Annotated in this window: 50 protein-coding genes (1 of these 50 running past the window's edge); 18 read left to right on the top strand and 32 right to left on the bottom strand. The window is 50.0% G+C overall.

Annotation, left to right across the window (positions count from 1 at the left end; all coding sequences use genetic code 11):
- Positions 1-273: 273 nt before the first annotated feature.
- From rpsT to coaBC, 3 genes are all read right to left on the bottom strand, one after another.
- Complete coding sequence (gene rpsT, locus ABD852_RS17650) at positions 274-531, bottom strand: 30S ribosomal protein S20 (protein WP_345031320.1); 258 nt, start codon at positions 529-531, stop codon at positions 274-276.
- A gap of 151 nt (positions 532-682) precedes the next feature.
- Entirely contained in the window at positions 683-1,621 is a 939-nt protein-coding gene (gene porD, locus ABD852_RS17655) for a type IX secretion system protein PorD (protein ID WP_345031321.1), read from the bottom strand.
- Entirely contained in the window at positions 1,594-2,817 is a 1,224-nt protein-coding gene (gene coaBC / locus ABD852_RS17660; protein WP_345031322.1) for a bifunctional phosphopantothenoylcysteine decarboxylase/phosphopantothenate--cysteine ligase CoaBC, read from the bottom strand. Before coaBC ends, porD begins: the two co-directional genes overlap by 28 nt.
- On the opposite strand from coaBC, the gene ABD852_RS17665 reads away from it, so the two are divergent.
- Entirely contained in the window at positions 2,816-3,007 is a 192-nt protein-coding gene (locus ABD852_RS17665; RefSeq protein WP_345031323.1) for a hypothetical protein, read from the top strand. The genes coaBC and ABD852_RS17665 overlap by 2 nt on opposite strands.
- A gap of 32 nt (positions 3,008-3,039) precedes the next feature.
- Here ABD852_RS17665 and ABD852_RS17670 read toward each other — a convergent pair whose 3' ends face one another.
- The 4 genes from ABD852_RS17670 to ABD852_RS17685 form a co-directional block, all read right to left on the bottom strand.
- Positions 3,040-3,354, bottom strand: a complete 315-nt coding sequence (locus tag ABD852_RS17670; protein ID WP_345031324.1) for a DNA-directed RNA polymerase subunit omega — start codon at positions 3,352-3,354, stop codon at positions 3,040-3,042.
- 35 nt (positions 3,355-3,389) lie between these two features.
- Positions 3,390-4,313 carry an outer membrane protein assembly factor BamD gene (locus ABD852_RS17675; protein ID WP_345031325.1) on the bottom strand — a complete coding sequence of 308 codons (924 nt, stop codon included), beginning with the start codon at positions 4,311-4,313 and terminating at the stop codon, positions 3,390-3,392.
- A gap of 63 nt (positions 4,314-4,376) precedes the next feature.
- A complete protein-coding gene (locus ABD852_RS17680) occupies positions 4,377-5,012 on the bottom strand; it encodes a T9SS type A sorting domain-containing protein (RefSeq protein WP_345031326.1) in 636 nt (211 codons plus the stop codon).
- A gap of 177 nt (positions 5,013-5,189) precedes the next feature.
- On the bottom strand, positions 5,190-6,746 hold the full coding sequence (locus tag ABD852_RS17685; RefSeq protein WP_345031327.1) for an OstA-like protein: 1,557 nt from the start codon (positions 6,744-6,746) through the stop codon (positions 5,190-5,192).
- Between the two features lie 105 nt (positions 6,747-6,851).
- Between ABD852_RS17685 and tilS the strand changes: the two genes are divergently transcribed.
- Complete coding sequence (tilS, locus tag ABD852_RS17690) at positions 6,852-8,153, top strand: tRNA lysidine(34) synthetase TilS (protein WP_345031328.1); 1,302 nt, start codon at positions 6,852-6,854, stop codon at positions 8,151-8,153.
- Here tilS and ABD852_RS17695 read toward each other — a convergent pair.
- The 4 genes from ABD852_RS17695 to ABD852_RS17710 are packed head-to-tail and all read right to left on the bottom strand — an operon-like array spanning position 8,142 to position 12,213.
- Complete coding sequence (locus ABD852_RS17695; protein WP_345031329.1) at positions 8,142-9,089, bottom strand: threonine ammonia-lyase; 948 nt, start codon at positions 9,087-9,089, stop codon at positions 8,142-8,144. The two genes, tilS and ABD852_RS17695, sit on opposite strands and share 12 nt — an antisense overlap.
- 3 nt (positions 9,090-9,092) lie before the next feature.
- Positions 9,093-9,548: a hypothetical protein gene (locus ABD852_RS17700; RefSeq protein WP_345031330.1), complete on the bottom strand. Its 456-nt coding sequence runs from the start codon at positions 9,546-9,548 to the stop codon at positions 9,093-9,095.
- Positions 9,536-10,708 (bottom strand): 1-deoxy-D-xylulose-5-phosphate reductoisomerase, encoded by a 1,173-nt coding sequence (locus ABD852_RS17705; protein ID WP_345031331.1) that lies wholly within the window; start codon positions 10,706-10,708, stop codon positions 9,536-9,538. Before ABD852_RS17705 ends, ABD852_RS17700 begins: the two co-directional genes overlap by 13 nt.
- A gap of 2 nt (positions 10,709-10,710) precedes the next feature.
- Positions 10,711-12,213 (bottom strand): GH3 auxin-responsive promoter family protein, encoded by a 1,503-nt coding sequence (locus tag ABD852_RS17710; protein ID WP_345031332.1) that lies wholly within the window; start codon positions 12,211-12,213, stop codon positions 10,711-10,713.
- 161 nt (positions 12,214-12,374) lie between these two features.
- On the opposite strand from ABD852_RS17710, the gene ABD852_RS17715 reads away from it, so the two are divergent.
- From ABD852_RS17715 to ABD852_RS17740, 6 genes are all read left to right on the top strand, one after another.
- A complete protein-coding gene (locus ABD852_RS17715; RefSeq protein ID WP_345031333.1) occupies positions 12,375-13,400 on the top strand; it encodes a rod shape-determining protein in 1,026 nt (341 codons plus the stop codon).
- A gap of 25 nt (positions 13,401-13,425) precedes the next feature.
- Entirely contained in the window at positions 13,426-14,265 is an 840-nt protein-coding gene (gene mreC / locus ABD852_RS17720) for a rod shape-determining protein MreC (protein ID WP_345031334.1), read from the top strand.
- Positions 14,262-14,765 (top strand): hypothetical protein, encoded by a 504-nt coding sequence (locus tag ABD852_RS17725; protein ID WP_345031335.1) that lies wholly within the window; start codon positions 14,262-14,264, stop codon positions 14,763-14,765. The genes mreC and ABD852_RS17725 overlap by 4 nt, the downstream gene beginning before the upstream one ends.
- A 173-nt stretch (positions 14,766-14,938) precedes the next feature.
- Entirely contained in the window at positions 14,939-15,535 is a 597-nt protein-coding gene (locus tag ABD852_RS17730; RefSeq protein ID WP_345031338.1) for a sigma-70 family RNA polymerase sigma factor, read from the top strand.
- Positions 15,536-15,936: 401 nt separating this feature from the next.
- Positions 15,937-16,515, top strand: a complete 579-nt coding sequence (gene gmk / locus ABD852_RS17735) for a guanylate kinase (protein WP_345031340.1) — start codon at positions 15,937-15,939, stop codon at positions 16,513-16,515.
- Positions 16,512-16,793, top strand: coding sequence for an Rdx family protein (locus ABD852_RS17740; protein WP_345031341.1), 282 nt, complete (start codon positions 16,512-16,514; stop codon positions 16,791-16,793). Before gmk ends, ABD852_RS17740 begins: the two co-directional genes overlap by 4 nt.
- 71 nt (positions 16,794-16,864) lie before the next feature.
- On the opposite strand, the gene purB is transcribed toward ABD852_RS17740, so the two are convergent.
- The 4 genes from purB to ABD852_RS17760 all read right to left on the bottom strand — a co-directional run bounded on the left by purB (position 16,865) and on the right by ABD852_RS17760 (position 21,243).
- The gene (gene purB / locus ABD852_RS17745) at positions 16,865-18,217 is read right to left on the bottom strand and encodes an adenylosuccinate lyase (protein ID WP_345031343.1); all 1,353 of its coding nucleotides are present in this window, start codon (positions 18,215-18,217) and stop codon (positions 16,865-16,867) included.
- A gap of 7 nt (positions 18,218-18,224) precedes the next feature.
- Positions 18,225-19,220, bottom strand: coding sequence for a PfkB family carbohydrate kinase (locus ABD852_RS17750; RefSeq protein WP_345031345.1), 996 nt, complete (start codon positions 19,218-19,220; stop codon positions 18,225-18,227).
- Between the two features lie 111 nt (positions 19,221-19,331).
- On the bottom strand, positions 19,332-20,519 hold the full coding sequence (uxuA, locus tag ABD852_RS17755; RefSeq protein ID WP_345031347.1) for a mannonate dehydratase: 1,188 nt from the start codon (positions 20,517-20,519) through the stop codon (positions 19,332-19,334).
- A gap of 112 nt (positions 20,520-20,631) precedes the next feature.
- A complete protein-coding gene (locus ABD852_RS17760; RefSeq protein WP_345031349.1) occupies positions 20,632-21,243 on the bottom strand; it encodes an RNA polymerase sigma-70 factor in 612 nt (203 codons plus the stop codon).
- A 283-nt stretch (positions 21,244-21,526) separates the two neighbouring features.
- Between ABD852_RS17760 and ABD852_RS17765 the strand changes: the two genes are divergently transcribed.
- Complete coding sequence (locus ABD852_RS17765; RefSeq protein WP_345031350.1) at positions 21,527-22,588, top strand: LacI family DNA-binding transcriptional regulator; 1,062 nt, start codon at positions 21,527-21,529, stop codon at positions 22,586-22,588.
- Positions 22,589-22,666: 78 nt separating this feature from the next.
- Here ABD852_RS17765 and ABD852_RS17770 read toward each other — a convergent pair whose 3' ends face one another.
- On the bottom strand, positions 22,667-23,191 hold the full coding sequence (locus ABD852_RS17770) for a YceI family protein (RefSeq protein ID WP_345031352.1): 525 nt from the start codon (positions 23,189-23,191) through the stop codon (positions 22,667-22,669).
- Between the two features lie 196 nt (positions 23,192-23,387).
- Between ABD852_RS17770 and ABD852_RS17775 the strand changes: the two genes are divergently transcribed.
- The gene (locus tag ABD852_RS17775) at positions 23,388-24,605 is read left to right on the top strand and encodes an NADH-quinone oxidoreductase subunit D (RefSeq protein WP_345031353.1); all 1,218 of its coding nucleotides are present in this window, start codon (positions 23,388-23,390) and stop codon (positions 24,603-24,605) included.
- 24 nt (positions 24,606-24,629) lie between these two features.
- Here ABD852_RS17775 and ABD852_RS17780 read toward each other — a convergent pair whose 3' ends face one another.
- The 4 genes from ABD852_RS17780 to ABD852_RS17795 all read right to left on the bottom strand — a co-directional run bounded on the left by ABD852_RS17780 (position 24,630) and on the right by ABD852_RS17795 (position 30,745).
- Entirely contained in the window at positions 24,630-26,747 is a 2,118-nt protein-coding gene (locus ABD852_RS17780; RefSeq protein ID WP_345031354.1) for a S9 family peptidase, read from the bottom strand.
- Positions 26,748-26,824: 77 nt separating this feature from the next.
- A complete protein-coding gene (locus ABD852_RS17785; protein ID WP_345031355.1) occupies positions 26,825-27,703 on the bottom strand; it encodes a metallophosphoesterase family protein in 879 nt (292 codons plus the stop codon).
- Between the two features lie 136 nt (positions 27,704-27,839).
- Positions 27,840-30,524, bottom strand: coding sequence for an alanine--tRNA ligase (gene alaS, locus ABD852_RS17790; RefSeq protein WP_345031356.1), 2,685 nt, complete (start codon positions 30,522-30,524; stop codon positions 27,840-27,842).
- 38 nt (positions 30,525-30,562) lie between these two features.
- Complete coding sequence (locus ABD852_RS17795; RefSeq protein ID WP_345031358.1) at positions 30,563-30,745, bottom strand: hypothetical protein; 183 nt, start codon at positions 30,743-30,745, stop codon at positions 30,563-30,565.
- 14 nt (positions 30,746-30,759) lie between these two features.
- On the opposite strand from ABD852_RS17795, the gene pgi reads away from it, so the two are divergent.
- Complete coding sequence (gene pgi, locus ABD852_RS17800) at positions 30,760-32,409, top strand: glucose-6-phosphate isomerase (protein ID WP_345031359.1); 1,650 nt, start codon at positions 30,760-30,762, stop codon at positions 32,407-32,409.
- Between the two features lie 666 nt (positions 32,410-33,075).
- The gene (locus ABD852_RS17805) at positions 33,076-33,966 is read left to right on the top strand and encodes a hypothetical protein (protein WP_345031361.1); all 891 of its coding nucleotides are present in this window, start codon (positions 33,076-33,078) and stop codon (positions 33,964-33,966) included.
- A gap of 239 nt (positions 33,967-34,205) precedes the next feature.
- Here ABD852_RS17805 and ABD852_RS17810 read toward each other — a convergent pair whose 3' ends face one another.
- Both ABD852_RS17810 and ABD852_RS17815 read right to left on the bottom strand, forming a co-directional pair.
- Positions 34,206-34,757, bottom strand: coding sequence for a hypothetical protein (locus tag ABD852_RS17810; protein WP_345031362.1), 552 nt, complete (start codon positions 34,755-34,757; stop codon positions 34,206-34,208).
- Between the two features lie 188 nt (positions 34,758-34,945).
- Positions 34,946-35,212, bottom strand: a complete 267-nt coding sequence (locus tag ABD852_RS17815) for a hypothetical protein (RefSeq protein WP_345031363.1) — start codon at positions 35,210-35,212, stop codon at positions 34,946-34,948.
- Positions 35,213-36,575: 1,363 nt separating this feature from the next.
- Between ABD852_RS17815 and ltrA the strand changes: the two genes are divergently transcribed.
- Positions 36,576-37,529 (top strand): group II intron reverse transcriptase/maturase, encoded by a 954-nt coding sequence (ltrA, locus tag ABD852_RS17820; protein WP_345031364.1) that lies wholly within the window; start codon positions 36,576-36,578, stop codon positions 37,527-37,529.
- Positions 37,504-37,779, top strand: coding sequence for a group II intron maturase-specific domain-containing protein (locus ABD852_RS23105; protein ID WP_425568822.1), 276 nt, complete (start codon positions 37,504-37,506; stop codon positions 37,777-37,779). Before ltrA ends, ABD852_RS23105 begins: the two co-directional genes overlap by 26 nt.
- A 127-nt stretch (positions 37,780-37,906) precedes the next feature.
- Here ABD852_RS23105 and ABD852_RS17825 read toward each other — a convergent pair whose 3' ends face one another.
- The 7 genes from ABD852_RS17825 to ABD852_RS17855 form a co-directional block, all read right to left on the bottom strand.
- Entirely contained in the window at positions 37,907-39,679 is a 1,773-nt protein-coding gene (locus ABD852_RS17825; protein WP_345031365.1) for a hypothetical protein, read from the bottom strand.
- A gap of 101 nt (positions 39,680-39,780) precedes the next feature.
- A complete protein-coding gene (locus tag ABD852_RS17830; RefSeq protein ID WP_345031366.1) occupies positions 39,781-41,112 on the bottom strand; it encodes a BNR repeat-containing protein in 1,332 nt (443 codons plus the stop codon).
- Between the two features lie 11 nt (positions 41,113-41,123).
- On the bottom strand, positions 41,124-42,605 hold the full coding sequence (locus ABD852_RS17835; RefSeq protein WP_345031367.1) for a RagB/SusD family nutrient uptake outer membrane protein: 1,482 nt from the start codon (positions 42,603-42,605) through the stop codon (positions 41,124-41,126).
- 11 nt (positions 42,606-42,616) lie between these two features.
- Complete coding sequence (locus tag ABD852_RS17840) at positions 42,617-45,937, bottom strand: SusC/RagA family TonB-linked outer membrane protein (protein ID WP_345031369.1); 3,321 nt, start codon at positions 45,935-45,937, stop codon at positions 42,617-42,619.
- A 12-nt stretch (positions 45,938-45,949) separates the two neighbouring features.
- Entirely contained in the window at positions 45,950-46,132 is a 183-nt protein-coding gene (locus tag ABD852_RS17845) for a hypothetical protein (protein WP_345031370.1), read from the bottom strand.
- A gap of 91 nt (positions 46,133-46,223) precedes the next feature.
- A complete protein-coding gene (locus ABD852_RS17850) occupies positions 46,224-47,237 on the bottom strand; it encodes a FecR family protein (RefSeq protein ID WP_345031371.1) in 1,014 nt (337 codons plus the stop codon).
- A gap of 49 nt (positions 47,238-47,286) precedes the next feature.
- A complete protein-coding gene (locus ABD852_RS17855) occupies positions 47,287-47,919 on the bottom strand; it encodes an RNA polymerase sigma-70 factor (protein ID WP_345031372.1) in 633 nt (210 codons plus the stop codon).
- 322 nt (positions 47,920-48,241) lie between these two features.
- Here ABD852_RS17855 and ABD852_RS17860 point away from each other — a divergent pair, with 322 nt between their 5' ends.
- The gene (locus ABD852_RS17860; RefSeq protein WP_345031373.1) at positions 48,242-49,609 is read left to right on the top strand and encodes an amidohydrolase family protein; all 1,368 of its coding nucleotides are present in this window, start codon (positions 48,242-48,244) and stop codon (positions 49,607-49,609) included.
- Positions 49,610-49,666: 57 nt separating this feature from the next.
- Positions 49,667-51,226: a hypothetical protein gene (locus tag ABD852_RS17865; protein WP_345031374.1), complete on the top strand. Its 1,560-nt coding sequence runs from the start codon at positions 49,667-49,669 to the stop codon at positions 51,224-51,226.
- 18 nt (positions 51,227-51,244) lie between these two features.
- Here ABD852_RS17865 and ABD852_RS17870 read toward each other — a convergent pair whose 3' ends face one another.
- Positions 51,245-52,015 (bottom strand): AMP nucleosidase, encoded by a 771-nt coding sequence (locus ABD852_RS17870; protein ID WP_345031375.1) that lies wholly within the window; start codon positions 52,013-52,015, stop codon positions 51,245-51,247.
- Positions 52,016-52,178: 163 nt separating this feature from the next.
- Here ABD852_RS17870 and ABD852_RS17875 point away from each other — a divergent pair, with 163 nt between their 5' ends.
- Positions 52,179-52,625, top strand: a complete 447-nt coding sequence (locus tag ABD852_RS17875) for a type I restriction enzyme HsdR N-terminal domain-containing protein (RefSeq protein WP_345031376.1) — start codon at positions 52,179-52,181, stop codon at positions 52,623-52,625.
- 30 nt (positions 52,626-52,655) lie between these two features.
- Here the strand turns inward: ABD852_RS17875 and ABD852_RS17880 are convergent, their stop codons facing one another.
- On the bottom strand, positions 52,656-55,622 hold the full coding sequence (locus ABD852_RS17880) for a glycosyltransferase family 117 protein (RefSeq protein WP_345031377.1): 2,967 nt from the start codon (positions 55,620-55,622) through the stop codon (positions 52,656-52,658).
- Positions 55,623-56,133: 511 nt separating this feature from the next.
- Between ABD852_RS17880 and gdhA the strand changes: the two genes are divergently transcribed.
- Positions 56,134-57,471 (top strand): NADP-specific glutamate dehydrogenase, encoded by a 1,338-nt coding sequence (gene gdhA, locus ABD852_RS17885; RefSeq protein WP_345031378.1) that lies wholly within the window; start codon positions 56,134-56,136, stop codon positions 57,469-57,471.
- 1 nt (position 57,472) lies between these two features.
- Here the strand turns inward: gdhA and ABD852_RS17890 are convergent, their stop codons facing one another.
- Positions 57,473-57,671 carry the end of a TetR/AcrR family transcriptional regulator gene (locus ABD852_RS17890; RefSeq protein ID WP_345031381.1) on the bottom strand. 395 nt of this gene lie beyond the right edge of the window, so the window shows 199 of its 594 coding nt (coding positions 396-594); its start codon lies off the right edge, out of view — the gene reads right to left on this strand; its stop codon occupies positions 57,473-57,475.

The following is a 57,671-nucleotide window of genomic DNA, read 5'->3' on the forward strand; positions in this document are numbered from 1 at the left end:
CCACGGAGGCCACGAAGAGCACGAAGTTTTTTCTGTGAGGGCTTGTATAGCAGTCTTTGTGTACTTTGCGCTCTTTGTGGTTTGCTTTTTACCACGGAGACCGCGGGTTTCGGCGTTTTGCCCCTTCACAAAAGAAAATGGCCTGTTTTTGAGTTTGGATTAAAGTAGAAAGGCCGGAAGACGAGACCCCTGCGCCATGGTCGGAAGGAGAGGGGTAAAACGAAAAAAACCTCCGTCAGGAGGTTTTTTTAAAATGTCTTTCGTAAAACGAACTTACGCAGCAAGGCGGTTTACAAAACGAGCCAGTTTGGATTTTTGGTTGGCTGCCTTGTTTTTGTGAATAACATTTTTCTTCGCCAGGCGATCCAGCAAAGAAGAAACTGTTTTATATAGTTCACCCGCTACTTCTTTGTCGGTAGTCAAACGAAGTTTCTTGATGTAAGAACGGGTAGTTTTGTGCTGAAATCTGTTACGAAGGCGTTTTTTTTCGTTTGCCCGGATTCTTTTTTCTGCAGACTTGTGATTTGCCATTATATTCTCAGGTATTGTCTTTTTCTGAATTGGTCTGCAAAAGTAATCTTAAATTAACTTGTAACCAAGTATTTTGTTAAAAAATTACAGGGTGACCGGGCTTTTTCCGGGCTCGGCACCCGACGCAGAAGGTAGGTCCCTCCGGTGCACGTCACAGGGGTGTTACCAGCCTCCGGTAGCTTTCCGTCTTGGCCGGGTCCATAGAAGACAGCCAGGTGAAGGCCTTTTGTCTTTCCTCCTGGCTTCCTTCCCGCAGAACGTTGTAAAGCTCTTCCGTTTTTGCATCAAAAAAAGAGTTGAGCAGCAACGATCCTGGCCGGAGAAGCGCTACCTGGCGCATACCATTGAGCGCGGTCATGACTTCCCGCCTGCCTTTTGCCGGTGAATCCACAAGCACATCCAGACCCTGGCGGTGATATTGATAGAGACCCTCGCGATAGGGGATAAATTGCTGACTGTTCAGGTTTTCTATCAGCCAATAACGCGTACGCGCATCCGAGCCGCCGCTTCCCGGTGACCATGGGCGCTGGTAAGGCGACGCATTGCGGGCCAGGTTTGCCAGGTTAAACGCTTTCTGAATATAGGGCGAGCCCCCCAGTTTGCTGAACGAATCATAGTCAATGGCGAGTGCTATGTAGGCCAGGAAGGCAACCGAATACGACAGCTCGTCGGTATAACTGTTTTCATTGAAAAAATACGGTGTGTTAGGCAGGAACTGAAAATTGAAGTCCCGGTCTACGAAAGTGAACAAATTGGTCTCGTAGTTGGCGTTGAAAACCGGGCGGCTGACCGTAAAAACAGCCTGTGCCTGGTAGGAACCGACGCTGGGAGACTGTACAACGTTAATATTCAGGTTGCACTTGATACGTTCTTCCTGGGAGAACTGGTCGGTCGTCCAGCTTCTTTTATTGAGCAGGTCCGTTATATAGGTTTTCAGTTGTTGGATGACTTGCTGGTCAATGTTCCGGCCGGCCAATTGGTCGAAGCTTACATTGACCGTACAATTGAGCTCCTGCGCAGAGAGCCGGCCGTAACCCATCATAAAAACGAGCGCCAGAAACTTCAGGAGAATTGCTGTTCTTTTTGCCATTTGTTCAGAATTATTTCCAACAGGTCGTTTGCCACCTCGTTTTTAGGTTTCAGATCAAAGGTAGTTACGTTTTGCTCCCTGTCTATAACGCGTATTTTATTGGTTTCATGTCCAAACCCTGCCCCAGCATCCTTGAGTGAGTTCAGCACGACGAAATCGAAGTTTTTTTTCGCAAGCTTCGCTTTTGCGTTTTCAAGCTCATGCTGGGTTTCCAGTGCGAAGCCCATAAGCAGCTGATGGGATAGGCGGGACCGCCCGATCGTCGCGGCAATATCAATGGTTTTTACCAGGTCAAGCGACAGGGTATCGCCATCCTTTTTTATTTTTTCGGGTGCCTTGTGCGCGGGAGCATAGTCGGCGACAGCGGCTGCAAAAATGATCAGGTCAAATTTCTCGAACCGGGAAACCGTAGCCTCGTACATCTCGCGGGCAGATCGGACCGGCACAAATTCGGAGACTTCCGGTGCGGCCAGTTTGACCGGGCCTGCTATGACAGTAACCTCGCAGCCCGCATTGGAAAAAGCTTTGGCCAGCGCATACCCCATTTTGCCGGAGGAATGGTTGCTGATAAAGCGGACGGGATCAAGGTCTTCCTGTGTAGGCCCGGCGGTGATGAGTACTTTTTTACCTGCTGCTTCCGGGCGGGCGGAGAAATGGACGGTCAATACCTGCAATATTTCTTCAGGTTCGGCCATCCTGCCGGCGCCTGTCAATCCACTGGCCAGCTCACCGTAGCCGGGGTTGATAACCCGGTTGCCAAAAGAGCGGATGCGATCGAGGTTAGCCTGGGTGGCCGGGTGCTGAAGCATATCAAGGTCCATAGCAGGGGCGAAGTAAACGCCAGACCGCATAGAAAGATAAACCGCCTGGAGGAGGTCATCACAGATACCGTTCGCACACTTTGCCAATGTATGAGCGGTTGCAGGAGCAATCAGTAAAATGTCTGCCCATAGACCCAGCTCAACGTGATTGTTCCAGACACCGGTCTCCCGGTCTTCGAAAAAACTGCCAAGAACAGGGTTTTTGGAAAGTGTGGAAAGTGTGAGCGGGGTTACGAAATCGCGGGCAGAAGCTGTCATGATCACCCGTACTTCCGCACCTTCCTTTACGAGCAGGCGTACCAGGTGGCATACTTTGTAAGCGGCAATGCTACCGGTGACACCGATTAGTATTTTTTTTGATTGTAACGGTTTCATGGAGCTGTGGGCGATGAACGACAAGGGTTTAAGGACTGGCGGCTACTTTATAAAAAAGATCTTCAACTCGGCGCTCCCCCTCATGCCTGAACAGGCAAAAAGGCCGACCGGGATGCTGCGCCCCATTTTGGTTAAGGAACAGTTCTCGGGCAGCCTTTTCGGTCAATTACTGCACTTGGATGCCGGTTGAAAGCCCGGTGGGCCCCTCAGCCGGTTTATTGCTTACTTTTCAGCGTTTGTATTGCGATAGGCGCTGTAAGTACCGTCTTCCAAAAACTCGTCAATTGCCATGCTGCTCGCTTTCGGCATGCGCTCGTAGAATTTGGAGATTTCAATTTGCTCGCGGTTCTCGAAAACCTCTTCCAGATTATCAACACCTGATGCGAACTCAGCAAGTTTGTTGTTCAATTCCTCTTTCACCTTGCTCGAAATCTGACGGGAACGCTTTGAAATGATAGAAACCGACTCATAAAGGTTTCCTGTTTTTTCAGCGATACGATCTGTATCACGCGTGATTATCGATGGATTTGTTGCCATTTTTCTACCTGTTGTATTCTGTTGTTCTTCGATTCTTACTTATTGTTCCGCGGCTGACTGGCCGAGGTTGATATCCTGGCAGGGGAATTCGGGTCGTTGTCCTGCAGCTCCTTCTGCTTTTTGATTTCTTCTTCGATCTTGATGATCTTCTCTATTTCTTTCTGGCTTTCATTATACAGCTTCTCGGCGCTGCGTCCGTAGCTGCTTTGCGGGTATTTGTCTACAAACGCCCGATAAAAGGTAAGCACATCCAGGTAGCGCTCTTTCTGTTTGTTCGGAAGGCTGCTCTTGGCCAGGTTGTACTGGGCGTCTACTTTCAGGTATGCCAGCTCCTCGTTGTATCCCGAATCGGGAAAGTCCTTTTGAAAGTTGGTGATGGCAATGACCGAAGATTTCAGTGAATAGAATTGAAAATCGCTGATCTTATAGTAGAGCTTGGCTTTTTCATAGGCCTTCAATTCCAGCTTTTGCCGGAGCTCCAGGATGTACTTGGTACATTCATCCTGAAAGGGGCTGTCCGGGTATCGGTTCACAAAGTCCTGAAGCGCTGAAATGGCAGTCATGGTATTGGACTGGTCCAAACTGGCCGGTGGAGAATCCTTGTAAAGCGAAAACGCATGCATGTAATAGGCTTCGAGCGCATAAGAGCTGCGTGCGTAGGTATCGTAAAACTTCTTGAAAAGAAACTGGCTGGAAGAATAGAGCCCCTGGTGATATTGGCAATAAGCATTGTAGAATTCGGCCAGCTCGGCCTCGGTGCCGCCTTTCAAAAGCGGGATGAGCTCCTCAAAGAGGAGGCCTGCTTTGTAGTACTCTGCTTTTTTGTAGTACTCAAGCGCCGCACTGTATTTTTCCTGTTGCGTACCGTTTTTCTGAAGTTTAGAAAACTTAGAACAGGAAGCCAGCAACAAAAGGCTTGCCAATACGAAAAGGTATTGCCTCAATTTAGTCTTTTGCATAAGTACGCAAAGGTAATGAAAATAATATTGGAAGAAGCAAAGAATCAGTGGCCAAGGTGTTATTTATTGATGATGCCTGACCAGTAGTTTCTTTGTGGCAACCTTCTGTCCGTCTACCGTTAGCTGGTAGAAATAGACCCCGTTCGGGAGCTGGCGGGTGTCTACATGGAGCTGTTGAGATTGGCGATTAAGCGAATATTCCTTTACGGTTGCTCCCAGTACATTATATAGCGAGACTTTTGCATCTTTTATGTCGAGCCCCATATTGTATTGGAGCAATGCATATTCATTTGCCGGGTTCGGATAAAGGTTTTTAACCGCGATCCGATCGTTTACATACAGGTTTTCGTTCTCCTGGCTGCTGTTTTCAAAACTAACCGGCTTCGGCGACATAGCCTGAGGCGCCGAAACTTCACTGGTTTCTACCTCTCGGCCATCTTCGCTGAGCGCAGCGGTGTCATGGGCGTTGCCAAAAAGAAGTGTCCGGTAATACGTGCTGACTGCCGACGATTTTTCCAGGATAAGCGGCTGATTGCTTACTTTGTAAGGAGAAAAAGACAACGGAGATTTACGATTCGGAACAGTCGGTTTATTCTTTCCGGCCATATTGAGACGGCTTCCTTTTTCCTGCGCATATACGCTACTGGTCGCGATTGCTCCCAATAGAAGAATATACAGGAAATAGAATATGTGTCTCATTGCCTAAAAGTTTTTCAATAGCTATTCAATTTTTTTCTGTTCCAAAAACACTTTCCGACCTGGTGACCGGAGCAGTTGCCCGAGCTGCCCCGTGTCTCTTTTAGTACAAAAATATACACTGCTTCGTATAAAATCAAAAAAAACAGGTATCCATTTAATAAATATTAACATTTTTCGTTATCTCGCCTTCCGCTTTTCTTCAGGTATTTTTGCTGCGGTCTGCCAGGTAGTTACTTCCTTGGTCGGCTTTTGTTCAATGCGCCATTGAAATCCTTCCAGCTCGCGTTCGCCCTGTCTGATCAGGTGCGGCGGTATAAGCCGGCCGTCCGGTCGCCCCAGAAAAGCAATCCGCTGCACCTTGTCTTCGGCGAATCTTATGTTCATTTTCCCGCATAGCACACGATTAAGGCCGATCAGCGTTTCTTTGTCATCCATCGCATAATAGATGCTTTCGCCGTTGCCGTCCACGTCAACTCGCTCCACTTTGCTTCTCTTGTCGAAATAAGCCAGGATGACTCGCCCTTTTACCTGGTTGTACTGTTTGATAAGGCTGTCTTCCGAAATAACAAATGAGTTTCCCCTCAGGTGCATTTTATTGATCTTGCTGTTGACCAGCCAGACGGTAATCGAATCGGCCTCCAGTTGGTTGAGGTCGCCCCACAATACCGGTTTCTTGTAAAAGTTGATAATAGAGTCTGCGTTGTTGTAGGTCAGCGAGTCGCAAATGCCCTGGAAGTCGGTTTTATAGATGAATACATTGCGGTCGGCAATCATCTTCCTGGTGCTGTCTTCCCTGTTTTCGATTGAATACAGGGTGTCGGCCCTGATAAAGAGCGTATCCCGGGAGAGAATGGTCTTTACGAGCGCCTGGCCGAATACTTTTGAGAAACCTTCGCCGCCGCGGTACATCGCTTCGTTGCCCGTAAGTATGGTGCTGTCTTTTTTGGCGATCATTTCAACCCGGCCGCGTGCATACCCCTTTTTGTTGGGCTCGTCATAGTAAAGCGAATCTCCGGTGAGGGTATAAGACTCGTTATCTACAGTGGTCCGCGTATCGAAAATGGATTCCCCTGTCTCGGTATTGTGCTTGCCTTTTTTGCCGATCAGCACCCCGTCCTTATTGGCTATTTTTGTGTTTCCTTTAAAGAAAGTCCACTTCGTAAGGGATTGAAACAATAGCGTATCGGTGGTAAGGGTGTATTTGGGACTCACCAGCTTTACATTCTGGTAATACGTGTACTCTTTGTTCCTGACATTGTAGAAGCCGGTATTGCTGGTCAGTGTGTCTGACTTGTCTACGGTGATACCCGGCGTCTTATAGCTCGCAATGCCGTTCATCATATCGTACTCCAGCCTTCGGGAAGTCAGCGTACGGGTAGCATCTATGAGCTGGGCCTTGCGCCCGAGCATGATCGCAAGTTTGGTATTCCCGAAATAGTGGAGGGTGTCGCCCGTAACCGTAACGGTATCTCCCTGCACTATTTTAACCCGGCCATAGGCTTCTATAAAATTCGACAACACGTGCTGGGTAGCGCTGTCGCAATACATAACCGCCCCTTCATGCCTGAGTTTTACGTTTTGCTTCAGTTTCCTGGTTTCACCGGCCTCATTGCTGATAATCGTCAGGTCTTCGGCTGAAATTATTTCAACAATTTTACTCGTGTCGGCAGGCGCCTGGCTCTTGCCGAGCAGGGGAATGAGGAGTGCGAGCGTTATGTAGAGATATCTGATCATTTCTTTTTTAGAGACGCAGGAAGTCTTAAATTGGTTGCAATCCCATTGTGTTTTTATTTTGCACAAAATCCCGCGCAAAAATAACGACTGTAAGAAGATGCGTTTATGTTATCATCATTTTTAACAGAATCTGACCTCCTGGCCGGCCCCGATCACCCGGGGCGTATTTTGCTGGCCGTAAGCGGCGGTGTTGATTCCGTGGTGATGGCCCACCTTTACCGGGCAGCCGGAAGGGACTGCGCGGTTGCCCACTGTAATTTTAACCTGAGAGGCGAGGCCTCGGACGCTGATGCCAGGCTGGTGAGGCAGTTATCAAAAGATTTTGGGTTTACTTATCACGAGATTACGTTTCAAACCAGGGAGTACGCCGAAAAGTGGAAGTTATCTACGCAAATGGCCGCCCGAAGACTGCGATATGAGTGGTTTTCAGAGCTGGCTGACACATATGCCTACGATCTGATCGCGGTTGCCCATCATGCCGACGACCAGGTAGAGACGGTGCTGCTCAACCTGGTTCGGGGGGCAGGTGTAAAGGGACTAAGGGGCATGCTCCCCCGGAACGGCAGGATAATAAGACCGCTGCTGAATTTCAGCCGCGGACAGATTGAGCAGTATGCTGCAGAAAATGGTTTGGTATGGCGGGAGGATCAGTCGAACCGCGACGTTTATTACCGCAGAAACCGGATCCGTCAAGAAGTGGTACCCGTATTGAGAAAAATCAATCCTTCATTGACTTCCACGGTCGGCAACGTTGCCGAACGGGTGAGAGGGGCAGAACTTTTGCTCGAGCATGCGCTGGTGTCCTGGGAGAAAGAAGCGGTTTCGGAGCACGACGGCGAAATTCGCATAGAGATCGATGCGGTAAGGAATGCGGTTTCACCGGCTTTCCAACTTCACAGAATCGTGGAACCTTTCGGATTTTCTTACAGGCAGGCGAAGGAGATCGCCGGGACGCTGGACGGTTTATCCGGCAAGATCTTTTTATCGGCCACCCACCGGATTGTCAAAGACCGTAATACGCTGATTCTTGCCGGAATTGAGCGGGAGACGGCATTGACGGATCGTAGGGAAATTGAGGTAGTCTATTTTGAAAAACCTGAGAATTTTGAAGCCCGGGCAACGGGCAATGTGGCCTATTTCGATGCCGACAGGCTGCACCTGCCGCTGGCGCTCAGAAATTGGGAACCCGGTGACGCCTTCAGTCCTTACGGGATGAAAGGTCGGAAAAAGAAGGTCTCGGATCTGCTGATTGACCTCAAAATAGACCTTGTGGCGAAGAGCAGAGTGAGAGTTCTGACAGACCGTGAGGGGTGTATCGTCTGGCTGGTAGGCATCAGGGGGGGGCACGCAGCACGCGTAACGCCCGAAACTACCAGGATTGCGAAAGTGAGCATTTCAGAAGGGTAGACTTCCTAGGTCCACGTTCCCGCCGGTCAGTATCACGCCCAGTTTCTTCCCGCGGAACAAACCCTTGTACTTGATTACTGCGGCCAGCGCGACTACCCCGGAAGGCTCGACAACGATTTTTAAACGCTCCCAAATCCATTTCATAGTCTCGATAATGTCAGCGTCCGTAACGGTTACAATGTCGGTTACGTGTTCCTGTATGACCGCGAAAGTTTTGTCGCCCAAAGTAGTAAGAAGCCCGTCGGCGATGGTTTTGACAAATGGCGCGTTGGTAATCTCACCTTTCTGGAAAGAAAGAATAGCATCGGCTGCGCCCTCGGGTTCTCCGGCAATCACCCTAGTTCCGGCGGCGTAATAATGAGCCGAAAGGGCAGTGCCGCTCAGCAGTCCGCCGCCTCCGACCGGGCAAAGCAGAAAATCGGGATCTTCGTCGAGGTCTTCTATCAGTTCTTTGGCGGCTGTGGCCTGGCCGGCAATTACCCGGTAATCGTTGTACGGGTGTACAAAAACAGCGCCGGTTTCATGCTGAAGCTGATCCGCTGCCTTTTGCCTTGCCTGCGGGGTATTCTCGCAAAAGCTTACCGCTGCGCCATATCCCCGGACTGCATCGATTTTGACCCGGGGCGAGTTTTCCGGCATGACAATATAGGCGGGGATGCCGGCTACCTGGCATGCATAGGCGACTCCCTGGGCATGGTTGCCCGAAGAATGTGCAACAATACCATTTTTTCGCTCCTCCGGGGAAAGAGAAAGCACGGCGTTCAATGCGCCCCGGGCCTTGAACGCACCGACTTTCTGAAGGTTTTCCGGCTTCAGGAAAATCTCCGCACCGGCCAACAGGTTCAGCTGCTTTGAAGTCAGCACCGGCGTACGGTGAATGTAAGGCCGGATGCGCTCGTGCGCTGCGTCGATTTCATTTGCTGTCGGGAAAGTCATCACTCAGGTGAACCAGTGTCTGATAAATTCAAGCCTATAAACCAGCAGGGTAAAAATGACGCCCCAGACGAGCCCGCTCAACAGCATCCACAAAAAGCTACCCTTGCGCGACGCCCTGAAAGCCACCAGCAGTGCGCTTCCGAGCGGAGGGGTGAATAATGCCGGTGTAAGAAATGCAATACCCTTTGTACCGAAGCCCCGCCAAACTTTCACCGCGAGACGGTTGAAGCGCGTAAAGCGTTTTGGCTTGCTTTTCCGGACAGAGGCCATATAGTTTCGGACAGAGGTGCCAGCATAGTTGATCAGTACCACGGTGAACATCATCCCTATGGTGGAGCAAAGCGCGGTTTCGGTCCAGTGAAGTCCTAAAGCAAACCCGGTAAAAGTCCCGCCGAGGTATTTCAGGGTACTGGCCAACGCGACTGCCAGATACTTACTCAGCAAATTTACATCCAGCATTTCCGATTGTTGACTAGTTCTAACGCTTTGGCCCTGGTCTCCGTATCTGTCTGAACATAATCCGAAAGGGTTGGGTTCTGAATATAATCAATTTTGCCCGTTATTTTTTCAATCAGCTCGGGGATCTCCAAAAATGATATTTCATCCCTGAGAAATGCCGCGACCGCAACCTCGTTGGCGGCGTTGATCACACAGGGGCGGTTGCCGCCTTTTTCAAGCGATTCATAGGCGATACGCAGGCAGGGGAACGTTTCCGTATCGGGTTTTTCAAATGTGAAGGTCGGGTAATCCAGGAAATTGAAACGCGGGAAATTAGAGGAAAGCCGGCCCGGAAAATGAAGCGCGTACTGGATGGGAAGGCGCATATCCGGTAATCCGAGCTGCGCTTTAATGCTGCCGTCCTGGAACTGCACCATGGAATGAATGATGCTTTGCGGATGCACGACCACGTCAATCTGCGCGGGCATGACACCGAACAACCAGCGGGCTTCAATTACTTCGAGGCCCTTGTTCATCAGTGTTGCGGAGTCAATGGTGATCTTTGCACCCATTGACCAGTTGGGATGCTTCAGCGCCTGGGCTTTGGTGACGGTAGAAAGGAATTCGCGGCTTTTGCCCCGGAAAGGCCCGCCGGAGGCAGTCAGGATTATTTTGTCCACATCGCGCTCGTTTTCCCCGATCAGGCATTGATAAATCGCGGAGTGCTCCGAGTCCACCGGGTAAATGGAAACCTGGTGCTCCAAAGCCATCCGGGCGATCAGCTCGCCGGCAACGACCATGGTTTCCTTGTTGGCCAGCGCAATATGCTTGCCGGCCTCGATAGCTCTTACCGTCGGCAGCAGCCCGGCGTAGCCTACCAGGGCGGTAAGTACCATATCGGCTTCGCACTGGCCCGCCAGGTCGGCAATTGCAGCATCACCCTTGTATACCTTTATGCCGAGGGGGGAAAGGGCCTCCGATACTTTTGAATGAAGCGCCTCATTCCCGATAACGACTTCCTTCGGGCGAAATTTCCGGGCTTGTTCGACCAGGAGATCGGCGTTTTGTTGCGCCGTCAGTACTTCTACAGAAAAGAGGTTCGGATGATGGCTGACGACCTCCAGGGCCTGGGTGCCGATTGAACCGGTCGAACCCAATATTGCAATTCGTTTGATACTCATTCTTAATCCGTTTTTTTCCACTGCGCGAGTTTTTCGGCAATGACGCGGTCGTTTGACAGCCGCGGGACTTTGTTCTGGCCGCCGAGCTTTCCCTCGCTGCGCATGTAGTCAACAAAGGCGTTTTCCCGCAGCGGGGTGATTACCAGTTTTCGGAGGATGTTCCCCGTGATCAGGTCATCGTAGTAAATATTCAGCCTGGTCATGGCAGCATCCAGGTCATCGCGGAACTTTTCCGGGTCTTTCGGAGGGCGCGCGAAATCGATCAGCCATTCATGATAGGGGAGGCCTTCCGCCGGAGTTACCATGGGCGCTACGGTAAACTCAGTTACGACCGTTTCCGGATGCCGTTCCATGGCATGTTTCAGCGCTTTTTCAACTTCATCCCCGATCACGTGCTCGCCGAAAGCGGAAATGAAGTGTTTGACACGGCCGGAAACTACGATGCGGTAGGGGTTGGTAGAGACAAACTTCACGGTATCCCCGATGGAATACCCCCAGAGGCCGGCATTGTTGTTGATGACCAGCGCATAACTTTTGCCGGTTTCTACCTCCTGCAGCCTCAGGCGCTGCGGGTTATCGGAAAAATAGCTGTCCAGTGGGATAAACTCAAAAAAGATACCGGTGTTGAGGAGCAGCAGCAATCCTTCGTCTTCCTGGCTGTCCTGGTAGGCGATAAAACCCTCTGAAGCGGGGTAGGTCTCGATCGAGTCGACGGGTTTTCCGATTGATTCGAAAAGGCGTGCGCGGTAGGGTTCAAAATTGACTCCACCGTAAATAAGCAGAGAGAAATCGGGAAATACATCCTTGATAGGTCTTCCGGTGCGCTGGATGATTCTGTCGAAATACATTTGCATCCAGGGCGGAATCCCCGAGATTAATCCCATTTCCTGGTGGAGGGTTTCGTCGATAATCTTCTCGAGTTTGGTCTCCCAGTCTTCAATGCAATTCGTTTCATAGCTGGGCAGCTGGTTGCTTCTCAGGTAAGCCGGAACGTGGTGGTTGGAAATGCCGGAAAGGCGGCCGGTTTTTATGCCGCTGGTTTCGGTGAGAACAGGGCTGCCGGACAAAAAAATAAGTCCCTTGTCAAGGAAACCGGACTTTCCTGTTTGGTTGATATAACTCAGAATGGCGTTACGTGCCGAGTCAATATGGTTGCTGATCGAATCGCCCGAAATGGGGATGTACTTGGTGCCTGACGTTGTACCCGAAGTCTTGGCAAAATACAATGGACGACCGGGCCAGAGCACATGTTCCTCGCCCTTTTTGATACGCTCGATATAAGGCTTCAGACCTTCATAGTCACGTATGGGAACCGCCTGCCTGAAGTCGTCATAAGTACGGACTTCCGCAAAGCGGTGATCCGCTCCGAATTGTGTCGGAATGGCTGTTTTAACGAGTTTTGACAGCCATTTTTTCTGAAATTCCACCGGGTCTTCTATCCAGCGTGATTCCTGATTGGCTATAAACCGGGCCAATGGCCTGCTTAAATTTGATCGAATGCCCATGGTGCAAAGGTAACGAGTATTTAGAAATTAGGCCGAAAATGACAACTTCTTAAAAAAGTATTAGAGAACGCCTGAAATCTAAAAATACACTTTGATTGTATCTAATTATCTTTATTTTTGCAAACCATAATACAGGAAGAAAGAATAATTAGGATTTAAGGATGGGGTTATTTGATTTTTTGACTAGTGATATAGCGATCGATTTGGGTACGGCCAATACCCTGATTATACATAAAGATGAAATTGTAGTCGACGAACCGTCTATCATTGCGATCGACAAAATGAGCGGCAAGATATTGGCAATTGGTCATAAAGCCATGCAGATGCATGAAAAAACCAATGAAAATATCAAGACGATCCGGCCGCTCCGCGATGGAGTAATAGCCGACTTTACGGCTGCTGAAATGATGATTCGCGGCATGATCAAAATGATCGGGCCGGGCAGCCGCTTTTTCTCTCCTTCGCACCGGATGGTGGTATGTATTCCCTCGGGAATCACCGAAGTGGAAAAGCGTGCCGTAAAAGACTCCTGCGACCATGCCGGGGCAAAAGAGGTGTACATGGTACATGAGCCTATTGCCGCCGCAATCGGTATCGGGATTGATATTACACAGCCCAACGGGGTCATGATCGTCGATATTGGCGGAGGGACTACCGAAATTGCGGTAATTGCCCTTTCCGGTATCGTCTGTGAGCAGTCTGCACGTATTGCCGGCGATGTATTTACGCGGGATATCGTGGATTATATGCGCCGTGAACACAATCTCCTGATCGGGGAACGTTCTGCGGAAATGATCAAAATGTCGATCGGCTCCGCGCTTCCCGAGCTTGAAAATCCCCCGGCAGACTACGAAATCCGTGGCCGCGACCTGATGACGGGAATTCCGAAAGAGATAAAAGTCGGGTACAGTGAAATTGCTTATTCGCTCGATAAATCGATTTCCAAGATTGAGGATGCGGTCATGAAAGCACTCGAGATTTCTCCGCCCGAGCTTTCTGCGGATATATACAAGAATGGTATCTATCTCACCGGCGGCGGGGCTCTTATCCATGGGCTTGCCAAGCGCATAGCCGGTAAAACAAAGCTTCCGGTCCATGTGGCCGATGAGCCGCTGAAGGCCGTAGTACGCGGAACTGGTGAAGTATTGAAGAACCTAGAATTGTATAAACCGGTTCTCATGACCTGACGACGGCCTGAGACCCAGCCGTCCAATGTCACAGTTATTTGCGTTTATCTCGCGACACCGGAGTTTTATTTTTTTTGTTTTTCTGCAAGTGGTTTGCTTCCGGTTGTTGGTCGGGAGCAATACATCCTGGGGGGTGTTGTATTTTAACACTTCCAACTGGTATGTGGCTTCGGTTCTGGGGTTTGCCAATACGGTAAAAGAGTATGTCGGTATGCGTGAAGTGAACCGTCAGCTTGCCGAAGAAAATGTAAGGCTGAACCAGGAGTTGACCAGGTTGCTACAGGAGAGGCCGGTACAGGCTCCGGCCGGCTATATTCCCGATTCTACGTTCGCTTCCCGATATGAATATACGTTGGCTAAGGTTATTGATATCCAGACCAATATGGCCAACAATTACCTGACGATCGATAAGGGGAGCCTGGACGGGATTGCACCGGGCATGGGTGTTATCTCCGCGACAGGCGTAGTGGGCAAGGTACTGCATTGTTCGCCCAGGATGTCGGTGGTGACGTCCATTTTACACAGTCGTTTCATGGTGTCGACCGAGCTGCCCGGGAGCGGGGAAATCGGCACGGTAGTCTGGAACGGGAAAAATGTAGATGAAGTAAAGCTGCTGGATATTTCGCGTTTTAAAAAGGTAGAAGTCGGCGATACTGCCTATACTTCGGGCTATAACCAGGTTTTTCCGCCCGGTGTTATCGTAGGGTTTGTGAAAAAAGTCGAGTCGCCTTCCAGTGAGGCTTCTTATAACATTGATCTCCGGCTCTCCACCGATTTCAGAACGCTCGGGTACGTATATGTCATCAAGAACCACATGCTCCCGGATTTGGAGCGTCTGAAAGAAAACGCCGATCGCCAGCCATGAGTCTCAGGAACGCACTTTTCTACACTTTCAGTCTGCTTTTCTGCCTTATCGTGCAGATCCTGTTCCTGCGGGACCTGGTCCTGTTTAATTATGCATTCTGCTTTCTTTATATAGGGGCCATCCTGGTATTGCCGCCGGAGATGGACAAGATGCTGTACCTGCTCATCGCTTTTCTCACCGGTATCGTGCTCGACATGTTCATGAATACCCTGGGACTTCATGCTTCGGCGACCGTGGCGGTTGCCTATGCGCGGAGCTTTGTGATAGATCGCCAGGCGCGGCTGAGCGGCGAAGAGCTGGTCACGCTCTCGCTGAGGCGGGTGGGCTTTGTCGTCTTTACGCGGGTTGTTTTTCCGCTTGTGCTGCTGCACTCCGCCATGCTGTTTTTAATAGAGGCCAATTCGCTCAATCTCATTCTCTATACGGTGATCAGAATCGTGGCCAGCAGTGTTTTTACGATGACGGGCATCCTCATCTGGCAATCTTTCGTAAAACAATAGAAGCTGCCAAATTGACGGGATATCCTACCTGGCGCGAGTTTTTTACTTACCACTACTCGAGTTGACAACTAGTGAAAAAGTAACTCTTGGGCAATTGTCACCTTGTTTCAGACGTTAAGTTTTATAAGTTCGAGTGACATTTTTATGATTTGAATTAGTAAATTGTAAGGATTATGTCAGTAGCCATGTCAAAAAACGTGAAAGAGGAATCAACGGACGATCAACGTTATCACATATTTAACCGGGAGTTTTTGCCTCATATTGACTCCATGTACAACTTCGCGTTCCGGCTTACGATGGACGAGGATGATGCGCATGATCTGGTGCAGGACACTTATTTGAAGGCATTCCGGTTTATTTCGTCATTTGAGCAGGGGACCAACGCCAAGGCGTGGTTGTTCCGCATCCTTAAAAACAGCTTCATCAACGACTACCGGAAACGCAGTAAAGAGCCTGCCAAGGTAGACTACCAGGAAATTGAGACCACCTACAATTCGGAAGAGGGCGGGGAGGTACAGACGACTGTGGATCTGCGGGCGAACACCGTGCAGGATATGATTGGAGACGAGGTGGCCAATGCGCTGAACTCGTTGCCTGTCGATTTCAGAACCGTGATTATTATTTGCGATATCGAGGGTTTTACCTATGAGGAAATGGCCAAAATACTGGACATTCCGATCGGTACGGTGCGGTCACGGCTGCACCGTGCACGCAACCTCCTGAAAGAGAAACTGAAAAATTATGCAACATCTATGGGATATGACGCCTGATGTGAAACTTTTTTAGGGCCTACTGAGGTTTACCTATCAGCAAAGACATAATTTATCAGTTTAGCAAACAGCGTTTTTGAATGGATATGACGTCCAATAGTTCGGTTGACGGAGCGTTAAATGCAGGGATGAAAACATCATGCGAGAACCACGAGAAGTGCATGAGGATGATTCAGGCAATTTTGGATGGTGAGGCTACGGAGGAAGAGAAAAATCATTTCAGGGCAAATATGGATGTGTGTATGCCCTGTATTAACGAGTATCACCTGGCAAAGTGCATCAAGGACTCGTTGTGCAACAAGCTGGAACGGAAAACCTGTCCGGATAATCTGGTGAATACGATCAAAATCAAATTGAATTTGCTTTAACAGCAAGTAGTTTAACTGTCATATTGTCATCCGGTGTCTCCTCAAGGTAAGCTGATTATTTTTTCTGCCCCCTCCGGGTCCGGAAAAACGACTATTGTACGCCATCTCCTGCAGGCGTTTCCAGAAAAACTTGCATTCTCGATTTCTGCCTGTACCCGTGAGCCGCGAGCCCATGAGGTAGACGGGGCAGACTATTATTTTTTATCCCCGGAGACCTTCCGGGAAAAGATAGCCAATGGTGAATTTGTTGAATGGGAGGAGGTCTACCGCGATAACTTTTACGGAACGCTCCGCGCCGAAATAGAACGTTTATGGAAAAGCGGCAGGACTGTTGTTTTCGACGTGGACGTAAAAGGCGGCCTTAAATTGAAGGAAGTCTATAAGGACCAGGCGTTGGCCATTTTTGTGGGCGTATCATCCGAAGAAGAAATTTACAAACGCCTCAATGCGAGAGGTACCGAGAATGAGGCATCGCTGAACCGGCGCATGGAGAAAGTCCGCTATGAATCAGGCTTTAAGGACCAGTTTGATGTGGTCCTATGGAATGACCGGCTGGAAGATACCCTTGCGAAAGCGGAAGTATTGGTGGAAAACTTTCTGAATCGCCCATGAAACCGCTGGTTACCATTCAGTATTGCCCCAAATGCGGCTGGCTGCTCAGAGCTTCCTGGATCAGCCAGGAACTGCTGACCACGTTTGTGGATGACCTGCGGGGCGTGACACTTTGTCCGGCGGAAACCGCAGGACAATTTACCATTCTGATTGGAGACGAAATCGTCTGGGACCGGAAAACAGCAGGCGGCTTTCCCGAAATAAAAGACTTGAAACAGCGCGTACGGGATCTCGTAGCGCCCAAAAAAAACCTTGGGCATAGTGATAAGAAGGGGTGAGGTATGAGGTATGAGGTGCAAGCCTAAAGCCGACCGCTCACACCTCATACCTCACGGCTCATACCTTACCTCTACCCCTCCGTCATTCCAAGATAATTGAATGGCGATATTTTGTGCAGCTCTTCTTTTACTGCTTCTGCGATTTCAAGATCGTCGATAAAGCGCCGAATGGTTTCCTGGGTTATTTTCTCCTTCGTTCGTGTGAGCGCTTTCAGCGCTTCGTATGGCTTCGGGAAACCCTCTCTTCGAAGGACTGTCTGGATGGCTTCCGCCACCACAGCCCAATTTTCGTCGAGGTCTCTTTTTAAGGCCTGCTCGTGCAGCTCGAGCTTGCCGAGCCCCTTCAGCAGGGAATTGAGGGCGATGACCTGGTGCGCAACCGGAACCCCGATATTGCGCAATACCGTTGAATCGGTAAGATCGCGTTGCATTCTTGAAATAGGGAGCTTCGCCGAAAAATGCTCCAGCAGCGCGTTGGCCACCCCCAGATTGCCTTCGGCGTTTTCAAAATCAATAGGGTTTACCTTGTGTGGCATCGCCGATGAACCGACCTCTCCTTCCTTGATTTTCTGTTTGAAATAGCCCATGGAAATATAGGTCCATACATCCCGGCACAGATCGATCAGAATGGTATTGAGTCGCCTGAGCGCATCACAGGTCGCCGCAAGGTTGTCGTAGTGCTCGATTTGGGTGGTGTATTTACTTCTGGCAAGCCCGAGCGATGCCACAAAGCGGTTGGCAAAATCCATCCAGTCGGTTTCCGGGTAGGCCACGTGGTGGGCATTAAAGTTGCCGGTTGCACCGCCGAATTTTGCCGAGTGGGGCACCTGCGCCAGCAAATCGAGCTGTTTTCCGAGGCGCTCCACGAATACCTGGAATTCTTTGCCCAACCGGGTGGGAGAAGCAGGCTGCCCGTGTGTAAAGGCGAGCATAGGCACATTCTGCCATTCTATTGCCGTACGGCGAAGAATGAAAAGCACCTGGCGGAAGAGCGGCAATACGGTCTTTTCCAGTGCATCTTTTACAGACAGCGGAATGGAAGTGTTGTTGATATCCTGCGAGGTGAGGCCGAAATGAATGAACTCTGAAAAACGGGACAGGCCGAGTTGTTCAAACCGGTCTTTGACGAAGTATTCAACCGCCTTTACGTCGTGGTTGGTTTCCTTTTCCTTTTCCTTGATCCAAAGGGCGTCCGCCTCCGAAAAGTCCGCGACAATTTTCCGCATTCTCGGGAAAAGCGCCTGGTCCACTTCCGCAAGCTGGGGGACCCGGGCTTCGCAGAGTGCGATAAAATATTCTATTTCCACATGGACCCGGTACCGGATCAATGCATACTCGGAAAAATACTCTGAAAGAACGGTTACCTGGTTGTAGTAGCGACCGTCGACCGGGGAAATAGCGGTCAATTGATTTAATGAAGCCATATCCGGTTTATCGTTTAATCCTGCCTGTTATGTCGCCCTGGCGAATTGCTTCAACTTCTGCCTCTGTGCTGATCAGCGCATCGCCTTCAATGGTGTGTTTGAGCGCCGACGCAGCAACACCGAACTCCAGCGCCCGCTGCTCGTCATTGAAAGTCATTAGTCCGTGTATCAGCCCGGCAATGAATGCATCGCCGCCGCCTACCCGGTCTATGATCGGGTTAATTTCGATGTCTTTGGTTTCCAGCACCTCATTGCCGTTCCATAGATAGGCCCGCAGCAGGTTGTGCGAGGCGCTGATGGAGGTGCGATGGGTGTCGACCACTCTGGTTACGGCCGGGAACGCCGCTTTGAATTTCTCGCAGCCGTCGATGAAGGAGTCGGATTCAATGCCGTAAATATCCTTCAGGTTGATGGGGTTAGCGATTACAAGGTTGGTTCCTTCGGTGAGTGCGGGTAATATATCGGAAGGTTTCTTCCCGTATTTCCAGAGATTGGAACGGTAGAAAATATCGCCTGACACGGGTATTCCCAACCGGTTGGCGGTTTTGATGCCATCGAGAAGCGCATCGGCGGCTGCCTGGGAAAGTGCCGGCGTAATCCCTGCCCAGTGAAACCACGAGGCATCCTTCAGGATAGAGTCCCAGTCGAAATCAGCCGGGTTTAACTCGGCAAACGAAGAATGATAGCGGTCGTAAACGATCTGGCTGGGCCGGAGCGCACTGCCGGTTTCCAGGTAATAGACCGCTATGCGTTCACCACCATAGAGAATATTTGAAATGTCAACCCCGTGGAACTGCAGGTATTGAGCAGCAGCGCGCCCGACCGGAGAGTCAGGAAAGCGGGTCACGTGGGCAGTTTTATGTCCCCAATAAGCAAGAGCGCTAGAAACGTTTGCTTCTCCTCCCGCGTAGGTGATGTTGAATTGCCGCGCCTGTTCAAAACGACTCGCGCCAGGCGTGCTGAGCCTCATCAGAACCTCGCCAAAGGATACGAATTTTCCCATAGTTAATTTTTGGAGGATTTACCTCTTGAATGGATTTCTGATCAATGATTAAGGTACAAAAATAAGAAAAATGCCCAACCTTTGCAGTCGGGCATTTGATTTCGGGTTTTATTACCAGCTTCGTTCTATACCGTAGGCGAGACCTCTCAGCTCAGCCAGTCCCCGGAGACGTCCGATAGCGGTGTATCCCGGGTTGGTTCTTTTGCCGCCGTTGAGATCGTCGAGCATCCTGTGCCCGTGGTCCGGGCGGAAAGGAATTCTGAGATCCGTCCGGCCTTCTTCCCGGCGACGCTTTTGTTCTTTAAGCAACTCGTACATTACGCCGTACATATCAACGTCGCCATCGAGGTGGTCGGCCTCGAAGAAGCTTCCGTTGGGCTCTCGTTTGGTAGCACGCAGGTGAACGAAATGAATTCTGTTGCCCAGGCGGCGCACCATGCCGGGCAGGTCATTGTCGGGTCTGACCCCATAGGAGCCGGTACAGAAACAGATACCATTGGCGGCGAGGTCCGATGCTTCCAGCAATGCGCGGGCATCATCTTCTGTGCTGACCACGCGGGGAAGCCCGAGAATGGGATAGGGGGGATCGTCCGGATGGATGGAAAGCCGCATGCCCGCTTCCAGGGCTACGGGGGCAATCTCGCGGACGAACTCATAAAGATGGTTACGCAGTTCGAAGTCGCCAATGTTTTTATAGGTATCGAGCACGTCGGCGAATTCCTCTATTGAAAAGCTTTCCTCACTTCCCGGCAAGCCTGCGATCACATTTCTTTCCAGCTTCCTGAGCGCCTCCGGGGACGCATTTTCAAACCAGGTGAACGCCTCGTTCCGGAGTTGTTCCGGGTAATCCTGGATGGCGCCTTTCCTTTTGAGGATAAAGAGGTCAAATGCTGCAAATTCCACCGCATCGAAACGCAACCCTGTGGAGCCGTCGTGCATCGGGGCATCGAGGTCGGTCCGGGTCCAGTCCAGGACCGGCATGAAATTGTAGCAAACGGTATCAATTCCTTGTTTTCCGAGATTGGCAATCGATTCCTTGTAGTTCTGGATATAGGTTTTATAGTCTCCGGACCTCGTTTTTATTGCCTCGTGAACGGGGATACTCTCCACCACCGACCAGGTGAGACCGGCGCGCTCAATTTCACTTTTTCGCTTGCGTATTTCCTCAGTGGACCATACCTGGCCATTGGGGATATGGTGCAACGCCGTTACAATCCCGGTTGCACCGGCCTGCCTCACATCCTGCAGCGAAACCGGGTCATTGGGCCCGAACCAGCGCCATGTTTGTTCTAATGCCATAAAATAATAAGTACTCTGGTTTAACTTTTTTGGAAGATTGGTATGTAAAGTTATTACATGCCTTCATTAATATCACTTTTGCCATGTATTTCTACTGGCTTTTGCAGCGTGGTCACGCTACGAGACGGTGCTCCGACAGGCGTTTGCGCAACAGTTTGAGGGCTCTTCCCATTTGGGTTTCCACTGTTTTTATGGAAATCTGCAGTTCGTCGGCGATTTCACGGTACCTCAATCCGTTCTCGCGGTTCAGCCGGAAGATGAGCTGGCACTGTTTGGGAAGGGCGCTGACAAAAGACTCGATTTCAAGGTACAGCTCGTTAAAAGCCAATTCCTCGAAGGGCGTGTGCCAGTCTGCGTATGAGTTGCTTTTGTCGATTACGTCGAGGGTGTCGTTTTTCTGAGGCCGGTACGACTTCAGTTTGAGATAGTCGAGCGCCTGGTTGCGTACAGAGCGATACAGGTAAGCCTCGAACGAAGTATGAACGGTAATCTGCTCGCGGTTTTTCCAAAGTTTCATGTAGACGTCGGAGACCACTTCCTCGGCAATTTCGCGGTAAGTGACCACACGCATGGCATAGACGCACATGGCGTTGTAGTAACGCCTGAAAAGTTCGCAATACGACTTGTAATTGCCATTTCGAACCACATCGGTGAGCAATAATTCCATGCGCTCCGACTTACGAAGCGCGGTCTGTACTGCTGCTGGAGAATGTTCGGTACCCATAGAAAATGGAAAATTGAGATAGGAAAAAAACAAGATTAGCCGTGAATGTCGCTTCAGGCGCGTTGCACGTCCGCTCTTTGAGTATAGAAGGCTACAATGTGATATGCAAGGAAAGTGTGTCAAAAAAACAATATATTTTTGCGCAACCGTTCCCGGGAACGGTTGCGATTTGGACAGGTTACGGGAAAAATCGGATTTTATCGTCATTTTTATTGTACGTTGTTGCGTACATTTGTTTACCCGTATTTGGATTTATTTTGTATTATTCTAATGTGTTGTGGTGATGACGAGGCAAACTGTTACCATAAAGGAGCTGGCGAAGGAATTGGGGATATCGAAATCGACGGTGTCCAGGGCACTGCGCGACAGCTCGGAAATCGGCGCGGAAACAAAAGCCCGCGTGCTTGAATTGGCGCGCGCGCGGCACTACACACCCAACCCTTTCGCGCTTAGCCTTCTGAACCACAGGACTTACAGCATCGGTGTTATTGTCCCGGATATTTCCAACCCTTTTTTTTCCTCCGTTATAGGTGGAATAGAGGATGTTGCCTATCAGCGCGGTTACCAGGTAATGATTTTTCAAAGTCATGACGTTTACGAAAGAGAAGTTTCCGGGACCCGCCACATTGCGTCGCGGCGGGTTGACGGCCTGCTGGTTTCTATCGCCAGTGGCACGCTGGAACACAATCACTTCAGGGAATTAGCCGAAAACGGCATCCCGATTGTTTTTTTTGACCGGGCTGTGGAGGAAATTCAAACCCACAAGGTGCTTGTGGATGATTACGGCGGCGCGTTCCAGGCAACCGAGCACCTGATCAGGGAAGGCTGCAGGAGGATTGCGCACATTGCCGGGCACCTCAGCCTGGCCATTAGCCGGAACCGTGCACAGGGGTATAAAGACGCGCTGATTAAATATGGCCTGGAGGTGCGGGACGAATGGATTGTAACCGGAGATTTCAGGCACGAAGTAGGGGCCGATGCGGCCTATCAGCTCATGGCGCTCAAGCAACGGCCGGATGCTATTTTTGCGGCCAGCGACCGCATTGCCATAGGGGCGCATGCAGCCTTGCGACAGCTCGGGTACAAAATGCCTGCGGATGTGGCCCTGATGGGATTTTCAGATCTGGCGTTTTCATCGCTCATCGATCCGCCGCTCAGCACGATGGTGCAGCCTACCTTTGAAATGGGGCGGCAGTCGGCGGAACTTCTGCTGGATATGATTGAAACGAAAAAGCCGCATATGTTTTACGAGACGCGGGTGCTGAAACCCGAATTAATGGTCCGGGAGTCCTCCAGAAAAGGCGGGAAATGGATCGAACCAACCGGGTTTGAGATACAGGACTAATCCCGGCGTACCAGGCTGATTTTCACAGCCGCGGTACTACCGGGATCGACGGGGTACTATTGGTTTGTTGCGCCGGGCTTAAGCGTTCTTTACGAACTGCGCTTCCCCGGTTATCTTTACGTCGTCACCTACCAGGAGGCCGCCGGTTTCCAGGGCCGTGTTCCAGGTAAGGCCGAATTCGGAGCGCTTGATTTTTGCGGAAACGGAGAAACCCGCTTTCTCATTGCCCCAGGGATCTTTCGCTACGCCTTCAAAGTCCACTTCCAGATCTACCGGGATGGAATTTCCCCGGATGGTCAGAAGACCCCTGATTTTGCCTTTGGTAAGGTCTACGTCCTTGGCTTCAAATGCCAGGGTGGCGAAATTTTCGGTGTCAAAAAAATCCGCGCTTTTAAGGTGGTTGTCACGGTCCGCGTTGTTGGTATTGATCGATGCGGCATCGGCGTGAAAACTGATTGTGGCCTGCTTAAAGGTGTCGTCTGTTGAAGACAGCGAGCCGCTTATGACTTCGAAGCTCCCGCTTACGCTTGAAATTCCAAGGTGCTTTACTTTGAATCGCAGTTCGCTATGCGAAGGATCCAGGTTCCATTGTGCAGTTGACATGTGTATTTTGTTTGATTTCTATTTATTAAGGCAACACAAAACAAAAGAAAATAGTTGTATATACATGTAATTTTTTTTGAAATATTTTCAAAACCGGGCCGGGCCCGGCGGAACAGTGGGTACGGCGAGGTGAATAGTGCTTCCCAGTGTATTTTTCTTTATTTTTACGAAGTGTAATTTAGGAAAAAGTAGCGGCATGTCCGATATCATTCAGTATCAATACAAAGAGGAGCACCTTGTCAATTCTGCTCCGAACAAATACGACCACACCAGGCTGAAGGCCAGCGAGATGATTCTCAACGTAGGGCCTCAGCACCCTTCCACGCACGGTGTGTTGAGACTGGAAGTCGTGACCGACGGCGAGCTGGTGGTAGATGTCGTACCGCATCTGGGCTACCTCCACCGTTGTTTCGAGAAGCATGCCGAAGCGTTGCCATTTAACCAGGTAATTCCCTACGTGGACCGGATGGATTACGTAGCGGCCATGAATTCGGAGCATGCCTATGCCATGGGTGTAGAGCGTATGCTGGGTATAGAAAACGAAATCCCGCGGCGGGTAGAATATATAAGAGTATTGGTTGCGGAGTTAAATCGTCTGGCATCGCATTTCGTTGCCATCGGTACGTATGCGCTGGATATTGGCGCTTATACCCCTTTTTTGTGGATGATGCGGGACCGGGAACAGATACTGAGGCTGCTTGAGTGGGTGAGCGGCGCCCGCATGCTTTATAACTATATCTGGATAGGCGGGCTGTTTTATGATTTGCCGACGGGTTTCGAGGAGCGTTGCGCGGAATTTGCAACCTACCTGGAACCAAAGCTGAAGGAGCTGGAGCAACTCGTGGTAGAAAACAGGATCTTTGTTGCCCGGACGGCCAATGTAGGCGTGCTCGACTTGCCGCTTGCGATCAATTATGGCTGCAGCGGACCCGTGCTGCGGGGTTCCGGGCTGCGGTACGACCTGCGGCGAATCGATGGTTATTCGGTCTATCCCGAACTTGACTTCGACGTCCCGGTCGGGAGTGGCGCTATGGGTAAAACCGGTGACTGCTGGGACCGGAACTGGGTTCGCGTTGCCGAATGTCGAGAATCCTTAAAAATTATCAGGCAATGCCTGGCGCAACTGACCGGGGCACTCCGTCGGACCCCGGATTTTGATCCGCAGGCGGCAGTACCCAAGAAAATCAGGCCGAAGGCCATGGATTTTTACGTACGGGCCGAGAGCTCCAAAGGCGAGCTGGGTTTCTTTTTCAGAACCGACGGTAAATCCGATAAGCCTGTCAGGTGTAAAGCGCGCGCCTGTTCTTTCAACAATCTGTCAGTACTACCTGAGCTCGCCAGGGGAGGACTACTGGCTGACCTTGTAGCGATTATCGGTTCAATAGACGTTGTGATGGGCGAGGTAGACCGCTAAGGTCCGGTCCCCCGCCGCTTATGTCTATTTCCTGAGCGCTGCCGGCATTTCCTTCCTGAGCAGGTGTTTGTAGATGAACTCGTTTTTCAGATTCTGGAAATGAAGGCCGTGGTTGCCGGAGAAACCGTGCCTGCCTTCCGGGTAGAGCATAAATTCAAAGTCTTTTTTGCGGTCTTGCAGATCGCTGATCAGCTGAATGCTGTTCTGCATATGTACGTTGTCGTCCATGGTACCGTGAACAATCTGGAGCACTCCCTTGTAACGGTCGACATAGTTTAAAACGCTGCTCGTCTTATATCCTTCCGGGTTATCCGCCGGCGTGTCCATAAACCGTTCGGTATAGGCGCTGTCATAATATTTCCAATCGGTGACGCTACCTCCTGCCATACCGTGGGTAAATACATCTGCCCCTTTTGTAAGCGCGAGACAGCTCATATAACCGCCATAACTAAACCCGGTTATACCTATTCTTTCAGGATCGGCGATGCCCTTGCTGATCAGGTAGCGCGCCATGGCCGAATAATCCTTTATTTCCCACTCGCCGAGATTCCGGTACATATAGTTTTGTCCCTCCTTTCCGAAATGACCGCTTGCCCGGTGGTCAAAAGCGACCTGTACCAGTCCTTCTTCTGCGAGCCATTGCCGGGCGGGGTTCCAGTTCCATTGGTCAAATACGGTCCCGGCATTGGGGCCGCCGTAAATGCTGATCAGGACGGGGTAGCGCACGCCTTCTCTGAAGTTTTCGGGGTAGGTAATCACCATGGGAAGCTCATACAGGCCGTCGTCGCTTTTTACGCGGATAAGCTCTGTTTTAGCCAGTCGGTACCGGTCAAATTGATCGCCCCTGGTATTGCCCAGCTCCTTCACGATCTTTCCCTGGTTGTCAATAACTGCCGTTTGCGGGGGAGTATTGAGGTTGGAGTAAGTAGTGATAAAGTACTGCAGCCCCGGTGCCGGCTGTATGTCACGGTGATTAAAGGTACCGAAGGTTAGCCTCTTCAGGTTTTTTCCATCGAGCCCGACGCGGTAGAGATCAAACCGTGCCGAATTTTCAATCCCGCGGGCCTGGAAGTATACGGTCCTGGTTTTGGAATCGACTCCATAGAGCTCGGTTACCGTGAATTTGCCGTCCGTAATCTTGTTTTTCAACCTGCCGTCGAGGCTGTACAGGTAAAGTTGCTTCCAGCCGGTTTGGTCGCTCACTACTACCATTTCCCGGGTCGGTTCCATAATATGAAGCCGTTCCTGAGATTCGTCAATCGAAATCCAGGTTTTTTGCTGTTCTTCGTAAATCTGGCTTTTTGATCCGTTTTTCGGGTTAATCCTGAAAATTTTCAGGTGATCATTGCCCCGGTTGATCCATTGGAGAATGACGCCCGAGCCATCGGAAAGCCATTGCGGCCAACCGAAATACTGATCTTCCGTTTCCGGGAAATCGGCCCAGGTGGTGGAGCCGCCGGAAGCCGCTATAAACCCGAGCTTTGCGGTAGGGTTGGGGTCACCGGCTTTGGGGTAACGGGTTTCTTCAATGTGCCCATGCTGCCCGGCGCTGCTGTACAAAGGGAACATAGGCGCCCTTGATTCGTCAAAGCGCATATAGGCGATGGTCTTGCTGTCCGGTGACCACCAATAAGCTCTGAATTTGGTCGGGCGCCCGAATATTTCTTCCCAGTAAAGCCAGGTAGCATAGCCGTTCAGCGTAGTGGCTGTTCCGTCGGAAGTCAGTTTCCGCTCTTGCTTTTCTTTCAGGTTGTAGGTGTAAAGGTTGTTGCCTTTGGTATAGGCGATAAAACTACTGTCGGGTGAAAAAAGTGGGTTCTGCTCAACCAGGGAATCATTTGTGAGCTGTATTTCACCGGTTGACGAAACCAGGTAAAGGTCGTTGTTTCTTATTCGCAGGCTTTTGGACGTCGGGGCGTCGGCCGTGTCGGTAGTGGTTTTCCCGGAGGGTAGGTGGAGTACCGATGAGCGCTTGCCGTCCCAAAGCTTTACTGTTTCCGGGCCGGACCAGCTCGCCATAGGAGCGGCCTGGTAGAAGCGGTCGGGGACCCGGCCTTTCATCAAGTCAGTTTTATCAAATGGTGTTTGTTGCGCGAACACGCCAGACTGAATGAACGCGAGAAGAAGTGTCAGTTTTTTCATGAATGTGATGAGGTTTGAGATGGGGGGGCGTGAGGTTTGAGGCATAAGGTCATCCCTCACGCCTCAAACCTCACACCTCACCCCTCATAAGCAATAAACTCGTAAGTGGCTTCCCCGTTTTTGATGTCAAATCTGAGAAAGCCTCTCGGGCCGTGCCGCTCTCCTTTCCATGACGGCCGGCCGGCTACTGCACCGCCAGTGATAAAATGCGTCTTTCCTTCAATATTAAGGTCTTCGAACCAATGAAGATGGCCTTGAAGCACCAGTTTAAGGCGATGATTTTTAAAAGCTTCCAAAAGAGCATCCCGGTTACGCACAAGCGGTTTTCCGGACCCACCGCCTGCTGCAGGGTAGATGTCGCCATAAGCGGTTACCAGCGGAATGTGCACCACAAGTACGACGGGAGCGTCCGCCGGCACCCGGCTGAGCTCCTCTTTCAGCCAGGACATCTGCCGGTCATCGACATTACCGATGTAAGCCTGGTTTTCTACGTCCAGCACGTTGAGGACAAAAAAGTGCCAGCCCTTGTGACGGAACGTATAATAAGTAGCGCCGAGGTATCTTTCATACATCCCGGTCTTATAGTCCGGGTGATTGCTGTCCTCCGGACTTTCCTTATAAATACCGAACAATTCGTGATTCCCGACGGTATTGTACACCGGTTTACCGAATCGCTTGCTTTGCTCCACATAAAACCGGAAGAGTGAGTCACCTTTTGCCTGGTTACCACGCATGACGTCGAAGACCTGGTCCCCGCCGGAGAGCACAAAATCGGGATCGATTTCACGCACTTTGCGGACCGCTTTCGAAAAAGCATTGGCAGCAACCGAATCCGGCCGGAGGTGTATATCGGTCAGGAAGACAAAGGAAAAATCGTCGCCTTTTTTCTGCCCGTAAGCGGTAAAACCGAAGAGAAATGCAAAAAGCAGCAAAGAGATTTTCAGATGGCAGCGCATGATGAGCGGATAGGGGTGAGGTATAAGGGGTGAGGTATAAGGGGTGAGGTATAAGGGGTGAGGTATGAGGTATGAGGTATGAGGTGTGAAAAGATAGGGGACTACCCATACGTTATCTCTCACACCTCACACCTGATCAAAACGATTTCCGGCCTTTTGCCAGCGCACGGTCGAGTCCTTCCGGATCGGAGCCGCCGGCGGTTGCAAAGAACGGTTGGCCGCCGCCGCCGCCTTTTATTTCCTTTGCCAGTTCTTTTACCAGGTTACCGGCATGTAGATTGGCCTCTTTCACCAGTTCTTCGGCAATATAAACCGATAAAAACGGTTTGCCCGCGATGATTGTTCCCAGGACAGCAATCAGGTTGGGGACTTCGTCTTTCAGTTCATAAGACAGCTTTTTGAGTGCATCTGCATGGGCTACGTCGACCTGGCTGACGACCAGGTTAAAGGTGCTATTATCTTCAACACTATCCAGCAGCTGTTTTTTGGTAACCTGCAGTTTTTCATTCTCAAGCGTTTCCACTTTTTTAAGGAGCGACGCCCGCTCTTCGAGCAGCAATTGCGCCTGCCTTACCACGTCTGAAGGGTTACGCAGCAATTCTTTCAGCGCGGAAAGCGTATGCTCCTGTTCCCTGAGGAGCCGGAAAGCAGCGTCGCCGGCAACTGCTTCCACGCGGCGGATACCGGCGGAAACCGAGCCCTCAGAGGTGAACTTGAACAAGCCGATTTCACCCGTTGCCGGTACGTGGGTTCCGCCGCAAAGCTCGACCGAAAAACCGGGTTCGAAGGTGATTACGCGGACAAAATCACCGTATTTCTCCCCAAAAGTGGCGGTGGCACCCGCATCAAGCGCCTGCTGTATGGGCACGTTTCGTTTTTCGTCCAACAGAATATTCTGTCTTATCTTCTGGTTTACGACGTCTTCAATCCGCTCCAGTTCCTCCTGGCTCACCTTGGTGAAATGGGAGAAGTCGAAACGCAGCACCTGGTCGTCAAGGTAAGAACCCTTTTGGGTAATATGGGGGCCGAGTACCGAACGCATAGCCGCGAGCATGAGGTGCGTGGCGGTATGGTGGCCTTCAATTTTTGAACGTCGCTGCCGGTCCACCGTCGCCTGTACGGAGACAGCCTGTTTCAGAATATCGTCCAGGTTGTCATCGGTGGAAATATGGATAAAAAGGTCGTTTTCTTTTTTGGTATCCGCAACCCGGATAGTCCGGCCATCGCCGGTCCCGCCGGAAATCGTCAGGGTTCCCTGGTCGCCGACCTGTCCGCCCATTTCAGCGTAAAATGGCGTTTGGTCGAGCACGATATGATATTCATTCCCGGCTTTCGTTTTTACCTTTCTGAATTTCAGGATCAGGGCAACCGAGTCCAGCGCATCGTAGCCAATGAAATCGGTAGCTTCGGAATCTCTCAGCTCAATCCAGTCGGTAGCTTCTTTTGCTGCATCCTGGCGAGAGCGTTTTTTTTGCTCCGCGAGTGCGAGGTCGTACCCCTGGTGATCGATTTCCAGACCTTTTTCCCGGGCGATAAGTGCGGTAAGGTCGACGGGGAAACCGAACGTATCGCTAAGTTCAAACGCTTCTTCGCCGCCGATGGTATCTTTTCCCTCCGCGTTCAATTGTGCGGTAACTGCATCCAGCCGTTTCAAACCGGCTTCCAGCGTCCTTAGAAAGCTTTTTTCTTCTTCCAGGATGACATTCCCGACAAAATCCCGCTGGCGGAAGAGCTCGGGGAACACATCGGCGAATTGTTCGGCAAGAGCCGGTATCAGCTTGTGGAAGAACGGTTCCTGGAGCCCCAGGTTGGAATAGCCGTAACGGACGGCCCGGCGCAAAATACGCCTGATAACATAGCCGGCCTTTGCGTTACCGGGAAGTTGCCCGTCGGAAATGGCGAAAGCAACGGCCCTGATATGGTCTGCGATTACACGAAGCGCTACATTCACCCGGTTTTGTTCGGGGGAGATTGCGGCGCCGGGGTTTTCGAATTCCGATAAATATTTTTTGCCGGAGAGGGCTTCAAGAATTTGGATAGCAGGCTTGAAGATGTCCGTGTCATAGTTTGATTTTTTTCCCTGGATGGCCATGCAGAGCCGCTCGAATCCCATACCGGTATCGACATGGCGCGCGGGTAAGGGGATCAGGCTTCCATCGGCCTTCCTTTCAAACTGCATGAAAACAAGGTTCCATATTTCAACTACCTGCGGGTGGTCCTGGTTGACAAGCGATTTGCCGCTCACCTCGTCTACCTCCGCCTGGGAGCGGATGTCAACGTGGATTTCGGAGCAAGGGCCGCAGGGGCCGGTGTCACCCATTTCCCAGAAATTATCTTTTTTGCTACCCAATACGATCCTGTCTTCGCCGGTGATCTCTTTCCACAGGTCCCAGGCCTCCTGGTCGAAAGGCGTTCCGTCTCTTTCGTCTCCTTGAAAAACAGATACGTACAAACGGTCTTTCGGCAGCTTATATACTTCCGTCAACAGTTCCCACGCCCACTGGATGGCTTCTTTTTTAAAATAGTCGCCGAATGACCAGTTCCCCAGCATTTCGAACATCGTATGATGGTAGGTATCGAAACCCACATCTTCGAGGTCGTTGTGCTTGCCCGACACGCGCAGGCATTTTTGAGTATCCGCGATCCGTTTGGCGGGCGGTGTTCCGTTGCCCAGGAAAAAGTCTTTGAATTGTGCCATCCCCGAGTTATTGAACATCAGGGTCGGGTCATTCTTGGCTACCAATGGAGCCGATGGAACGATGAGGTGTGATTTACCCCGGAAAAAGTCCAGGAAAGTTTGCCGTATCTGTTGGGATGTCATAAATCCGTTCTAATGAAAAAACCTGTAAAGCCGGTTTGTCAGGCGACATAATCAACCGGAAAACCGCGCAAATCTAGCGATTTTGTGCGGGATTTACCAAGCTGGGAAAGGTGGTGGGACAAGCGCGCCGACCGGCCTTCAAGCGCTGTCGTACAAACTTCACCGTTGAAAAACCCGATTGCATTGAATAATGGCATAAATTTGCGTTTAATATCAAACATGTATGTGAATCGTTATGCTCCAATCCATCCCGTTCGACCAGACGGCTTCGTTTAAAAAGCTGAAGACGCACCATAAAACCATTTCGAAGGTACACCTGAAAGAACTGTTCGAGGAAGATCCAAACCGTTTTAAGAAATTTTCAATTCGCCTGGGTGATATAGTTTTCGATTATTCCAAGAACCGGATCAATGGTCGTACCAGGGGGTATCTGCTGCAGCTGGCTGAGGAAGTTGGGTTGAGCGACGCCATTGAAAAGATGTTCACCGGCGACAAGATCAACGCCACCGAAAACAGGTCCGTGCTGCATATCGCGTTGCGCAACCGTGCCAACACGCCGATTTTGTCAGATGGAAAAGACGTCATGCCCGATGTACAGGAGGTACTGGAGAAAATGAAAGTGTTCTCGGGAAAGGTGCGGAGCGGCGAATGGAAGGGGTATTCGGGCAAGACCATCACGGATGTGGTAAATATCGGGATCGGCGGGAGTGACCTCGGGCCGGTTATGGTGACTGAGGCTTTGAAGCCTTACGCCAAGAAAGGTTTAAATGTGCATTTCGTTTCAAATGTGGACGGTACGCATATCGTTGAAACATTGAAACCGCTTAACCCGGAGACTACCCTGTTCCTCATCGCGTCGAAGACTTTTACGACGCAGGAAACGATGGCCAATGCCCATACGGCAAGGAAATGGTTCCTGGATAGTGCGCAGGATACAGAAGCCATCAAGAAGCATTTCGTGGCACTGTCAACCAACCAGAAAGAAGTTGCCGCGTTCGGCATTGACACGGCCAATATGTTCGGCTTTTGGGACTGGGTAGGCGGAAGGTACTCCTTGTGGTCTGCCATCGGCCTTTCAATCGCCATTTACATCGGTTTCCAGAACTTCGAGCAACTGTTGCTGGGCGCATACGAAGCCGATCAGCATTTCAGGACCACTAAACCGGATAAGAATATTCCTGTAATAATGGGTTTGCTGGGAGTTTGGTACAATAATTTCTTCGGAGCCCAATCTCATGCCATTCTGCCTTACGACCAGTACATGCACCGTTTCGCCGCATATTTCCAGCAAGGTGATATGGAAAGCAACGGCAAGTATGTAGGCCGGGATGGCAAGCCGGTAGATTACCAGACAGGACCGGTGATCTGGGGAGAACCCGGTACGAATGGTCAGCACGCGTTTTATCAATTGATCCACCAGGGTACCAAGTTAATTCCTGCTGACTTTATAGCGCCGGCGGTAAGCCATAACCCGACCGGCGATCATCACGCTATGTTGCTGTCCAATTTCTTTGCCCAGACCGAGGCCCTGATGAACGGAAAGACTGCAGAGGAGGTGCGTGCCGAGTTGAAAAACTCCGGAAAGACACAGGAGGAAATTGATTTCATTACGCCGTTCAAGGTATTTGAAGGCAACAGGCCAACGAACTCGTTCCTGGTGAAGAAAATTACGCCGAAGACGCTGGGTACGCTGATCGCGCTTTATGAGCACAAGATTTTTGTTCAGGGTATTATCTGGAACATTTTCAGCTTTGATCAGTGGGGCGTTGAGCTCGGCAAGCAGCTAGCCAACAAAATTTATCCGGAGCTGAAAAGCGATGCGCCGGTAGCTACCCACGATTCGTCAACCAACGGGTTGATTAACCAGTATAAGCGCTGGCGGTAGCCGGGGATTTTGTTAAAGAATGTTGAGGCCGGTAACCCCGGCCTCTTTTTGTGTGTCAGGCATGTTCTATATCCGTTGTTCGGTTAGAATATTCGCTTTAAGCCTTTGCAGCATTTACGCGTTGCCTATTGAACAAAAAGTCATGGCCCGGTATCACGCCCACCTGAAACAAAAACACCCGCGAAAAATTAACCGAACTTATCCGCTTAGAGCGACTTACGAAAGGTTGTTCTAGCTTTCGTAAAGTGAAAATTCTCCAGGACCGCCTCCCATTTTGACGGGCTTGTCTATAAAACACCCGAAATTATCAGACCCTGTAAAAAGAACCCGAGAGTACACAAGCAGCCTAAAAAACACTATATGACGTGTAAAAAATTGTGGAAAATCTTAAGTAAACGACATTGGATACTGGAGTTCTTGTTTGTTGATCGTATTTGTTCCCTATTAGCGTTTCGCTTTTTCAGGTGGGGTTTTGCCGTCTCATGGTGCCAAATTCCGCACCATGAAAACCTTCATAATGAAAGGCGCTACATTTTCCGACCTCCCCAAATGAGATTCGGCTTGATTTGACTACGACTATCCCTGTCGTCAGTCAGCCACGAAGGTAAATGTGGGGGAAGGGAGGAAAAACGGGATTTTGTACATTTATATTTTTTAAAGGGATATATGAAAAAAGATGACATCATAGAATACTTTGTAGCAAGAGGAGCAGAAATTGCAGGGACTGCATCTACTGGGTTGTTATCTGGCATAGTAGATGGCGCACCTGGGATATTTCTCGGAGCCATTCATGGTACATTGATAACTGAAGTGTTTAAGAAAGTAGGCAAGGAGCTACGCTCCAGGGCTGTTGGTGACAGAGAAATGATGAGAGCTGGGGCAGCTTTTACTTTTGCACTTGAGAAAATATCATCAAAGATTGAGGCTGGAGAGCAGGTTCGGTCTGACGACTTCTTTGAGGATTTGGAGTATAGTCGCTCAGCTTCCACTGAAATATTGGAAGCAATCCTCCAATTTTCTCAGAATGAATACGAGGAAATGAAAGTCAGGCATTTGGGTTACCTATTGGGAAGTATATATTTTGATACGTCAATTGATCGAGGTAGGGCCAATTTCCTTGTCCGGCTGGCAGAACGATTGTCGTTTAGACAGCTATGTCTAATTCAAATTTTTTCAAATACCGAAAAATATCAACTCTTTGAAAAATATGTACCGCCTGTTATAAATGATTGGTTCCAAGGGAGATATCTTCAAACAATCAATCCGCACAACTTAATTTACCCGTCAAAAAGCTATGCGATGTATAGCGTATTAAGTGATAGGAAGATGTTGTTAATCCACAAACCGGACTTAGAAATTGAGATTAACGAGTTAAAGAGCCTTTCAGTTATCGATGATGAACATCCACATTCTCCAGTGGGATATTCAAGTGTTAAGCTCTCATCTATTGGTTCATGGTTAAACACCACTATGTATTTGGATCAGATAGAAGGCGAGGAGCTAGAAAAGATTTCATCACTTCTAAGATACAAGGAGCAGCCGTACAGTTCTTTTTAAAGTTTGCACTCTTTTAATGAAGTACAGATTCGATGGACACTCGATCAATTTTATCCCCTTAAATTGGCGACGAGTAACAAGTCGAAAATTCTATTTTCTTTGTATTTTGTTAAGGGCACCTCTAGAAATCAAAACAACTAGAAAATTTGCTTAAAATTGATTATTTTTAGTCATGAAAAAATCAAGAGACACAGGGGTTTCGGGTTCTTTAATCAGGATATACGTTTGAGCAGACTGACTCAGTTAGGCGATAAATCCTGTTCGAGGTATTCTATCAATGTTAAAATAATAAGATCAGTCATTTCGTCATTACTTAAGCCATTCCACAAAGGTTCTAGGTTATCGTTTACTGTTAAAATAACTGGATCGTTAGTAGGTAAAGTAATTTGACTTAGAGAATTATCACATTGTAAACAGCAAATACGAAAGCTTTCCAACCACCCTCTATCATCGCTGTATTCTTCATAGTCGTTATCATCTAAATCCTGGTAGTATTTATTGGTATACATTAATCCCAAACTAGTACATCCATCTAATGTGAGTAGACATCCCTTTGCGTTCAGGTTTGGATCTACTAAAGGCATGTCATACTCGCTATTGATGCTCCCAAATTTTGCACGAATTTTCTTGAAACCATTTTCTTTTAGAATATCTACCTTATACTTTAAAGTATCACATAATGAAGTAAAAAGAGGGTACTTGTAGGCGGTTTTAAGAAATTCATTCCTCTTTGTTTTTAATTCTTCTTTCTCCTTAATACTTTTCAGTCGCCTTATGAAATCATTGTTCATATTTATATTGCATTTTTGCTTGAGCCTCTCCTTTTGATGTTTTTAATAAGAGCCGATCTTAAATTTTGCTTGATATTTCTTTTATCAAACTCGAATTTCGATATTTTTAAACAATTAAAGTAAAATTATAGTTTCTGATACTTTGTAGTTAATTATTTAAAAACGTAATTTTATAGGAGACCTTGCAATTACTTTTCGAAATTGAACTTTGATCTAATAGTAACTACAAGCCTGTTCAAATCATCTCCTATATGCTGAGGTGACCCAAAAGGAAATTGATCCATGAAAGTAGCGAACTCATGGCTAAATTCTTCTTGAACTAAATTTTCAATCTCTGCGTTGTTTGAGATGATTTTTTTCACATCATTAACTATAGAATGTCTCTTACTAAGATCCGAATCGACATCTTCTTTTAAAGCAACTATTTTTTTGTAATCAGAAAATATATTTTCCATTATGATAAAAAGGATTTATGTTTGATTAATCGTAAACAAAATATTCGATCTATGAGTTTATTTTAACCAAAAATATTGACAAGGCATAGAGTAATGGGAACCTCTATAAACTTCTTTTTCTCTCGCACCTCTTTTTGTGAAACTTATTTCAATCCGTTCTTTTAGGAGTTGCTACGAGGTTGGCCGAAGGGATATTTGTATAACTATCTAATAATGAGATATTTGATTGTTTTCTTCTTTATTGTATGGGCACAATTATCCTCTCGCAACACTCAATAGCTGAATTTTTCTGAACATCTGGGCGGCCGGTGCCGTTGTAAGTCAAATTCATAAGACCAATGATGCCTTCCATGCGTTTTTTGCCAATGTTGTAGAGATACATCCCATTCATGGAGTTCTCCATAAAACCGAATATATGCTCAATCCGAGATCTGACCCTGGATTTTTCGACTTAAACGTATATCCTGGTCGAAGAATCCGTAATCTCTATGTCTTTTGAATTTTTTCATGACTAAAAATACAAAAAATCATCGAGAAATGACGAATTTCTAGTTTATAGAGATGCCCTAATCTCTATAAATATCTAGTACCGGCGTTTCGTGAGCGATTTTCACACCGATTCAAGAGCGATTTATTTGGCTTTTTCTATCCCTCCAGGCGAATACGCCTGCCTATCGGTGTTCCTGTTATGTACTCGTTCAGATCGTGAAAGCCGACATAGATCCGGCTGCACTCTCTCAGCGCGTAGCTGAAAGGCGTTCGTATTTCCGCGATTTGGTCAAATGCGTTCTATTCGGCATCGTCATTGTCGAAGTTAGTAATTATTTTTGTAAATCATCATCGGCATATCTATTGATTCACTCGTGTCCAAAACGTTTTTGATAATCTAACAAATCGAAGATTTGAGGCTGCTGAGCCCCTTTTTAGCTGATTTTCCAAATTAAGCCTCCCCTTTATCCCTAGCGTCACTGCCGTCCAAAGCGTTTTTCAGGGTCGATAAAGTCACCCAACGAAGGTTTTGAGGGTAGTTTGGTGACGGTTTTGAAATTTTAGCCATATCTTATCACTGCCGTCCAAAACGTTTTTAGCAGTCAAGAAAATAGGTCCATGTAGCTGCCTAGGTCGATTTTTGCTCGATTTTAAAAAACTAGCCATACCCTATACGGAATTGTTCGTCTTGGAACACCCTTATCGGACTGTAAAACGGATTGTTCAACCAGTCCATAAGGCCGATCTTCACAAACAAGTTCAATCTTATAAAAGTCACCATATTGGAGAGGTGCCAACCGTATTCGGCTTTCTCTTTGAGGTATTTAAGTAGTAGTATCGCGGTCATGGCGGTCCATATCCTGTCACCATGGAAATGAGGTTAAAGGCGTTTAAAGCAGTCAAAACGAACAATGGAGCAGCGGGAATTGACGGTATGAGCATTGCCGACTATGAAGAAAAACTAACGGGAAATACCTACAAGCTATGGAACCGGATGACTTTAGGATCTTACTGTCCAAAACCGGTAAGAGAGGTAGCGATATCTAAAAAGCCATGGGGACAGCGCGTACTAGGCACTCCGACCGTAGAAGATCGGGTAGCCCAGCAGGTGGTGAAGAACTACCTGGAACCCAAAGTGGATCCGTCATTCCACCAGGACAGCTACGGGTACCGTCCGGGCAAGAACGTCCATCAAGCCGTAACCCAATCCCTTAAAAGGAGATCGTTCATCGGCTGGGTGATCGATCTGGACATCAAATGTTTCTTCGACAATCTGGATCATGAACTGATGATGAAAGGGCTAAAGCGTTACACGACTGAAAAGTGGGTTCTGATGTATGTGGAAAGATGGTTGAAAGCGGGCATGCAAAAGCAGGACGGCCAAATTATAAGCCGTACCTCTGGTATGCCTCAGGGAGGCGTGGTCAGCGCCCTGCTGGCCAACATCTACCTTCACTTCGCGTTAAATAAATGGATGGAAATACACTTTCCTAAAGCCCGTTTTGAGCGCTATTGTGACGACATTGTGATTCACTGCAGAAGTCAAAAGCAAGCTCTTTACTTAAAAAGCAAAGTGATCGGCCGCATGGGGGAACGCAAACTGGAAATCAACGAAGGCAAGACCCATGTCGTGTACTGCAAGAACGAACAAAACGCCGAGCGGGGTCATCAAAAGGTGAGCTACAATTTTCTGGGGTATACGCTCAGGCCGAAACTGAGTCCAACCAAACATGGACTCAAGCTATTAACGGCCGCGTGTATGAGTCATTCGTCCAAACTAGATGTGAGAGAAGATCCGCAAAATGTCAATCCGGAAATTCCAGGGTAATATCCTGCAACTGGCCGAGAAAATAAATGTACCAGTCAGGAGCTGGATCAATTACTATTGTAAATTCAACAAATGGACGACAGTTGGAATCTGGTGGTACTTACAGCGGAAAGTAGTGGAATGGGTGATGAAGACCAAGAAAATCGGCAAGTACAAAGCAATCGCCTGGCTGGTAACAGTCTACCAAAATAGACCGAACCTAATGGCGCATTGGCAATTGACACGGCCAACTTTAGTGAATAGGAGGTAGCTGATCCGAAAGCGCCGGATGATGCGAGAGTATCACGACTGGGCGTCCCCGCCCGTTGCTGTGAGAGGTTTGGGGTGAAATTCCCCTTACCTACTCGACTAGGTGCTAACTGGTAAAAAGTTTTCTCTCATAAATTTTTCGGTTGAGGCCCCGGCTTTGCCGGTATCTCCAGCCGGAGATCTTTCCAGGTGGCTTCCAACTGATCTCCCCGAAAGGACGAGACAGGCTTTTCATGGCTGTGTTCGTCGCCTTCCGGGATGGAAAAGCTAAAGCCAAGTACTGCTCGCTGCATGCTGCTCAGGTCAAAAGCGCGGGGATCCCCTGAATAGATCACATAATCCAGCCAGGCGACCTGCCCGTCGGTTCCTTTTTCCCAATACCCCTTCAGATCGTCGAAATGGGATTCGAAAAGCTGTATCTGCAGGGGGAGTCCCTCCGTTTCGAAACGGAAAGGCGCATTGCTCTTTCGCGGCAAATGCAAATCCTGAAGCTGGCCGGCGTGTGCGAATTCGAAGCGCATCCGCAAATCTCCGGCACTGAACCGGCCATCTTGAAGACGATCAATGTTGATGTGTTTGTCACCGCCGTTGGTCAGAAAGCTGATTCCCCCTAAAAGCCGGTTTTCTTTCTGGCTGCTATAAAAAGAGGCGGAGCAAAAATCATATCCGTCGTGTAAAAACCGGAGCTGGATATAGTTCGGTCGGGAAGGCTTTCCCCAGTAAACCAGGAGCGGGCGGCGCTGATTCCATAAACTTGAGCGGTTGGCTGACGAAAAGGCATACCGGTCGGTCAGAAAGGTAGTGCCGGTAACTTTTGGCGGATCAACCGCAAATTCATCCTGTTGTGTGCGCGGATAATCCGGAGCGAGAAAATAGCTCAGCAAATGGTCAGGAATTTTGTGCCTGATCTTGACGTCCGCCCGGGCGGTAGCGCCGGGGAAGTCAATTTTCCCGCCGGAAGCCTGTTTTAGTATTCCGTAGATCGATGACGAGGTAACCGTGCTGTAAGACCTGCTGTGCGGGCCTGCCCATTGCCCGCTCGGCATATGAAAATGTTGTGCAATAACCTCCCATGCCAGGCTGTAAAGCGAATCGATCATCGGCTTAGCCCCGGCGTCGGCTATGTGCCGCTTCATCCGGTCCAGCTCGTCCAGCGAAACAATGGTATAGGTAGGGCTGTTGTATTCGGTAAAGCCTCTTTCAAGCGTATAGTCATAGAATTTTTTCAGCCGTTCCCGGGAGTATTGCTGCATTTCTTTTAGATCGAACAGGTGGGAAACCATAAAAGTTACATAGGTCCCCATAATCGCGATGTTGGTATAGCCGGGCTGGACATTCCGTTTTTGTACGGATTTCCCCGCCAAGACGAGTGCATTTATGATTTTTCTTTTCAATCCGTCAGGCAGTTTGCCATAATGTCCCATGTAGACGTCGAGCAGGCTTACGGCATTGAAGTCGGCCCAGTTGAAATCTACCGGCGACTTTTTTGTCGACAACGGCTCTTCCGAGTAATAGGGCCAGACACCGGCGTATCTTGATGTGCTGTTGGTATCCTGTAAGGCAATGGTGGCTTCAATTATGTCGAAAGCCCGCTGTCTCAACCGTTCGTCTCCCAGGTCCAGCAGGCGTACTGCGTAATTGAAGGAGGCCCTTACTTCATGGAAAACCCCGCTTTCCGCGTCAGTATGGTAGTTATAACCGTTCAATTTCCGGGTGAGCATTTTTGCTGCGGGATCGTAGCGGTCATTGAGTGCATCCAAGCCATCCAGGAGAACGTTTTTTTCGGCTTCGTTAAGCGCTACGGGTCCGAACCGGACCACCCCGTTGTCGAAAGTCGGGCTATGCTGCGCCCGCAAAACGAACGAAAGCGCGCATAAAAAAAGCAGGAATGTAGGTTTCATGGGGGTTGAGGTTTGAGTCTTGAGGTGTGAGTCTTGAGGTGTGAGGTATGAGGGGTGGGGTATGAGGGTCTCACACCTCACACCTCATACCTCACACCTATTCACGGTAAAACAACATACAATGGTCTAACTACGGGTTCAGGCAGATCGCGGGGGCGGTCCCGGTTGGCGGGAAGGGTCTGCCATTGCAGGCGAAAACGGCCGGTGTTGTCGGCTGCGGTTCTGGGCTGTAGCTCCAGGCCGAATACCTTTTCAACGGTAGTGGTTTCGCCGGGGATTTTTTCTTCACTGGTAATCGTAAGGCGTTCCGGGTCCAGTGTCCAGCGGCCGCTGCCGTATACTTCATGGAAGTAGTCCATTTGCAGGCGGCCCCGTCTGTCGGTAGTCAGGGCCGAAGGCCGTACACCGGTGGTTAGCGACCCGCCCAGGTCCAGGTTCCAGGTATACCCCGGCCAGCGGCTTACCTGGTAGTTTTTCCACCGGTCCTTTTCCCACCGCGCTATAAAGACCTGGCTATGACCGGATTCATCGTACTTGTGATAGCTGACGCAAGCCCTTTGCCGGGTATCCCATGAAATAGAAAAATGCATGTTGATCAGCCCGTTCCAGGGACCTACAGGGTCTACCGTAGTACGGTTGGAACTCCACTTCAAGGGAAGTTCGACAGGCTGGCCCCTGATATTTTCCCAGGTTTTGAAATCTTTGGTGCGGACACATGAGAGGTTATGATTGGTATTGGCAATATAAGTGAGCCGCCACATCCAGATCATATAGAAGTATCCGTCGGGGCCCTGTACAAGGCGTGACATGTAGGAGTTTGCCTCGTTTTCCCCGTCAAACAGCGGCTTGTCGAATACGTCGGTCCACTTTTTCTGGTCTGCCAGGTATTTCTTCCAATAGGTGCTGCCTTCGCCGCTTTTCCCGTTCCGGTACTGGAAATACAGGTCACCTTGCGGGTCTTTGAAGAAAACCGGATAAGTCACCCGGTCTTCTCGGGCGCCGGTCATAGTGCCGGCAGTAAATGCAGAAATGTCGTGCGGTTTTTCACTTTTGAAGTAAATAAGGGGCACATTATGCATATTGCCCGACAGGTGGATATAACCTTGCTTGTCCAGGATAACCCTGACATAATTGTGGCTGTCCCATTGCGTTTTTGAAGGGAGTACCTTTTTTTTCCAGGTGCGCGAGTTGAGTTCACGCTGCGCAATGACCATGTTCCGTTCCTTGTCGTAATAGCAGACATACTGGTAAGGCCCTTCCGTATAGATATCAAATCCGAGGGGATGGCCGGCCCATACCTGGTCAACCAGGAGCGAGTCAGGAGCGGCTGAGAGCGTTTGAAAAAGCAGTAACAAAGAGACCGTGAGCCTCGGGCGCTTTGCGCACAAGCGGGCAATCGTCAATTGCGGAATGATAAAAAAGGATTTTCCCATCAGATATAGATTTAGTAGCCTTCGTTCTGCCAAAGTACCGAAAGATCGTTGTACCGGCTCAGTTCTTCAAACGGGATCGGAAACAGTACCTGATGGTCACGCATGGCATATAGCCCGTTTCCTTCCTCCGGTCTCATGAAGAACGCGTTCATGGTTTCCTTGGCCAGGCCCCATCGGATGAGATCCGTCCAACGCAGCCCCTCAAAAGCAAATTCAACCCGGCGTTCTTTCATAAGTGCCTTTCTGAATGCGTCCTGGTCGGGCACATCAGCTACCTTCAGGGCTGTCAGGCCGGCCCGCGCCCTCACCTGGTTTAGAATTTTCAAGGCCTCGCCATTGGCTTCATAGCCGGTTTCATTAAGCGCTTCCGCATACATCATCACCACGTCCGTGTAGCGTACCACGGGCAGGTTAATCGCCCAGTCATTTTGCGTCTGCGGGGTGTAGGCATCGTAATGAAGGTATTTGACAATGAATTTAGACACCGTATCAGATTGGCCCTGTGCGTTTTTCCATCCCTTCAGAATTGAAAGGTCTCTCCGCTTGTCGCCTGGTTCGTAGGCGTCATACATGGGCTGTGATACTTCCATCGCTGTCGAATACCCCGAAAACGGCATAATCGACTTGTCGTTGAACCCTTCCGGAAGCAGCCCGGTCGAGAATGCCTGCCCTTCTCCCATTTGCCCGCCGGTGAACTGGATTTCCCATACCCGTTCAGGGCCGTTGTCTTTCGAATCGGCAAAGCAACCGCGGTAGTCTGCTTCCATTGCATAAAAACCCGACTGCATAACGCTTTCCAGTTCCGGTTTTGCAGCTGAGAAGTTCTTACGGAACATATACAGCCTTGCGAGGAGGCTTTTCGCGGCGTAGCGGGTTATCCGGCCCGAATTGGCTCCGGTCCATTTTTCCGGAAGAAGGCTGATTGCCTCTTTCAGGTCGCGTTCGGCGAAAGTAAACGTTTCTTCCTGGGAGGAGCGTTTTACCTGCTTGGTTTCCTCTACAGTCAGCACCCGGTCGATCAGTGGAACGCCCCCGAATTGCCAGCCCAGGTTCCAGTAAGCCCATGCGCGCAAGGCGAAGGCTTCTCCCTTGATGTTGGAGCGGCTTGTTTCGTTGGTAAAAGATCCGTTGTCAATGCGGCCGATAACTTCGTTGCTCAGCGCGATAACCCGGTAGAAATTATTCCAGGCGCCCAGTAAAAGCGGGTTGGTGGCATCGTCAATGAAACGGGACATCCCTTCCGAATAGGGAGCATTGTTCCTCGTCTCGTCGCTTCTGACGGACAGTGCCCTGAACCAGGTGCTGTTGGAGGCATAAAGGTTCTGTTGCTGCGCATAGACGCCCACAATGGCCTGGATAAAATCATTTTCTGTCTTATAGGCCCCCGCGACGCTATATTCAGAATCGGGGGTGAGTTTTAGAAAGTCGTTGCAACCCGGCAGCAGGGTAATTGCGGCGAGGAGGCTGAATGGGATGATGCATCTCAATTTCATAAGGCGTCCGATCAAAAGTTAAGGTTGATTCCAAACGTATATTTCTTCGAAAGGGGGTAAGTGCTGTAATCGACTCCCGCCTGTGTCGTGGCATTGCCAAAACTATTGGTTTCGGGTGTAACGCCGGGGTATCGGTCAAAGGTTTTAAGATTGTCGACCGTGATATACACCCGGGCCGATCTGAACATTTTCAAGCCCAGGTTGTTGGCAGGAATCCGGTAGGCAAGGGTAATGTTCCGTATCCGTAGAAAGGTGGCGTCGTAAATTCTGAAGTCGCTGTTATTGTCAGATTTATTGCCTTTGGTATAGGGGGTATAGCCGTCCCACGACATGTCCACGCCGAGGTTTTCGGGAATGGGGTTCTCTCCGGGGCCGTACAGCGCGTCGTAGTCGGGTTTCCAGGCGCGCACCCAACGCTTGAATGAATTGATGTTTTGTCCGCCATTGTCCATTTGCCGCTGACCGAGGAACAGGACATCGCCTCCCAGTTGTCCCTGTAAAAGGAAGCTGAATTCCAGGTTTTTCCAGCCAATTCTGTTAGTAAAGCCATAGATGAGGTCGGGCAGGTTATTTCCGTACGGCACCTGGTCGTTCGCGTTGATTGCGCCATCGCCGTTCTGATCGAGATAGCGCACATTACCGGGCTCTTGTCCGGGAAGGATCGGTACGAGGGCTTTTCGTTCGGAGTCAAAGTCGGAAGGCATCAGGAGCCCATCGGTACGGTAGACCAGGAATTGCGAAATCGGCCCGCCCACCCGGGTAGTGAACCTCGCGTCCCAGCTGGTGCTGGTAAACTCTTTGATCCCGCCCATGTCCAGCACTTTGTTGCGGTTGGCAGAAAGATTCAGAGAGGTGGTCCATCGTACAATACCTACGGAATTTTGTGTGGTCAGGTCTATTTCCCAACCTTTGTTTTGAACTGATCCTATGTTGGTCCTGTAAGTTCCGAAGCCCGTGGTATTGGGGATCGGCAGGTTAAATAACAGGTTGTCCGTTCGGTTGACATAGTAGTCGAAATTCAATTGCAGCCGGTTGGAGAAAGTAGAAATATCCAACCCGAAATTGGTGGTAGAGGTAGCCTCCCATTTCAGGTTCGGGTTCTCGATGTTCGCGGGCGCAAGGCCGCCTATAACGGCATCTCCCCATGAGGCGCGTGCAATCGACAGCCGTGACATATAGTCGTAATTACCGATGCGGTCATTGCCGCTGGTACCCCAGGCTGCCCGCACTTTCAGCAGGCTCAACCAATTGACGTGGCCGAGAAAAGGCTCGGCATTGAGTTTCCAGCCGGCCGATACGGCCGGGAAAATCCCCCATTTGTGATTGTCCCCGAACCGCGACGACCCGTCTCTCCGGATGGACATATTCAGCAGGTATTTGTCCCGGAAAGCGTACCCGGCTCTTCCAAAAAACGATGCAATCCGGGATTGGTTACGGGTAGTAGACGCGGTCGTAGGCGTGGTGGCGACATTGAGTGTTTCAATCAGGTCATTCGGGAACCCGTTGGCCGTCGCATTGATCTGGTAATATTTCCTTCCTTCTGCGCTTTGACCGAGTAAAATGTTAAACGCATGTCCGCCCAGCTCTTTGTCGTAAGACAAGGTATTTTGAAGGGACCAGTTGTTGGCCGTGCGGGAATTGCTGTTCCCCTGTGTCAGAAAGCCGTTGTTATAGCCGACGTTGCCGGATTGAAAAAACTCGGCGACAATGCCTTCATAATCATATCCCAGCTGACTTTTGAACTTCAGCCGGGGCAGAATTTCATGTTCTGCCCATATTACTGTGCTAAGGCGGCTCCTTTGGGTCCGATCCGTAGTTTCGCGGATCCGTTCGAGCGGATTTGGGTACACTTGGCCGATGCCGGCCGGAAAACCCCAGTCGCGCGTAGCTTCGTTGAGCTGTACCAGGGGAGAGATGCCAAGCGCATGGTGTATGGGCGTCTCTTTTCCCTGGGTATCCCGGTCGTCCTGGGCAGAGAAAGAGGGAGACAGGTTCAGTCCCACCTGTGTTTTCTTCCCTACATTGAGTGTGCCGTTTGCCCTGAAATTGAAGCGATTGTAATAGGTTTCCCGGATAATGCCCTCCTGTCCCATATAACCGCCGGAAATAAAGATGCTCCCGAGGTCGCTTTTTCCTGATACGGAAACCTGGTAGCTCTGAAAGGGAGCAACGCGCGTGATCGCTTTTTGCCAGTCGGTACCGGACCGGTTCGGGTCCAGCCACAGGTCGGGAATCTGCAGGCCAACCGGCCGGTTTTCCATAGGATCTTTCATAGAGCCGCCCTGCCTCAGCCACTGGTCGTTGCGATGCCAGATGTGGAAGGCTACCCACTCGTCTTTGTTCATCATGCCGACAAACTTTTCGGGGTCTTGAAAGCCGTACATCGCGTCGACGTTTACAGCTGTTTTCCCGGACCCTTTTTTGGTTTCGATAAGTACCACGCCATTCCCGCCCCTGGCACCATAGATCGCCGTGGCGGAGGCATCTTTCAGGATCTGGATGGATTCCACATCCGAAGGGTTGATGTCGTTCATGTTGTCTTTCGGCACCCCGTCGATCACATATAGCGGGCTGCTGTTGCCGTTGATTGTATTGACCCCCCGGATCTGGATTTGCAGTTCCTGGCCCGGAATACCGGAAGCACTTTGGGCCCTGACGCCTGCAAGCTGCCCGGCAAAGGCCTCACTCAGGGTAGGGATGGGGCGCTCTGCGATGGCCTCACTTCCGATTTTCGAGATCGAACTGGTCAGGTTTTCTTTTTTGACAGATCCGTAACCCACGACAATAAGCTCGCTGAGCGATTTTTGGTCAACTACAAGGCCCAGGTTAATAGTGGTCCGGTTGCCTACCTGTACCTCCTGCGTCACGTACCCGACAAAGGAGAAGACGAGCGTTGCTTCATCGTTGGGCACTATCATGTTGAACCGGCCTTCCGCATCGGTTGCCGTTCCCTGCTGCGTACCTTTTAAAAGGATATTTACACCGGGCAGGCCTGCACCGCTTTCGTCGGTAATTTTTCCCGAAACCTGTCTTTCGGGCGCAATATCGCCTTCGGAGGACTGAGTGGGTACGGGAAGCCGGCTGAGTCCGGGTGCCGGTAACCGGGCCGGGTAGAGGGGAGTATACAGGGTCGCGTCAGGGCCACGACGGGAGCGGGAAGCCGGTTTGATCCGCTTTTTTTCGTCCAGCACCAGGTACGACTGCCTGTTTACCTTTTTGAAAGTGAGACCAAGCGGCTTCAGGATCTTGTCCAGGTTCCGTTCGAGGCTTTGCTCCATGTTGATAACATCGGCCGGTACGGTAAGCCCCTCGACCGATTTGAGCTCAAACATAATATCAACCCGTTAGTTGTTTTTCAACACATTCAGAACGTTCTTCAACTGCATGGCCTGGATATCGGCACGCTGTTCCCGGGTTTCGTTTTGCCGGGCATAGGCGATAGTCTGCGACGTTCCGGGTGGGCTGCCAAACAGCAAAGCAGCAGCCATAAGCCCCCTCAACGGGGCTTTCAGTAATTTTGTAACCATAATTCGAATTGTTTTTAAAGTTGAGCCTCAGTTTTCAGCGTCCGTTCGTGATTGAAGGCCTACGGCTTTTTTTGCGTCCAATAGTTACATTTTAAGAGCCCGTCAACAGAACGTGATTTCCCTGTCTCTTAACCGTTATGTCCAGCAGTTCTGCTATAGATTGCAGGAGCTCATCCACACTTTCCGCCTGGAAAGAGCCCATCAGCATCCTTTTTCCCAGATCCTCGCCCCGCATCTCAAAGGTGAGGCCATAATTTTCCTGCAGCAGGTACACAACCTCTTCGAGCGATGTTTCTTCAAACACAAAACGCCTTTGTTCCCATTCCGAATAGATCTGCGCATATGGTGTGGTTTTCAGTTCCAGCCGGTTGTTTTTGCTGAAAGTTGCGAGATCTCCGGGCTTCATGGTGACCTCCTTCGATTGCCGGTCCTCATTGTAGAGAAGCTGTACCTTCCCGCTTTTCAGGATGACCTTGGAAAATTGATCGCGCGCAAACATGGTGAACTCTGTTCCGAGCACGACTACCTCCAATTCCCTGGGTGTTTTAACGACAAATTGCTTGTTATCAATGGTATGGGTGACTTTAAAGGAAGCGTCGCCATCCAGGTACACTTCCCGGCGGGTTTCTCCGAAGCCCCAGCGCGGCACCCGGAGCATGGAATTGGTATTCAGCTTCACGAGCGTGCTGTCCGGAAGCCGGTAGGTAGCAACTTCAGAATAGGCCGTGCGGTAGGTCCGGAAGAGTATTCTGTCACTGAACAACCAGGCGGACAGTCCGGCCAGGAGCACCACTGAGGCGGCGGAGGTGAGAAAAAGATTCCGCTTCTTTCGCAGCCGGCAATTACGCTCTGCGTCAAAGAACTTTTCCGTAGCTTTTTTTACAGGATGATGACCGGTTTTTAGAAAGTCGATAAACTGGCCTGTGGCGTCCTCAGTTCCGGCTACGTATTGGGGATGTATATTTTCCCATTCTTCGAGCCAGAGGTAGTACTGCTCTTCATGCACCTTTTCGGTAAGCCACTTCTCAATTTCCTTACGTTGGATAGGAGAGGTCTTACGGGCAAAATGGTTAAAAATCAGCTCTTTGTTTATTTCAGTTCTCATGGCGTCTGTCTTCTGAAGAGCCGGTTACGCAGTTGTCTGCCTGTCCGGGTTATATCCAGTATTCTTTCAGGCCTTTCCGCATGGCGGTCAGTGCTTTTCCTATATGTACTTCGACTGTTTTTACCGAGATTTGCAGTTCATCGGCAATTTCCTGGTAGCGCTTTCCTTCGAACCGGTTCATCAGGAATACTTTTCTGCATTGGTTGGGAAGAGTCTCCACGATCATCTCGATGCAACTGAGTATCTCTTCATATTGTGCGGCGTTGTCGGGCTGCTGGCTCTGCGCGGATTTATGGGATTCGGCAGCATCCAATGTCTCCATTTTTCGGAATTCCAGTCTCAGGTAATTGTAGGCCTCATTCCGCACCGATCTGAAAAGGTAAAAACGATAGGAGGAAGTGATGGTTTCGAACGCCCTGGTCTTCCAGAACTTACAGAATATTTCGCTCACGAGGTCTTCGGCGATTTCCCTGGAATACACGAAGCGTACGGCATGACTGCATAACATCTTATGGTAGCGCCGGAAAAGGAGCTCGCAGCCCTTTATTTCGTCTTCCTGAAAGGTCTTCCGGATAAAAAACTCAGTGTCCTTCATCCGGCCTTCATCTCCCGGAATAACTGACTGTTCCTGCTTATGACGAACTAAATCCGTTTCGTCTTCTTGAAGTGGCTCTCTCTGCATAATCCGGAATCGTCCAAAAATTTCTTCATTCGGTGAAATACCCTATTGGTAAGACAACTTTTCAGAAAATTCCCCCTATTGTGTCTACAGCATTTTTTGGAAACCGGGTCAGAAATAACTTAATCCGAAAAAAAGGCGGGGCGTCGGTAATGGCCGGATTTGAAGCCAATTTGCGGGGAAGCGGTAGAATCGGGCGCTTTTCGCCTTTTATGACGATAAGCCTGCGTGGCCCGACCTACGCGGCCCGACCTGCGCGGCACTGATGAATCATTTCTGTTTTGCCCGCCATAAACTCATCATCATAAACCAAACGTCTATAGCCATGTACCGTTATCTGTTATTGCTTCTGTTACTTTCTCCGGTGGTTTCCGCTCAGGAATTGGTCACCGGAAAAAACCGGGAAATTGCGTTTGTCGCGGTAAATGTGATACCGATGGACAAAAATGAGGTAGTGAAGAATCAGACGGTAATCGTAAAAAACGGCAGGATTATTGAGATGGGGCCGAGTGGAAAGGTGAAACCCGGCAGCCAGGCAACCATAATCGACGGTAAGGGGAAGTACCTGCTTCCGGGCTGGGCGGAAATGCATGCGCATGTGCCGCAGGTTGATAATTTTGGGCCTATGAAAGAGGTGCTGATGCTGTACCTGGTCAATGGCATCACACAGATCAGGGGCATGCTCGGCGCGCCGAGCCACCTTGAGCTGCGTAATAGGATCAGGTCGGGAGATATACTCGGTCCGCATTTCATCACCTCAGGCCCCTCATTAAGTGGCCAGAGTGTCAGGAGCCCTGAGCGGGGAGTCGAGATGGTAAAAGAACAGAAGGCCGCCGGTTACGATTTCCTGAAGCTGCACCCCGGGCTTACCAAGGCTACTTTTCCCGGAATTGTTCAGACTGCTAAATCCGTGGGAATCCCTTTTGCAGGGCACGTGTCATTTAATGTAGGGGTTTGGGCTGCCATTGAGTCCGGCTATGCCACCATCGATCACATGGATGGTTTCATAGAAGCCATTACACCCGGTGTTGATACCATGGCGGCTTCGGAAACAGGGTTGTTTGGGGCGAAGATCGCGTACAAGGCTGATCGTTCGAAGATCGGGTCATTGGTCAAGGCCCTGAAGGCGAATCGTATTGCGGTAGTGCCTACGGAAGCGCTCGCTGAGCGCTGGCTTTCGCCGGAGGGGGTGGAAGTTTACGAAAACGATCCTGACCTGAAATACATAGACCCCAAAGAGCGGGAACGATGGCTGACGGTTAAAAGAAATTATCAGAATGAACCGGGCTTCAACAAAGAGCACGCCCGGGCACTAATCCGGGTGCGTCAGGAATTACTGCGCGCTTGTCAGAAAGAAGGTGTGAACTTGCTGCTGGGCTCCGATGGTCCGCAAATCCTGAATGTACCCGGTTTTTCAATCCATCACGAGTTGAAATACCTGGTAGATGCCGGTCTGACGCCCTATGAAGCGTTGAAAACCGGTACGGTAAACGTGGCGAAATTCCTGGGTAAAGAAAAATCGGGAGCAGTCAGGAAAGGATTTGATTCCGATCTGGTACTGCTGGCCGGAAACCCGCTCGAAAATATCGAAAACTCAAGACGCATTGAAGCCGTGATAATCGGAACGAGCCTGCTTTCCAGAGAATTCATGGACTCGGAACTGGAAAAAATAGCGACAAGCCACAAGCAGTAACGGACTCCCACCCCTCAAACCTCAAACCTCAAACCTCATCCCTCAAACCCCACCCCTATGAAAAAAATACTGATCAGCGTGCTGGTATTCCTCGCGGTCCTGTTGTTGGCGGGCTGGCTTTATACGGGCAGGCAATTAAGGGACCGTCACCCGGGTTATGAGGTGAACCTGCAGATAAAGCCGGGCGACCCGAAGCGGCTGAAAATAGGTTTTGCGAAACGCGACCTCACTCCCAAGGGTTTTGATACCTGGAATGACGCAAACGGTGACGCGAAGTATGCAGAAAAGGATGGTGACACCTTTAACGACCTGAACGGCAACGGTGTTTTCGACGCCGTCTGGCTTGCGGGATTTCACCAGTCGCGGCCTGCCAACGGGGTGAATGATTCGCTTTGGGCCAGGTCAATGGTCATTGATGACGGTAACCATAAAATAGCGCTTTGTGTGATCGATATGATGGGTTTCGGCCACGATGACGTGGTAACTGCGCGAAAAAGAATTAAGCAATCGCTTGATATTGATTATGTTATTATTTCCAGTACGCATGTTCATTCCTCTCCGGATCTTCTGGGCATGTGGGGACCCGGCATATTAAAAAGGGGCACTGACGATGAATATCTTGCAAGCGTGATCGACAACATTGCGGCATCTGTGGAGGAAGCTTACCGGGCGGCCCGGCCTGCGCGGTTGAAATTTGCGGAAGATCTTGCCGGGGCAACGCCCCTTGTAGGGGATTCACGCCCGCCTAAAGTTTTTGATGCGGGCGTCCGGCTGATGCAGGCCATCGATGTGGAAACAGGCCGTACGCTGGGGACCTTTCTCAATTGGGGGAATCATCCCGAAACGCTTTGGTCAGGGAACCTCATGCTGACATCGGATTTTCCTCATTATTACCGGAAGTACCTGGAGGAAGGGGTGTACCGGGGAGACAGCCTCATAGAAGCCGGGCTGGGTGGCGTCGCGTTGTTTGCCAACGGCGCGGTTGGCGGGCTCATGACTACCAGGCCGCCGGATACGATACAGCATCCCTTGTCGGGGGAGTTGCTGACCGGCGCCACCTTTGAAAAAGCCGATGCGCAGGGTATGGCATTGGCCCTGTTGTCGCTCAGGGCTTTGAAGTCTGCGACCAGCCAGGTTGACTCCGCGGCAATTGGTGTTGCTGCCAGAACAATTTCCCTAAAAGTGGAAAACAAGCTATTCCGCCTGGCCGGAAGGCTCGGTGTTTTTCGCCGCGGTTACGTCCGGCGGCAGCACCTGCGGTCGGAAGTAGCGGTTTGGTCGCTTGGGCCGGCGGCTTTTATGCACGTCCCGGGCGAGCTTTACCCGGAGATTCTCAATGGCGGCGTGGAAACGCCGGAGGGCGCTGATTATAGAATGGAGAAAATCGAGGTACCGCCTCTCCGAGATCTCATGCGGCACCGGTATAAATTCTTCATAGGCCTCTCTAATGACGAAGTAGGCTATATCATTCCGAAAAGCCAATGGGACACCCGTTCGCCGTACACCTACGGACGCGATTCAGGGCCCTACGGCGAAGTGAACTCCCTGGGGCCGGAAACAGCACCAGTTTTGTACGAACACTTGCGGGATCTGCTGAAAATGCTCGGCGGAGCGTAGCCGGGCCTGGTGATGCCGTTACTCAAAACGAAGGTGTTTTACTGATTCTCCGGATACAGCCAGCTCAGTCAGCGCGTCAATCCCGATCTGAAGGTGTCTTTGCACATAGAGTTGTGTTACCTTCTGGTCGCTTGCTTCCGTTTTTACACCTTCCGGCACGAGCGGGTTGTCTGAGACCAGCAGGAGGGCGCCGTGGGGAATAGCGTTCGCAAAACCAACGATAAAAATGGTAGCGGTTTCCATGTCAATTGCAAGCGCCCTGATGTCGCGCAGGTACTTCTTAAATTCTTCGTCATGTTCCCAGATCCTCCTGTTGGTGGTGAAACAGGTACCGGTCCAGTAATCGAGCTCGTGCTTGATAATGGTGGAGGATACGGCGCGCTGCAACCGGAATGAGGGAAGGGCGGGGATTTCGCGGGGCATGTAGTCGTCGCTGGTCCCTTCGCCGCGAATGGCCGCAATGGGTAAGACCAGGTCACCCAACTGTGTTTTTTTTAGCCCGCCGCATTTGCCTAAAAACAGGACGGCTTTCGGACTGATGGCAGACAGAAGGTCCATGATGGTGGCCGCCATCGGGCTTCCCATGCCGAAGTTGATAATTGTGATGTTATGGGCTGTTGCCGTTTGCATGGACCGGCCCTGACCACGGACTTCGACTCCGAATTTTTCAGCAAACAGGGAAACATAATTGATAAAATTGGTGAGGAGAATATATTCGCCAAACTCATCCAGAGGCGTCCCGGTATACCGGGGCAGCCAGTTTTCGACGATATCGCTTTTGGTTTTCATCGGGGGGGTGAGGTTTGAGCCATGAGCCATGAGGTGTGAGGTTTGAGCCATGAGGTGTGAGATGCTAGTCCCTCACACCTCACACCTCACACCTCAAACCTCACCCCCCATGTTTTTTGAAATATGAATGTGAACCGTCATTTTTACATCCATGTTGCCTCAATTGAAACTCCCTTCTTTTGCTTGTAAAGTTAAAGAAGTAGACGGAAAACCCTACATTTTTGACGTAGTGCGGAAAAAGTTTGTCATTCTTTCTCCCGAGGAGTGGGTACGGCAGCATTTTGTCAACCTGTTGATTGAGCATTACCGGTATCCGCGTGCGCTGTTTGCGATCGAAACCGGCCTGTTTTATCATTCGCTCAGGAAGCGGTCCGACATCATGGTGCTGGGCAGTGATGCCGCACCCTTTTTACTTGTGGAATGCAAGGCGCCTGCTGTTAAACTGCAGCCCGTGGTTTTTGAGCAGATAGCCCGTTATAATTATACGCTTCGTCCGAAGTTCATGGCCGTAACCAATGGGATGGAACACTTTTGTTTCAGGGTCGGGGCCGGAGGAAACCTGGTATTTCTTGACGGCCTGCCTTTATACAGCGAAGAGCCCGGCTTCTGACCGGGCTCTTCTGTATAAAGGCCTTGGACGTTATTTTGGAAACGCCGCCATGCCGTAGTGACGCTGCAGCAATTGCTCGTATTTTTTGGCTTCTTCTGCCTTCCCTTCCTCCTGGTAAGTGGTCATAATCGACTGTAGAATGTACAGGTGGAGGTTACTGTTGCGGGTGCCTGAATTCCCGCTTTCTTTGGCGAAAGTGAGGTTTTCGTCGGCCCGCTGCGCCATTTTCTCCGCAATATCCGAAGCGATCTTGTCCTCACCCAGTTCAAGGGCCGGTGCTATAAAGTTTACCGAGATCTGGTCATATGGGATGCTCTTGTCCGGCATGGTTTCCAATGAACGCTTCAGTGCGGCGCGTGCTTCCTCCTTTTTACCTTCGGTGAGCAACTGGTTAATCAACCGCAGGAAAGAAATGCGGGCGGAAAGCACGGGGGAGCCCAGGTAGGTATTGTCGTAATACGTATTCGGATTGTTCAGCTCGCGCCATGCCATATGGTTCATGAGCCTGTCGTACATTACCGTCGAGTTCACGTAGCCGTCGCTCGCACCATCCACCTTAACCGGCAGGAGGCGGTAAGCGTAGCCTTCGAGCTGCATGTACTCTTTAAGGTTGAGGTAGCTGCTGTTTCCGAGCGTAGAGGAGAAATAAACCGGGCGTTTCCAGTCGTTGTTCGCTATAATGTCCAGCATAATCAGGTCGGACTTATAGAGGTCTCTGTTGCCGATATTCCAGCTGATGGAATCCCGTAGAAGAGGCAACAGGTCTTCTTTTACAATTTTCTGGTTTTTTACGTGCTCTACATCGACCGGCAGGAACAATACGGACGATGGCAGTATGGAGGTCATGTCACCCGAAGTGAGCGGCACCTGGATCGCGCGGTTTTCCTGTTTGATGAGCGAGATATACTCTTTCAGGTTGATGCCCGCCTTTACACCCGGCACTTCATAGAAAGGAACAACGTCATTCCGTCCGTACAGGTAGTTTTTGCGATCAAGTGTGATGGGCAGAGCTTCGGATTCGTAGGTCTTGCGCTTCATTTGATCGATGTACCAATCGGTCCCCAAAAGGCTGAGGTTACATACCCTGACATCGGTGCGGAAACCTTCCACTTCCTGCACATACCACAACGGGAATGTATCGTTGTCGCCGCCGGTAAAGAGAATGGCGTTGGGAGCACAGGTATTGAGCATATTTTTTGCAAAATCTACCGAGTGGTAACGGTGCGCGCGGTTGTGGTTGTCCCAACCTTTTGCAACCATGATAGCCGGAACCAGCAGGCCGACTGCCGTAGCGGCAATGGCGCGGGTAGTTTCGCTGGAAAGCACTTTCTTGATGGCATCGGCCAGGAACATAACGCCCAACCCGATCCACATGGTGAAAATGTAGAAGGACCCCACGTAAATGTAGTCACGTTCTCTCGGTTCTTCCGGAGGAGAGTTGAGGTAAATAACGAGCGCGACCCCGGTCAGAATAAAGAGCAGCGCAAGAATGAGCAGATCGCTGCGCTTTCTGAAGTATTGGTACAGAATACCCAGTATTCCGAGGAGGAAAGGCAGCATCATGTAATTGTCGTGGGCCTTGTTCCGGGCAATCGTAGAGGGATATGCTTTACCGGCATCCCAGGGCAGCAGCGTCCCGGCGCCTTCTTCATCACTTTCCCTACCGACGAAGTTCCAGAGGAAATAACGCCAGTACATGTGACCGATCTGGTAGGAAAGCATGAAGCTGATGTTGTTGGCCAGGTTCGGGCGTTGTCCTTCGGGAAGGTTCTGCATCTGTTGGTACAGTTGCACGTGCCTGGGTTGCGTGCTGTACATCCGCGGTAGTAAAACAGAAGAACCGGAGGGATATTCGTACTCAGGCTTATAATCGTAAATCTTGTACTTGCCGTTTTCTTTTATGTACATCGGGGCGCCGCGTTTCTGGCTTACCGGCCGGTCAACGTAGGTCGGGCCGAACAACAGCGGCCTGCTGCCGTATTGCTCGCGTTTGAGGTAAGATACGAAGCTGAGCACGTCGTTCGGGTTATTTTCATTGATAGGAGGGTTGAATTCCGCTCTTACCAATACCAGAATGTACGACATGTAGCCCACAAGCACAAAAACCAGGGAAAGCAGCGACACATTCAGGATTTCCTTCGACTTTTTTTCACTGTAACGGATCCCCCAGACCAATGCACCCAGGAACAGCACGATGAAAAACGCGATGCCCGATGCATATGGCAGTCCCATTGAGTTCACAAAGAAAAGCTCCATTTGTCCGGCCAATGTGGGAAGCCCGGGGATAATTGCCGAGTTGATAATTCCGAGTATCAGCAGCCCGATCACAAACGAAACGGCGATTCCCCAGAAAGAACGTTTCTCGTATTTCTTGAAATAATAGATCAGGGCAAGTGCCGGGATTGTGACCAGGTTCAGCAAGTGGACACCTATTGACAAACCTACCAGGTAGGCAATAAAAAGCAGCCAGCGATTGGCTGCTGCGCTGTCATCGATCCGCTCCCATTTGAAGGCGGCCCAGATAACAATAGCCGTAAAAAACGAAGAAAGGCCGTAAACTTCAGCTTCCACAGCAGAAAACCAGAAAGAGTCGGACCAGGTATAGGCAAGCGCGCCGACAACACCGGCACCCAGAACCAGGTAGGTATCGGCCATGGTAAGTGCTTCATCGGTTTTGTTCAGGATTTTCCGGGCCAGCATGGTAATGGTCCAGAACAGGAACAGGATGGTAAAGGCGCTGCCGGTGACTGACAACAGGTTGACCCAATAGGCTGCTTTTTCTAGGTCACCGAAAGAGAACATGGAGAAAAGTCGTCCGAGGAGCAGGAAAAACGGGGCTCCCGGCGGGTGCGGAACCTGCAATTTGAATGCGCAGGCTATGAATTCGCCACAATCCCAAAAACTGGCGGTTCTTTCAACGGTTAACAGGTAGGTGACCAACGCAATCCCGAAGATTACCCAGCCCGTGAGATTGTTGTAACGACTAAATCGGTTCATGAAAAACGGTTGACTGTTATGATTTTTTGTGGTACTGTCATTCAGAAGCACAGCCAAAATTAGTAAAATAAGGACAAAGGCAAGGTTCGCATGCTCTTAATTAATGTTAAACCCTGTTTTGTGAGGTTCCGGCACCGGGGAAAGCGAAATTTGCCGAATCTTTCCTGATACCATTGCCTGTAACGGTGTTTTCTATGGGGCTTGCTGCCGTTAGCCAAATTTCAAGTATGAAAAAGTCCCGGAGCGTTTATTATTGTGCCGTATAACCCATCCATCGGGAAAATAGAAATTGGATTTATCCCTTAGGAAATAGTTGTGTTTTGGCATGCAACTTTCGGCTGAAACAATTTAATATAATTAAACTAACTATGTTTTGTAATGACCCAAGAATTCAATCGAAAATTTGTTTAATCCCTCTTTTGGCATTTATTTCGTGGGTCAGTTTCGGTTTTTGCGAACTGAAATACTGATCAGTATTTCCAATATCTTGTTATTCTTAATCTAGCGTCCCTTGAATTCTGTAGAAGCATTTATGAGTCGGGTTGAACTGGACAACCCGGGAGAATTAGAGTTTCACCAAGCGGTAAGAGAAGTTGCCGAGACCATCATACCTTTTACGGAGACTAATCCGCGATACAGGAACGCCAACCTGCTTCAGCGTCTTGTAGAGCCGGAGCGTATTGTGATTTTCCGTGTGCCCTGGGTTGACGATAAGGGAGAAATCCAGGTGAACCGCGGGTACAGGGTGCAGATGAGCAGCGCGATCGGGCCCTACAAAGGGGGGTTGCGTTTCCATCCTTCGGTGAACCTGGGAACGTTGAAATTTCTTGCATTCGAACAGGTATTCAAAAACAGCCTGACGCAGCTTCCGATGGGAGGGGGTAAGGGCGGATCGAACTTTGACCCGAAAGGCAAAAGCGATGGAGAAGTCATGCGGTTCTGTCAGAGCTTCATGACCGAGCTGTCGCGCCATATCAGTCACGATGCCGACGTCCCGGCCGGAGACATTGGGGTGGGGGCAAGGGAGATCGGTTACATGTTCGGTCAGTATAAAAGACTCAAAAACGAATATACCGGTGTATTGACCGGCAAGGGTTTTGAATGGGGCGGAAGCCTGATTCGTCCTGAGGCGACCGGTTATGGCGTAGTGTACTTCGTAGACAGAATGCTGGCTGAAAGGCACGATACCATGAAAGGCAAGCGGGTAGTTATTTCCGGATCCGGGAACGTTGCCCAATATACTGTCGAGAAGTGCATTGAGCTGGGAGCGAAGGTGTTGACCGTGTCGGATTCTTCCGGTTATATCTATGACGCAAACGGGATTGATGCAGAGCGCCTGGCTTATATCCTGGAGTTGAAAAACGTAAAACGGGAGCGTATAAAAGTTTACGCGGAGCGTTTCGGTTGCGAGTATGTAGAAGGTAAAAAGCCTTGGGAAGTTCCTTGTGACATTGCCTTTGCCAATGCTACCCAGAATGAGCTGGATGCAGAAGATGCCCGGAATTTGGTTAAAAATGGTTGTTTCTGTGTGGCAGAGGGAGCTAATATGCCTACTACTCCGGAAGCGATTGAGGTATTCAAAGCGCACGATGTTTTATTTGCCCCCGGGAAAGCTTCAAATGCCGGCGGTGTAGCGGTATCCGGTCTGGAAATGTCACAGAATTCATTGCGTTTGTCGTGGACGCGCGAGGAGGTGGATCAGCGCCTTTACAAGATCATGGAGAACATCCATACCATCTGTAAGCGTTATGGCCACGGTCCTGACGGCCGGCTTGACTATGTAAAAGGAGCTAATATCGGCGGCTTTGTCCGGGTGGCGGAAGCCATGCTGGCGCAGGGAGTTGTATAATCTATAAAACGCTGCGCAGGTATCTGCGCACGTTCTCCATATAGAGATTTTCATTGTAACCGTTGCTCTCTTTGAGGGCAACGGTCATTTTTATTATAATAAATCCGAAAGTAACAACCCACCATTCCTGGTACGTTTTGTTGACTGACTCGGCAAACCTGGGCTTGAAGGCCGCGATCATTTCCCAGACCACGTTGTTT

The sequence above is a fragment of the Ravibacter arvi genome, assembly GCF_039540405.1.
In the GTDB taxonomy this organism is placed as follows: Bacteria; Bacteroidota; Bacteroidia; order Cytophagales; family Spirosomataceae; genus Ravibacter; species Ravibacter arvi.

What these genes read in the sequence shown, in the direction of transcription:
- ABD852_RS17845 (WP_345031370.1), bottom strand. Translation starts at nt 46,132, where the DNA reads ATGGTTACAAAATTACTGAAAGCCCCGTTGAGGGGGCTTATGGCTGCT.
- ABD852_RS17795 (WP_345031358.1), bottom strand. Translation starts at nt 30,745, where the DNA reads ATGTTTGATATTAAACGCAAATTTATGCCATTATTCAATGCAATCGGG.
- ABD852_RS17685 (WP_345031327.1), bottom strand. Translation starts at nt 6,746, where the DNA reads ATGATCAGATATCTCTACATAACGCTCGCACTCCTCATTCCCCTGCTC.
- ABD852_RS17715 (WP_345031333.1), top strand. Translation starts at nt 12,375, where the DNA reads ATGGGGTTATTTGATTTTTTGACTAGTGATATAGCGATCGATTTGGGT.
- ABD852_RS17855 (WP_345031372.1), bottom strand. Translation starts at nt 47,919, where the DNA reads ATGCAGAGAGAGCCACTTCAAGAAGACGAAACGGATTTAGTTCGTCAT.
- coaBC (WP_345031322.1), bottom strand. Translation starts at nt 2,817, where the DNA reads ATGAAACCGTTACAATCAAAAAAAATACTAATCGGTGTCACCGGTAGC.
- ABD852_RS17815 (WP_345031363.1), bottom strand. Translation starts at nt 35,212, where the DNA reads ATGGAAAATATATTTTCTGATTACAAAAAAATAGTTGCTTTAAAAGAA.
- tilS (WP_345031328.1), top strand. Translation starts at nt 6,852, where the DNA reads ATGTTATCATCATTTTTAACAGAATCTGACCTCCTGGCCGGCCCCGAT.
- ABD852_RS17680 (WP_345031326.1), bottom strand. Translation starts at nt 5,012, where the DNA reads ATGAGACACATATTCTATTTCCTGTATATTCTTCTATTGGGAGCAATC.
- alaS (WP_345031356.1), bottom strand. Translation starts at nt 30,524, where the DNA reads ATGACATCCCAACAGATACGGCAAACTTTCCTGGACTTTTTCCGGGGT.
- ltrA (WP_345031364.1), top strand. Translation starts at nt 36,576, where the DNA reads ATGAGGTTAAAGGCGTTTAAAGCAGTCAAAACGAACAATGGAGCAGCG.
- ABD852_RS17775 (WP_345031353.1), top strand. Translation starts at nt 23,388, where the DNA reads ATGTCCGATATCATTCAGTATCAATACAAAGAGGAGCACCTTGTCAAT.
- ABD852_RS17840 (WP_345031369.1), bottom strand. Translation starts at nt 45,937, where the DNA reads ATGTTTGAGCTCAAATCGGTCGAGGGGCTTACCGTACCGGCCGATGTT.
- rpsT (WP_345031320.1), bottom strand. Translation starts at nt 531, where the DNA reads ATGGCAAATCACAAGTCTGCAGAAAAAAGAATCCGGGCAAACGAAAAA.
- ABD852_RS17805 (WP_345031361.1), top strand. Translation starts at nt 33,076, where the DNA reads ATGAAAAAAGATGACATCATAGAATACTTTGTAGCAAGAGGAGCAGAA.
- ABD852_RS17695 (WP_345031329.1), bottom strand. Translation starts at nt 9,089, where the DNA reads ATGACTTTCCCGACAGCAAATGAAATCGACGCAGCGCACGAGCGCATC.
- ABD852_RS17785 (WP_345031355.1), bottom strand. Translation starts at nt 27,703, where the DNA reads ATGCGCTGCCATCTGAAAATCTCTTTGCTGCTTTTTGCATTTCTCTTC.
- ABD852_RS17765 (WP_345031350.1), top strand. Translation starts at nt 21,527, where the DNA reads ATGACGAGGCAAACTGTTACCATAAAGGAGCTGGCGAAGGAATTGGGG.
- ABD852_RS17780 (WP_345031354.1), bottom strand. Translation starts at nt 26,747, where the DNA reads ATGAAAAAACTGACACTTCTTCTCGCGTTCATTCAGTCTGGCGTGTTC.
- ABD852_RS17825 (WP_345031365.1), bottom strand. Translation starts at nt 39,679, where the DNA reads ATGAAACCTACATTCCTGCTTTTTTTATGCGCGCTTTCGTTCGTTTTG.
- purB (WP_345031343.1), bottom strand. Translation starts at nt 18,217, where the DNA reads ATGGCTTCATTAAATCAATTGACCGCTATTTCCCCGGTCGACGGTCGC.
- ABD852_RS17730 (WP_345031338.1), top strand. Translation starts at nt 14,939, where the DNA reads ATGTCAGTAGCCATGTCAAAAAACGTGAAAGAGGAATCAACGGACGAT.
- ABD852_RS17830 (WP_345031366.1), bottom strand. Translation starts at nt 41,112, where the DNA reads ATGGGAAAATCCTTTTTTATCATTCCGCAATTGACGATTGCCCGCTTG.
- ABD852_RS17705 (WP_345031331.1), bottom strand. Translation starts at nt 10,708, where the DNA reads ATGAGTATCAAACGAATTGCAATATTGGGTTCGACCGGTTCAATCGGC.
- ABD852_RS17810 (WP_345031362.1), bottom strand. Translation starts at nt 34,757, where the DNA reads ATGAACAATGATTTCATAAGGCGACTGAAAAGTATTAAGGAGAAAGAA.
- ABD852_RS17760 (WP_345031349.1), bottom strand. Translation starts at nt 21,243, where the DNA reads ATGGGTACCGAACATTCTCCAGCAGCAGTACAGACCGCGCTTCGTAAG.
- pgi (WP_345031359.1), top strand. Translation starts at nt 30,760, where the DNA reads ATGCTCCAATCCATCCCGTTCGACCAGACGGCTTCGTTTAAAAAGCTG.
- ABD852_RS17835 (WP_345031367.1), bottom strand. Translation starts at nt 42,605, where the DNA reads ATGAAATTGAGATGCATCATCCCATTCAGCCTCCTCGCCGCAATTACC.
- ABD852_RS17870 (WP_345031375.1), bottom strand. Translation starts at nt 52,015, where the DNA reads ATGAAAACCAAAAGCGATATCGTCGAAAACTGGCTGCCCCGGTATACC.
- mreC (WP_345031334.1), top strand. Translation starts at nt 13,426, where the DNA reads ATGTCACAGTTATTTGCGTTTATCTCGCGACACCGGAGTTTTATTTTT.
- ABD852_RS17710 (WP_345031332.1), bottom strand. Translation starts at nt 12,213, where the DNA reads ATGGGCATTCGATCAAATTTAAGCAGGCCATTGGCCCGGTTTATAGCC.
- ABD852_RS17670 (WP_345031324.1), bottom strand. Translation starts at nt 3,354, where the DNA reads ATGGCAACAAATCCATCGATAATCACGCGTGATACAGATCGTATCGCT.
- ABD852_RS17675 (WP_345031325.1), bottom strand. Translation starts at nt 4,313, where the DNA reads ATGCAAAAGACTAAATTGAGGCAATACCTTTTCGTATTGGCAAGCCTT.
- ABD852_RS17700 (WP_345031330.1), bottom strand. Translation starts at nt 9,548, where the DNA reads ATGCTGGATGTAAATTTGCTGAGTAAGTATCTGGCAGTCGCGTTGGCC.
- ABD852_RS17770 (WP_345031352.1), bottom strand. Translation starts at nt 23,191, where the DNA reads ATGTCAACTGCACAATGGAACCTGGATCCTTCGCATAGCGAACTGCGA.
- ABD852_RS17865 (WP_345031374.1), top strand. Translation starts at nt 49,667, where the DNA reads ATGAAAAAAATACTGATCAGCGTGCTGGTATTCCTCGCGGTCCTGTTG.
- ABD852_RS17665 (WP_345031323.1), top strand. Translation starts at nt 2,816, where the DNA reads ATGGAGCTGTGGGCGATGAACGACAAGGGTTTAAGGACTGGCGGCTAC.
- ABD852_RS17740 (WP_345031341.1), top strand. Translation starts at nt 16,512, where the DNA reads ATGAAACCGCTGGTTACCATTCAGTATTGCCCCAAATGCGGCTGGCTG.
- ABD852_RS17850 (WP_345031371.1), bottom strand. Translation starts at nt 47,237, where the DNA reads ATGAGAACTGAAATAAACAAAGAGCTGATTTTTAACCATTTTGCCCGT.
- ABD852_RS17750 (WP_345031345.1), bottom strand. Translation starts at nt 19,220, where the DNA reads ATGGGAAAATTCGTATCCTTTGGCGAGGTTCTGATGAGGCTCAGCACG.
- ABD852_RS23105 (WP_425568822.1), top strand. Translation starts at nt 37,504, where the DNA reads ATGTCAATCCGGAAATTCCAGGGTAATATCCTGCAACTGGCCGAGAAA.
- ABD852_RS17860 (WP_345031373.1), top strand. Translation starts at nt 48,242, where the DNA reads ATGTACCGTTATCTGTTATTGCTTCTGTTACTTTCTCCGGTGGTTTCC.
- ABD852_RS17725 (WP_345031335.1), top strand. Translation starts at nt 14,262, where the DNA reads ATGAGTCTCAGGAACGCACTTTTCTACACTTTCAGTCTGCTTTTCTGC.
- porD (WP_345031321.1), bottom strand. Translation starts at nt 1,621, where the DNA reads ATGGCAAAAAGAACAGCAATTCTCCTGAAGTTTCTGGCGCTCGTTTTT.
- ABD852_RS17880 (WP_345031377.1), bottom strand. Translation starts at nt 55,622, where the DNA reads ATGAACCGATTTAGTCGTTACAACAATCTCACGGGCTGGGTAATCTTC.
- uxuA (WP_345031347.1), bottom strand. Translation starts at nt 20,519, where the DNA reads ATGGCATTAGAACAAACATGGCGCTGGTTCGGGCCCAATGACCCGGTT.